Raw genomic sequence first — 51,662 nt, 5'->3', positions numbered from 1 at the left:
GGCTCCGGCGCGGGCCTGCGCGGCGCGACGGGCCCGGGGTCCTGGAACGCCGAGGCGACCGGCTTCTCACCGCTCTCCACGGCCCGCACGGCCGCGAGCAGGTCGGCGGCCGTGCCCTGCAGCTTGGTGCCGGCCTCCAGCGGGCCGTTCTTGGCCGCCTTGCGCTCCTCGATCCGCTGCCGCAGCTCCCGCTGCGCGGCCAGCTCCGCCTCGGCCTCGGACAGCTCCCCGGCCCCGCTGTCGGCCCCGTCCGCGGCACCCTCCGCACCGGCCGTGGTGCTGTCTGCACCGTCCGTGGCCCCGCCCGCGCCGGCCACGGAGCCGTCCGCACCGGCCGCGGCGCTATCTGCACCGGCCTCGGAGCCGCCTTCACCGTCCACGGAGCCGTCCGCACCGGCCGTGGCCCCGTCCGCACCGGCCTCGGCACCGATGCCCCCGGTGTCGTCCGCGCTGTCCCCGGCGGACCCACCCGGCTCGTCCGGCTCGCCCCCCGCGTCCAGCTCGCCCCCCGCGCCCTGCCAGGCCGCCCCGCCCAGCACGGCAGCGGCCTCCGGCTCGGGCCCGGCTTCCGGTGCGGCCCCGGGCTCCGCCCCGGCCGCCCCGGCCTGCGGGGCCTCGGGCTCGGCAACCTCCGCGGCAGCGGACTCCGTACTCACAGCGTGCTCCAGTCCTGGTCTGGGTAGCGGTGCACGGGCGCCGACACGTCGTCGAGCGCCCGGCAGATCTCGTCAGGAAGACTAAGGGTCTCCACTGACAACGCCGCCGCGAGCTGCTGCGCGGTGCGCGCGCCGACGATGGGGGCGGCCACGCCGGGTCGGTCCCGCACCCAGGCGAGCGCCACGTGCAGCGGGGTCACGGCGAGGCCGTCGGCCGCCGTCACCACGGCGTCGACGACCCGGCTCGCCGCGTCGTCCAGGTACGGCGCGACGAACGGGGCGAACTGCTCCGAGGCGCCGCGCGAGTCGGCGGGGGTGGCGTGCCGGTACTTGCCCGTGAGGACGCCGCGGCCGAGCGGCGACGACGGCAGCAGCCCCACGCCGAGGTCCAGGGCCGCGGGCAGCACCTCGCGCTCCACGCCGCGCTGGAGCAGGGAGTACTCCATCTGCGTACTGGCGATGCGGGAGCGGGCGCCGGGCGCGGCCAACTGCCACGTCGCGGCCTTCGCGAGCTGCCAGCCGCTGAAGTTGGAGACGCCCGCGTAGCGCGCCCGGCCGCTGGCGACGGCGATGTCCAGGGCCTGGAGCGTCTCCTCCAGCGGCGTGCAGGGATCGAAGGCGTGCACCTGCCACACGTCCACGTAGTCCGTGCCGAGGCGGGCGAGCGAGGCGTCCAGGGCGGACAGGAGGTGGCCGCGCGAGCCGTCGAAGCGGCGGTCGGGGTCGGGCACGCTGCCCGCCTTGGTCGCGATGACGAGGTCGCGGCGCGGCACGAGCCGCTCCACGAGCCGGCCGAGGAGGTACTCGGCCTCGCCGTCGCCGTACACATCGGCCGTGTCGACGAGGGTGCCGCCCGCCTCCCAGAAGACCTTCAGCAGGTCCGCGGCGTCGTTCTCGTCGGTCTCCTCGGGATGGCCCCAGGTGAGGGTGCCGAGCCCGATCCGGGACACGCGCAGACCCGTACGGCCGAGATGCCTCTGCTCCATGGTCGCGAGATTACTGGCCACGCCGCAGCCCCGGGCAAGGCTGTGGACGAAGGCGCGGATGTGGACAACGCGATGCCCCGCGCGACGGACGGGGCCCGGCGCCCGGCGCGACGGACGGGCCCCGGTGCCCGGCGCCCGCGGGCCCCGCGGGACGCGGGCGCGCCGCTCGCCCCTGACGGAACCCGCGCCCGCGCGCTACAGTCCCGGCACAGACGTTACTCACGGGTAAGGGGATTCGGCCATGCAGCTCGGGATCAACCTCGGCTACTGGGGCGCGGGAATGGACGCGGACAACCTCACCGTCGCGAAGGAGGCCGACAAGCTGGGGTACGCGGTCTGCTGGGCGGCCGAGGCCTACGGTTCGGACGCCGCCACCGTGCTGTCCTGGGTCGCGGCGCAGACCGAGCGCATCGACGTCGGCTCGGCGATCTTCCAGATCCCCGCCCGGCAGCCCGCGATGACCGCGATGACGGCCGCGACGCTGGACTCGCTCTCGGGCGGCCGCTTCCGGCTCGGCCTCGGCGTCTCCGGCCCGCAGGTCTCCGAGGGCTGGTACGGCGTGAAGTTCGACAAGCCGCTGGCCCGTACGCGCGAGTACGTCGAGATCGTCCGCAAGGCCATGACCCGCGAGCGGCTCTCGTACGAGGGCGCGCACTGGACGCTGCCGCTGCCGGACGGCCCCGGCAAGCCGCTGAAGCTGACCGTGCACCCGCAGCGCGAGCACATCCCGCTGTACATCGCCGCCATCGGCCCGAAGAACCTGGAGCAGACCGGCGAGATCGCCGACGGCGCCCTGCTGATCTTCCCCGCCGCCGAGCACCTGGAGGAGACCGCGATCCGGCACCTGCGCGCCGGGCGGGAGCGGGCGGGGCTGACCATGGACGGTTTCGACGTCGTGCCGACGGTGCCGCTGGCGGTGGGGAAGGACGCGGACGTGGACGCGCTCGCCGACATGTTCCGGCCGTACACCGCGCTGTACGTCGGCGGCATGGGCAGCCGCAAGCAGAACTTCTACAACCAGCTCGCGTGCCGCATGGGCTACGAGAAGGAGGCGGCCGAGATCCAGGACAAGTACCTGTCCGGCGACAAGGAGGGCGCGGCGGCCGCCGTGCCGCGGTCGCTGATCGACTCCACCACGCTGCTCGGTTCCGTGGACCGGATCGCCGACCGGATGCGCGCCTACGCCGAGGCCGGGGTCACCACGCTCACGCTGTCGCCCGCGGGCTTCTCCCTGGAGGACCGGCTCGCCTCGCTGCGGGCGGGCACCGAGGCCCTGGAGCGGGCCGGACTGGCCTGAGAGGCCTGAAACGGGGTCCGGGGGAGGCTTCCACGGCCGTGGTGGGGGCTCGGGGGTCTTCCCCGCCACGGCCGTCAGGAAGCACAACGTTTCGGCAGCCCTCCGGTTACGGCCCCCCGCCCGGCGGCCGGTGTCCTTCGTTCGGCCGAGCTGTCCCATACTCCTGTTGCCTCCGGGCACGCCGAGCACTTGACTCGTTCTTTGCGGAAGTCCCCAGGACTTCTCTGTGGAAGTCCCCAGGACCGCGAAGGCGTGGAGGTGCCTGCGATGCTTTCGGCCAAGAGTCTCTTCCAGGAGATCCTCGACAACGACGAGTCGTTCCGGCTGTTCTGCTCCATCGCGGCCAGCGGGGAGGCCCAGGGCGGCTGGGAGAACGGCCGCATCGCCGCGCTCGTGCCCGACAGCCGGCGCGACCTCGCCCCGAAGATCGCCCGGCACGGCGCCGACGAGGACAAGCACGGCCGCATCTTCCGCGCGCTGTTGCGAAAGCGCGGCCTCGAACCCCGCGAGGTCCCGCCGGAGACCGACTACACGATGCTCCTGGAGCGCCACGGCATCGGCCTCGCGCACGAGAAGCTCCGCGCCGACGACCGGCTCACCGAGCGGGACCTCATCACGTACCTCGCGCACAGCAGGGTCACCGAGCAGCGCGCCGCCGACCAGATGGCGATGCTGCGCGGGCACTTCGCGGACCACCCGGAGATCGGCAGGGCCGTGCGGATGATCTCGGACGACGAGGACAACCACCTCGCCTACTGCCACGAGGAACTGCTCCGCTTCGCCCGCGCGGGTCACGGCCGCGCCATCCAGCGCGCGCTCCGCGAGGCCGCGCACGTCGAGATCCGCGTGCACCGCGACGTCAGCCTCGCCGTCATGGAGCACATGGGCCGCATCCTGCGCTGGTCGCCCACCCGGGCACGGCTCCTCGCGTCGGCCGTCCACGCCGCGCACGCGTACGAACGCCTCGGCGGCTGGCGCAGGATGGTCGGTCTGCGGATGCCCGAGCGCCGGGACGCCCTGGGCGGGACCGCCACCTCCGCACCCGAGTTCGCCTGACGCCCCGGCCCGCCCCGCCACGCGCGCGAGGGCACGCGCGCGTGGCCGGACGCTACAGCCACCCCCGGCGCTTGAACATCCGGAACAGGACCACTTCGAGAACGACCATCAGCAGGATCACCGCCGGGTACGTCCACTCCCAGTGCAGCTCCGGCATGTGGTCGAAGTTCATCCCGTAGACGCCCGCGATCATCGTCGGCACGGCCGCCATGGCCGCCCAGGCGGAGATCTTCCGCATGTCGTCGTTCTGCCGCACGCTCATCTGCGCCAGGTGCGCGGACAGCACGTCGGTCACCAGGCGGTCCAGGCCCTCCACGGACTCGTTCACGCGCGTCAGGTGGTCGTGGACGTCCCGCAGGTACGGCTGCGCCGACTCGTCCACGTACGGTACGGAGCGGCCGTTCGGGCCCACTCCGGCGAGCCGGGCGACCGGCATCGCCAGCGGTCCGGTGGCCCGCCGGAACTCCAGGATCTGGCGCTTGAACCGGTAGATCCGCGACGCCGAGTTCCGCGACCCGCCGCTGTCCGGCGAGAACACCTCGGTCTCCAGGACCTCCAGGTCCGTCTGCAACTCGTCCGCGACCTCCAGGTAGTGGTCCACCACGGCGTCGGCGATGGCGTAGAGCACCGCCGTCGTGCCGTGCTCCAGGACCTCCGGCTCCGCCTCCAGGCGGTCCCGTACGCGGCCCAGGGGCGCGCCCTCGCCGTGCCGGACCGTCACCACGAACGAGTCCCCCATGAAGAGCATCAGCTCCCCCGAGGACACCGTGTCGCTCTCCGGCTCGTACACCACCGGCTTCAGGACCATGAAGAGGGAGTCCTCGTACACCTCCAGCTTCGGCCGCTGGTGCGCCTTCAGGGCGTCCTCGACCGCCAGGGGGTGCAGCCCGAACTCCTCCGTGACCAGGTCGAACTCCTTCTCCGTCGGCTCGTGCAGACCGATCCAGACGAAGGCGTCGCCGGCCGCGCGTGCCTGCTCCAGGGCGTCGGACAGGTCCTCGGGACCCTCGGTCCGGCGCCCGCGCCGGTACAGGGCACAGTCGACGATCACGTTGCGCATTCTCCCCAAGCCGCACTGCTGCCGCACCCGTGCGTCGGCTTAGGCTGGCCAGCATGCCCACGCTGATACTCGTCCGGCACGGACGCTCCACGGCCAACACCGCGGGCCTGCTCGCCGGGTGGACCCCCGGTGTCGGCCTGGACGAGCGCGGCCTGGAGCAGGCCGCCGCGCTGCCCGGCAGGCTCGCCGCGCTGCCGCTCGCCGAGGCCGTCACGAGCCCCCTCCAGCGCTGCCAGGAGACCCTGGCGCCGCTCCGCGCGGCCCGCCCCGACCTCACGGTCCACACCGACGACCGCATCGGCGAGTGCCACTACGGCGACTGGTCCGGCCGCAAACTGGCCGAGCTCGCCGACGAGCCGCTGATGGAGGTCGTCCAGCAGCACCCCTCCGCCGCGGCCTTCCCCGGCGGGGAGTCCCTGCGCGCCATGCAGACCCGCGCGGCCGAGGCCGTACGCGAATGGAACGCGCGCGTGGAGCGCGACCACGGCCCCGAAGCCGTCTACCTCATGTGTTCCCACGGCGACATCATCAAGTCGCTCGTCGCCGATGCCCTCGGACTCCATCTCGACCTCTTTCAGCGGATCTCCGTAGAACCGTGTTCCATCACAGCGATCCGTTACACCCGGCTGCGCCCGTTCCTCGTCCGCCTCGGGGACACCGGGGACTTCACGTCCCTGGCCCCACGGGCCCGGCCGGCGGGCGAGGATGCTCAGGTGGGGGGAGACGCGGGCGCACCGTGAGACGCCCGCCATGACCGTGATCGTCGCCCGCAGTAGGGTTCCCCTCAGTTGTCGCGTCAAGTACACGCAGTCGATCCCAATGGAGACAGGACGTGCCCCGTCAGGTGTTCCTCTACGACCCGCCGGAACGCTTCGTGGCCGGAACCGTCGGGCTCCCCGGGCGGCGGACCTTCTTCCTCCAGGCGTCCGCCGGGGTGCGGGTGACCAGCGTGGCCCTGGAGAAGACCCAGGTCGCCGCGCTCGCCGAACGCATGGAGGAGCTCCTCGACGAGGTGGTGCGCCGCAGCGGGGGCAGTGCGGCGGTGCCCGCCGTGGCGCCCGCCGAGGTCACCGACAGCGCCCCGCTGGACGCGCCGGTCGAGGAGGAGTTCCGGGTCGGCACGATGGCGCTCGCCTGGGACGGTGAGGCCGAGCGGATGATCGTCGAGGCGCAGGCCCTCGTCGAGCTGGACGCGGACTCCGAGGAGGACCTCGCGGAGGCCGAGGAGAGACTCCTGCAGGACGAGGAGAACGGCCCGCCCATGCTCCGCGTCCGGCTCACCGGCGCGCAGGCCAGGGCCTTCGCCAAGCGCGCCCTCGACGTCGTGAACGCCGGGCGCCCGCCGTGCCCGCTGTGCAGCCTGCCGCTCGACCCGGAAGGACACGTATGCCCGCGCCAGAACGGATACCGGCGAGGAGCCTGACCGACACGGAGCTGCTCGCCCGCGGCGAGCTGACCGTGCGCGGGCGGATCCGGGAGGCGTCCAACGCGGTGCTGTACTGCTCGGTCGCCTCGGACGACGCCCCCGGCCGGACCCTGTCCTGCGTCTACAAGCCCGTCGCCGGGGAGCGCCCGCTGTGGGACTTCCCCGACGGGACGCTGGCGCAGCGCGAGGTCGCCGCGTACGAGGTCTCCGAGGCCCTCGGCTGGGGCCTCGTGCCGCCCACCGTGCTGCGGGACGGGCCCTACGGGCAGGGCATGGTCCAGCTCTGGATCGGCCCTCCCGCGGACGACGACGACGGCGATCCCGCCCCCGGTGCGGAGCTGCTCGCGCTCGTCGACGGGGACGAGCCCGGGGACGGGTGGAAGGCCGTCGGCTTCGCCGAGGTGGGGGAGGGGCGCACGGCGCTCCTCGTGCACGCGGACGACGAGCGGTTGCGGCGGCTCGCCGTGTTCGACGCGGTGGTCAACAACGCGGACCGCAAGGGCGGGCACCTGGTGGTGGGGGCCGGGGGGCGGCTCTACGGGATCGACCACGGGGTCACGTTCCACGTGGAGGACAAGCTGCGGACGCTGCTGTGGGGGTGGGCGGGGGAGAAGTTCACCGACGAGGCGGTTGTCGGCCTGGGGGCCCTGCGGGAGGCCCTGGGCGAGGGGCAGGCCCTTGCCGGGCGGCTGGCTGAGTTGGTCACCCCTGCCGAGGTGGAGGCCACCCGGGCGCGGGTGGAGGCGCTGCTCGCCTCGGGGCGGCACCCCGCCCCCTCCGGGGAGTGGCCCGCCATTCCGTGGCCGCCGGTGTGACGTCCCTGTCGGGACCGGCCGCCGTCTGCCGTGGTTGCCCGCCGTCGTGGGGCTGTGCCCACCCGTTCCGCCCTCCGGGCGGACCGGATGCCCACGCCGGGGAAGCAGCCGCCAGCCGCTGTGGGCGGCCGGCCGTGGCAACGGGGGCGGTCCCGGGGTCGTATGTGGACGGTGCATCCGGTTAGGCTCATGGCATGTATGCCTGGCCCGCTTCTGAGGTCCCCGTCCTGCCCGGCAAGGGCCGCGACCTCCGGATCCACGACACCGCGACCGGTGGACTCGTCACCCTCGAGCCCGGTCCCGTCGCCCGTCTCTACGTCTGCGGCATCACGCCGTACGACGCGACCCACATGGGTCACGCGGCGACCTACAACGCGTTCGACCTCGTGCAGCGCGTATGGCTCGACACCAAGCGGCAGGTGCACTACGTACAGAACGTGACCGACGTGGACGACCCGCTCCTGGAGCGGGCCGAGCGCGACGGCAAGGACTGGGCGGAGCTGGCGCAGGCCGAGACCGCGCTGTTCCGCGAGGACATGACGGCCCTGCGGCTGCTGCCGCCCCGGCACTACGTCGGCGCCGTCGAGGCCATACCCGGCATCGTGCCGCTCGTGGAGCGGCTGCGGGACCTGGGCGCCGCCTACGAGCTGGACGGGGACGTCTACTTCTCCGTCGAGGCCGACGAGCACTTCGGCGAGGTGTCGGGGCTCGACGCCGCCGCCATGCGGCTGCTCTCCGCCGAGCGCGGCGGCGACCCGGACCGGCCCGGCAAGAAGAACCCGCTCGACCCGATGCTGTGGATGGCCGCCCGCGAGGGCGAGCCGAGCTGGGACGGCGCCTCGCTGGGCCGCGGCCGGCCCGGCTGGCACATCGAGTGCGTGGCCATCGCCCTGGACCACCTGGGCATGGGCTTCGACATCCAGGGCGGCGGCTCCGACCTCACCTTCCCGCACCACGAGATGGGCGCCTCGCACGCGCAGGCCCTGACCGGCGAGTACCCGTTCGCCAAGGCGTACGTCCACGCCGGGATGGTCGCCCTCGACGGCGCCAAGATGTCCAAGTCCAAGGGCAACCTGGTGTTCGTGTCGGCGCTGCGGCGCGACGGGGTCGACCCCGCCGCCATCCGGCTCTCGCTGCTCGCCCACCACTACCGCGCCGACTGGGAGTGGACCGACCAGGTCCTCCGGGACGCCGAGGCGCGGCTCGGCCGCTGGCGCGCCGCCGTGTCGCGCCCGGACGGCCCCTCCGCCGACCACCTCGTGGAGGAGCTGCGCGAGGCGCTCGCCGACGACCTGGACGCGCCCGCCGCGCTCGCCGCCGTCGACCGCTGGGTCGCCCGCCAGGACGCCGAGGGCGGCACGGACGAGGGGGCGCCCGGCGTGGTGTCGCGCGCCGTCGACGCGCTGCTCGGCGTCGCCCTCTAGGCGGACGCCGTACGCGCGCGCCCGAGGGTGCGGAGCGGCGCCGGGCGGGTAACTTCCGCCCGGCGCCGCCGTGCTGTCCGGTCCGGTCCTCACGCGGCCGTACGGATCACCTGGTGATCACGATCGCGAGGAGGATGCCCGGGTTGTTGGTGTCGTAGTAGCCGATGACCGGCAGCCCGTACGCGAACGCCTCCTGCACCTGGTCCCGGGTGCGCTCGCTCGGGTTGATGTACGCGCGCCAGTCGCCGTCCACGTGCAGGTACAGCAGGGAGGCCTGGCCGGGCAGCGGCTGGACGACGTCCCAGAAGGTCTCCGCGACGGCCCCTGCGAGGGCGTGCGTGGAGACGGTGGGCGCCTGGGCCTGCGGGATCTGCTGCTGGCCGAGCTGCTGGAGCAGGTGCTGGAACGGCTGCTGCTGGCCGAGCTGCTGCATCTGCTGGCGCAGGTGCTGCGGGATCTGCTGCTGCCCCTGCTGTTGCCCCTGTTGCTGGCCGATGCCCTGCTGGCCGAACGGCCGCTGCTGCTGGCCGTACTGCTGCGGTGCCTGCGGCGGCGCGGTGCTCTGACCCTGCTGCTGGCCGCCCTGCTGGCCGATGCCCTGGGGGCCGTACTGCTGCTGGCCGAACGGCTGCTGCTGGCCGAACTGCTGCGGACCGTACTGCTGCTGGCCGTACTGCTGGCCGAGCTGACTCATCTGCGGGGTGGTGCTCATGCTGGTGCCACCTTCCGTCAATGGTCCGTGCGTGACCTGTCCGTCGTGCTGTGGCTCCCTGCGCCTGTGGTGCGGGGTGCCGTGGTGGTTGTCCCGCTCCGCTCCCTCCGCGCTCCGTACCCGCGCCCGCGCCGGGCGCGCGCGGTTCGGTTCGCGCCGGTTCACCCCGTGACGACCAGGCCCACGACCTCGTCGTCGGAGAACCAGACGCGTACGTCCGGGGAGCCGCCCGCGAAGGCGGAGTGCACCGCCTGGCGGATCTCGGGTGTCGGATGGTTCAGGTTGCGCCACTCACCGGCCACGAAGAGCCGCAGCCGCGGCGGCAGTTCCGGCGGGTAGGGGATCAGCTCGTCCCAGTAGCGCTCGGCGCGGCCCGAGCCCACCGCCGACGGCAGGAGCTTGGTGACCGCCGCCTTGATGTCGGGGCGGTTGCCGATCCGCTGCGACGCCGGGCGGCCCGGGGCGTCCTGCTGCGGCGAGCCGGTCGCGCGCAGCACGGCACGCGCCCGGGACGACGTCATGGGCTCCTGGCCCGCCGCCTTCAGCATGCCCTGCAGCGAGGCGAGCGCGCCGACGACGATCGGGCACGCCGACGACGTGCCGGAGAACGTGTCCGTGTACCAGGCGATCTCGTCCACGCCGCCCTGGAGGTCGCCCGGCTGGTTCCAGAAGCCGCCGGTCGTCGTGGTCTCCCGGCCCCAGCCCTGCGCGTCCACGCGCGCGCCGTAGTTGGAGAACGCGAGCCGCGAGCGGTCCGGGCCGTGGTCGCGGCCGTGCGTGCCGGGCGGCGGCGCGCCCGCGCCGACGAGGACGGCGTCGGACGACGGGTTGGACGGGTTGAACGGGTTGCGCCACCAGGACGGGAACTCGTCCGGGCGCCGCTCGTACACCGCGTCGTCCAGCGACTCGGCGCCGTTGCCCGCCGCGCCGACCACGACGACGCCCTTGGCGGTGGCGTAGCGGACCGCCGCGTAGTCGTCCGGCCACCACTCCAGGGCGATGTACCCGCGCTGGTCGTCGCGGGCCTCGAACTCGAACCGCGGCCCGGGCCGGTGCAGTTCGAGCAGGATGACGTCGCCCCGCGCGAGCCGGTCCGCCGCCGCGTGGATCGTCGCGGCCGTGCCGCTCGGCAGGAACGACGCCGCCGCCGTCACCGCGTCCGGCGCGATGCCGGTGACGCCGAAGCCGTTGCGGTCGCCGCCGATCACGCCGAGCACGGCCGTGCCGTGGTTGCGCCACGCCAGGTCCTGGATCGGGGTGCCGATCACCACGCCCGCGAGCTTCGCGGACAGGTCCTCGTGGCTGAGCTGCCAGGCGCCCTCGACGTCGATGACGGTCACGCCGTCACCGCCGCCGCCGAGCCGCTGCCAGGCCCAGTGCGCGTCGACGCCCTCCGGGGCCGCGCCGAGATAGCCCTGGCGGCCGCTGAAGTCGGGCGTGACGGGCGCGCCCTCCTTGCGGCGGCGCGTCTCGTCAGGCTCGGCGGTGCCGCCCTGCCGCCCCGGTGCGCCGAGCGTGGCGGGCACGGCGGCCGGCTTGACGTACGCCGTGTCGATGCCGGGCAGCGCCGCGATCCGCGCCCGCAGCTCCGTGGCCCGGTCCTCGACGCCGCGCACCCGGTAGAAGAGCGTCAGGTCGGGCACGTCGTCGACGGTGCCCGTCGCCGCCGCCCGGAGCCGGTCCTCGCTGCCGAACAGCGGCTCCAGGGCGAGTTGTTCGTCACTGAGGAACATGTTGAGAGCCGAGACGTCGGCGCCCGTCGCCGAGCGCACGCCGTGCTCCTGGGCGCGCAGCCGGGCCTCCGGCCGTGCGACGACGATGAGTTCCTGCTCGGCCGCCCGGTAGGTGAATCCCGCTCCGTCGGGTCCGGGGCCGCCGGCTCCCGGATCACTGCCCTGCCGCACCTGCTCGGTCATCGCTTCACCGCTCCCTTCGGTTCCCGCGCCCCGGGCGTTCGGTCGCTGCACACCCTGCTACCGCCGGGCCGGGTCGTCCAGACCCCTTTCTCCCCAACTGCGTTTGAGAGGAAGTTGAGTGGGGAACCATGCGCATTTCGTCTGCAAGCCCGTGTCACGCCGCAAACCGGCCACAGACGCCCGAGGCGTTCGGGGCGGGAGCGCACCCAGGGGCGGCACCCTCGCGGGTGCCGCCCCTGGGAGGCCTGGCCGATGCCGAGGCGTACGGCTGGCCGGTGGGTCGGGCCGTGCGGTGCGGCACGACCGACCGGTGCGTCAGGCTGTACGGCACGGCTGACCGGTGCGGCACGGCCGTGCGGTGTGCTCAGTCCTCGGAGGAATCGCCCGAGGGACCCTCGGACGACCCCTGCGAGCGGCCCCTCGTACGTCCCTTGGAGGCGCCGCCCCGAGGCGTGCTCCCCTTCGAGGCGCCGCCCTTCGCGGTGCCGCCCTGCGGCTCGGCGTCGTCCTGCGCCTCGGCGTCGGGGCCGGACCCGTCCGCCGCCTCGCCGGAGGACACCTCGTCCGGCGCCTCGGCCGGGGTCTCGTCCGCCGCCGCGTCCCCGGCTCCCTTGTCGACCTCGGCGCTCTCGTCGCCCCTGGCCGCTTCGTCCTCGGCCTGCTCGCCCGCGCGGCCCCCGGCCGCACCGCCGGGTTCACCGGCGGTCGGCTCGTCGTCCGCCGCGGGCTTCGCCGCCGGGTCCGCCGGGGCCTCCGCGCGCGGCTGCGGCTTCGGCGCGCGGGTGCGCTCGCTCGGGGCGTCCCGCAGGTACGCCGCGCCCTCGCCCTCCGCGGCGACCTGGCCGGGCCCGCCGCCGTCACGGCGCCGCAGATAGCGCTCGAACTCGCGGGCGATGGCCTCGCCCGACGCCTCCGGCAGCTCCGCGGTGTCCCGCGCCTCCTCCAGGGACTGCACGTACTCGGCGACCTCGCTGTCCTCGGCCGCGAGCTGGTCGACGCCGAGCTGCCAAGCGCGCGCGTCCTCGGTCAGCTCGCCCAGCGGGATCCTGAGGTCGATCAGGTCCTCCAGGCGGTTGAGCAGCGCGAGCGTCGCCTTGGGGTTCGGCGGCTGCGACACGTAGTGCGGCACCGCCGCCCACAGGCTGACCGCGGGGACGCCCGCGTGCGTGCACGCCTCCTGGAGGATGCCGACGATGCCCGTCGGGCCCTCGTACTTGGTCTCCTCCAGGTCCATGGTGCGCGCCAGGTCCGGGTCCGACGTGACGCCGCTGACCGGGACCGGCCGGGTGTGCGGGGTGTCGCCGAGCAGCGCGCCCATGATCACGATGAGTTCGACGCCCAGTTCATGGGCGAAGCCGAGCAGTTCGTTGCAGAACGAGCGCCAGCGCATGGACGGCTCGATGCCCCGCACCAGGACCAGGTCGCGCGGCTTGTCGCCGCCGACGCGGACCACCGAGAGCCGGGTCGTCGGCCACGTGATCTTCCGCACACCGCCGTCCAGCCACACCGTGGGGCGGTTGACCTGGAAGTCGTAGTAGTCCTCGGCGTCCAGCGCGGCGAAGACCTCGCCCTTCCACTCCTTGTCGAGATGCGCGACCGCGGTGGAGGCGGCGTCGCCGGCGTCGTTCCAGCCCTCGAACGCGGCCACCATGACCGGGTCGATCAGCTCGGGTACCCCCTCGAGCTCGATCACCCAGGCCTCCTTCCGACGTTCTCCTCTAAGTACGCCCCAACCTTACGGCGTCCCGCGGGGGCCTCCGCAGCCCCCCGGCGGCACCGAGTGCCCGATCACTGCCCAGGTCAACCGCCCCTCACTCCTGCCGTACCGGGTGGAGCGGTGGCACCCGGCGCTCACGGTGCGGAGCGCAGCCACCGCTCCGCGCTCGCGAGGTGCACGGTCGCCCAGGACCGCGCCGCCTCCGCGTCCCGGTCGCGCAGGGCGCCGAGGATCGCCCGCAGCTCCTGCGGCACCCGGGCGACCGCGTCCTCCCGGGCGAGGCCGCGCCGGACGTGGGCCCGCGCCGTCGGGCCGGCCAGGCCCTCCAGCAGGGCGCACAGGACGGAGTTCCCGGCCGCCCGCGCGATGCCGCGGTGGAACTCCAGGTCGTACGCCGCCAGTTCCTCGGCCCCGGGCGCGGTGCCGAGCGCGTCCAACCGCTCGGCCAGGGCGTCCAGTTCGGCCTCGCCGATCCGCGCGGCCGCCATCGCCGTCGCGGCGGGCTCCAGGACGCGGCGTACGGCCAGGAACTCCGCGATTGTGTCGCCGCGGTGGAGGTCCGTCACGAAGGCGAGCGCGCCGAGCAGCAGCTCCGGGCCGAGGCCGGTGACGTAGGTGCCGTCGCCCTGCCGTACGTCGAGGACGCGCATCAGCGCCAGGGCGCGCACCGCCTCGCGCAGGGAGTTGCGGGACAGGCCGAGCGCGGCGGCGAGTTCGCTCTCCTTGGGCAGGCGGTCGCCGGGGCGCAGCGCACCCGAGACGATCATGTCCTTGATCTTCGCGATGGCCTCGTCCGTGACCGCCATGGGGACCTCGCCTGGGTGAGGAGTGTCACGGGCAGCCCCGTGCGGGCGGCCGCGTGCCACCGGGCGGCCCCGTGGCACAGGTCACCGTCCTGCCGGGGCCGACGCGGGCAGACATCCGATGTATCGGCCCCATTATGGCGTGCGCGGCCGAGCGCGGAACGGGTTCAGCCGAAGCGTTCGATCCTGATCCGGTCCACCGGCTGGCCGCCCTCCACCAGGAGCCGCGAGGCGTGTTCCGCGAAGCCGTTGGAGCCGCAGACGTACGCCTCCCAGCCGCCGTCCGGCTGCCCGGCGCCGAGGTGGGGTGCCAGGTGCCGTGCGGTCAGACGGCCTTCCGCGCGGGTGAGGACCACCTCGGTCTCCGCGCCGTACTCGTCCGCGTAGATCAGGTCCGCGCGCGTACGGGCCGAGACGATCAGGCGCAGCGGCACCGTCAGGCCCGCGCGCCGGTGGTGGCGGACCATCGACATCAGCGGTACGACACCGGAGCCGGCGCCGAGCAGCAGCGCGGGCCGGTCGCCGGGCCAGGCGAAGAACCCGGACAGCGGTCCGCGCACCTCCACGGTGTCGCCGACCCGCGCGACCGTGTGCAGGTGCCCGGACACCTCGCCGCCCGGCACGTGGTCCAGGGTCAGCTCGATCTCGCCGCTGCCGTCGGGCGCGGAGGCCAGGGAGTAGTGGCGCTGGGCGACGTAGCCGTCGGGCGCGGTGAGCCGCAGCATCAGGTGCTGGCCGGGCAGGTGCCCCTGCCAGTCGGGCACCTTGAGCCGGAACGTGGCGGCGGCGTGCGTCTCCTGCCGGATCTCGGTGATGAGGCCCTGCTGCCAGCGGGCGGCGGCCTGTTCGTTCACGGCGATGCGTCCGGGCACCGCGAAGGCGGTCGGCGGGACGAAGGCCCCGGAGGTGGTCTCAGTCACCGGCGTAACGCTCCTCACGCCACGGGTCGCCCCGGTGGTGGTAGCCGTTCTTCTCCCAGAAGCCCGGTTCGTCGTGGTCGAGGAGCTCCAGGCCGGCGACCCACTTGACGCTCTTCCAGAAGTACAGGTGCGGGACGATCAGCCGGGCCGGGCCGCCGTGCTCGGGCGGCAGCGGCTCGCCGTCGTACTCCCAGACGATCCACGCCCTGCCGCCGGTGACGTCGGCGAGCGGCAGGTTCGCGGTGTAGCCGGTGTGCGCGTACGCGACGACGTGCGTGGCGGCGGGCAGCGGGCCGCCCGCCCCGGCGAGGAACGTGTCCAGGCTCACACCGCCGAAGCGGACGCCGAACTTGGACCAGCTCGTCACGCAGTGGATGTCGCCCGCGTACCGCGAGGGCGGCAGCGCGTGCGCCTCGGCCCAGGTCCAGGTGCGCGGGCGGGCCACGAGGCCGCCGACGCGGAGGGTCCAGTCGGCCGCGTCGAGGCGCGGCGTGACCTCGGCGGACAGCACGGGCCAGGTGTCGCGGGCGTCGTACTGCCCCGGGGGCAGGCGCGGGTCGCGGTCGGCGGCGCGGGCGCGGCCGGTGAAGCCGCGGGTGGGCACGGGGTCGTGGGCAGTCATGTCACAGGCGCAGTCATGTCGGGTGCGGTCGCGTGCGGGGCGCGGTCGGGTCGGCGGTGCGGTCGCCTCAGGGGTGCGGTCATGGGCGGTGCCGTCACGTCGTCAGGGGCGCGGGCGCGGCCGGGGCCACGGCGGCGTCCAGGGCGGCGACGGCGCCCGCCTCGTCGAGGGTGAGCAGGGCGCGGTCGCGCATCAGGACGCGGCCGTCGACCACGGTGTCGCGCACGTCGGCGGCGGTGGCGGCGTACGCGAGCGTGGCGTACGGGTCGTGGCGCGGCGCCAGGTGCGGCCCGGAGAGGTCGAGCACGATCAGGTCGGCGCGCTTGCCCGGCTCCAGGGAGCCGAGCCGGTCGCCGAGGCCGAGCGCCCGCGCGGACTCGAGGGTCGCCATCCGCACGGCCTGCTCGGCGCCGACCGCGGTCGGGTCGCCGCCCGCCTTGTGCACGAGCGCCGCGAGCCGGACCGCGCCGAGCACGTCCAGGGTGTTGGAGCTCACGGCGCCGTCCGTGCCGAGGCCCACCGTGACCCCCGCGTCGAGGAGTTCCGGTACGCGGGCGATGCCGCAGCCCAGCTTGAGGTTCGAGACCGGGCAGTGCGCGACCGCCGTGCCGGTGCGGGCGAGCGCCGCGATCTCCGCGTCGGTCAGCTCCACGGCGTGCGCGAGCAGCGTGTCGGGGCCGAGCACGCCGAGCGAGTCGAGCAGTTCCACGGGGCGCATGCCGTGCCGCTCGACGACCGTGGCGACCTCGGCCGCGTTCTCGGCGGCGTGCAGGTGCAGCAGCGCGCCGTGGGCCCGGGCCAGCGCGGTGACCGCCGCGAGCTGATCGGGCGCCAGGGTGTACGCGGAGTGCGCGAACAGGACGGGCCGGGCGCCCGGCGCCGGGGTGTGCCGGGCCAGCCAGTCGCCCGCCCGGCCGAGCCGCTCCGCGTACGGGCGGCCGTCGGGCGGCTCGGGCACGTCCATGAAGGTCGGCCCGGTGAGCAGCCGCCACCCGGCCTCGCGGGCCACCTCCGCGGCGGCCTCGTGGAACCAGTACATGTCCAGCGCGGTCGTGACCCCGCCGCGCACCGACTCCGCGATCGCCGCCCGGGTGCCCACCGCCACCGCCTCCGGCGAGAGCAGCGCGGCCTCGCGCGGAATGACGCGCTCCAGGAAGCCCTGGAGCGTGACGTCGTCGGCGCTGCCGCGCAGCAGCGTCATCGCCAGGTGCGTGTGCGTGTTGACGAGCCCCGGCAGGACCAGACAGCCGCGCGCGTCGATCTCCTCGGCCGCGGCGTACTCCGCGCGCAGCCGCGCGGCCGGGCCGACGGCCACGATCTCGCCGGCGCGCACGGCGACGGCCCCGTCGGTCACGACGGTGCCGGACGCGTCGACGGTCAGGACGTCGCCGCCGTGGACGAGGAGGTCGACGGGAAGCATGCGGTGCGTGTCTCCAAGGGTGGTGCGGGCGTGAGCGGGGGCGCGCGGGGCCCGGGGGGCTACCCGGCCTGCGCGGGGACGTCGGTGGCCAGCAGGCGCAGCGCGTCCAAGGTTATCCGTGCGCCACGGGCGACCCCGTCGGCGACCACCGTCCGGTGCGGGTCGTAGCCGCCGGTCGCCTCCTCGTCGACCAGCTCGTCGGCGTTCGCGCCGTCCACGACGAGCGCGCCGCCCGCGACCAGGCCACGGGTCGCGGCGAACACGTACAGGGCGCTCAACTCCATCTCGATGGCCGCGATTCCCGCCCGCTCGTACGCCTCGACGGGCAGCGGCAGGAAGCCCGGCTGGAACGCGGCCCGGGTCCACACCACGCCCCGGTGGTGCGGGGCGCCCGCGGCGCGGGCCGTGCGCTGGAGGGCGAGGACCGCCTCCGGCGCCGCGAACGCCGGGTACTCGGCCGGGATGAGCTGCTGCGTCACGCCGTCGTCGCGCACCGCCGCGTCGGCGATCACCAGGTCGCCGTCGGCGATGCCGCGCCGGATCGCGCCGGCCGTGCCGAGCCGGATGAGATGCGTCACACCGGCCTGCGCCAGCTCCTGGAACAGCAGCAGCGCCCCGGACGCGCCCACGCCGTGCGAGGAGACGACGACGGGCAGCCCCCGCCAGGTGCCGGTGAAGGTGCGGTACTCGCGGCGGTACGCCACCTCCTTCGCGTCCTCAAGGAACGCGGCGACGGTCGCGGCGCGGGCGGGGTCGCCGACGACGACGGCGTACGGGGGAAGGCCGGTCCTGGGGACGCCGGTGAGGGGCAGAGGGGTGGCGGCGGCGGTCGTCACGGGCGTGCTCCTCCAAGGGGGCGGGCTACGAGGCTCAGGGCTACAAGGGGGCTACGGGGCTACGGGCGGAAGTGTGCCGCGAGCCCGGCGGGCGCCCCGCACCGGGGCACGTACACGCCCATTTCAGGAGCAGCCATGAGCCTCCGGGAGCACCCGTAGGCCCTAGGAGGCATGCGTAAGGGGCGGTCGCCCAGGCGACCGCCCCTTACCGCTGCGGGGTGAGCCCCCGTCAGCCCTTCTTCTCCAGCAGGTCCTCGACCTTGCCGCGGATCTCGTCCGTGGCCAGGCCGCGGATCGTCAGCGTCGTCCGGCGGCGCAGCACGTCGTCGGCCGTCTCGGCCCACTCGTGGTCGCGCGCGTAGACGACCTGCGCCCAGATCTCCGGGGCGTCGGGGTGGACGCGCTCGGCGAGCTCCGGGTTCTCGTTCGCCAGGCGGGCGATGTCGAAGGAGAGCGAGCCGTAGTGCGTCGCCAGGTGGCGGGCGGTGTCCGGCGCCATCCGCGGGCCGGGCGCCGGGCCGTCCACCAGGAGGCGGTGGGCGACCGCGCGGGGGTTGGCGATGCCGGGCAGCGGCAGCTTCTTCGGCAGCGTGGAGATCGGCTCGTAGTCGTCGCCCAGCGGGTGGCCCGGCAGCGACTCCAGCTTCTTCATGATGGTCCGGCCGATGTGGCGGAACGTCGTCCACTTGCCGCCCGCGACCGACAGCATGCCGCCGCGGCCCTCGGTGACGACCGTCTCGCGCTTGGCCTTGGAGGTGTCGCCGGGGCCGCCGGGCAGCACCCGCAGACCCGCGAAGGAGTACGTGATCAGGTCGCGGGAGAGCTGCTGGTCCCGGATCGAGAACGCGGCCTCGTCCAGGATCTGCGTGACGTCCTTCTCGTTGACCGAGACCTCGCGCGGGTCGCCCTCGTACTCCTCGTCGGTCGTGCCGAGCAGCAGCATGTCCTCCCACGGCAGGGCGAACGTGATGCGGTACTTGTCGATCGGCGTGGCGAGCGCGGCCTTCCAGGGGGAGGTGCGCTTGAGCACGAGGTGCGCGCCCTTGGAAAGGCGGATGGAGGGGGCCGCGTTCTTGTCCTCCAGCGCGCGCAGGTGGTCGACCCAGGGGCCGGTGGCGTTCAGCACGAGCCGCGCGTTGACGCCGAACTCGTCGCCGGACAGGCGGTCCTTGAGGTCGGCGCCGGTGACCCGGCCGCTGGTGAAGCGCAGCCCGGTGACCTCGGCGTGGTTGAGGACGACGGCGCCGGCCTCGACGGCGGCGCGGACCGTCATCAGGGCCATGCGGGCGTCGTTCATCTGGTCGTCGCCGTACACGGCCACGGCCTTCAGGTTGTCGGTGCGCAGCTCCGGCACGTCCTGCGCCGCCTTGGCGGGGGAGAGCAGGTGGCCGACGCCGTCGCCGAACGCGGACAGCGCCGAGTAGGCGAAGACGCCCGCGCCGAGCTTGGCGGCGCCGTGCGGGCCGCCCTTGTACACCGGCAGGTAGAAGGTGAGCGGGTTGGCGAGGTGCGGTGCCACCTGGCGCGACACCGCACGCCGCTCGAAGTGGTTCTCCGCGACCAGCTTCACCGCGCCGGTCTGCAGGTAGCGCAGACCGCCGTGGAGCAGCTTGGAGGAGGCGGAGGAGGTGGCGCCGGCGAAGTCGCCGGCGTCCACCAGGGCCACCCTGAGACCCGACTGCGCGGCGTGCCAGGCGGTGGAGATGCCCAGGATGCCGCCACCGATCACCAGGAGGTCGTACGCCGCCTTGGAAAGGCGTTCCCGGGTCTCGGCACGGCTGGGGTTGCCGCCGGCGGCCGGCGGCGTCCCGAGTGCCGAGATGACGGGGCCGCTGTCTAGGGTGGTCATGGTTTTTGCTCCTCGTCAGGCGAGCTGTGGTCAGCTCTCGTCCTCGAGCCAGCCCATGGTCCGCTCCACGGCCTTGAGCCAGTTCTTGTACTCACGGGCGCGGAGGTCCGCGTCCATACGGGGGGTCCACTCCGCGGCCCGGCGCCAGTTGGCGCGCAGGTCGTCGGTGGAGGACCAGAAGCCGACGGCGAGACCGGCGGCGTATGCGGCGCCGAGGCAGGTCGTCTCGGCGACCATCGGGCGCACCACGGGCGCGTCCAGGAAGTCCGAGAGGGTCTGCATCAGCAGGTTGTTGGAGGTCATGCCGCCGTCGACCTTGAGGGCCGCGAGCTCGACGCCGGAGTCCTTCGTCATGGCGTCGGTGATCTCGCGGGTCTGCCAGGCGGTGGCTTCCAGGACGGCGCGCGCGATGTGCGCCTTGGTGACGTACCGGGTCAGACCGGCGATCACCCCGCGGGCGTCGGAGCGCCAGTACGGGGCGAACAGGCCGGAGAAGGCCGGGACGAAGTAGGCGCCGCCGTTGTCCTCGACGCTGGAGGCCAGCGTCTCGATCTCGGCGGCGGACTTGATGAGGCCCATCTGGTCGCGCATCCACTGGACGAGCGAGCCGGTGACGGCGATGGAGCCTTCGAGCGCGTAGACGGGCTTGGCGTCACCGATCTGGTAACCGACCGTCGTCAGCAGTCCGCTGTACGAGTTGATGGCCTTCTCGCCGGTGTTCATCAGCATGAAGGTGCCGGTGCCGTACGTGGACTTGGCCTCGCCCTCGGCGAAACAGGTCTGGCCGAACAGGGCCGCCTGCTGGTCGCCGAGCGCGGAGGCCACGGGGATGCCGCCGAGCAGGTCGCCGAGGGCGCCGCCGGTGACCTCGCCGTAGACCTCGGCGGAGGAACGGATCTCCGGGAGCATCTGCATCGGCACGCCGATGGAGTCGCAGATGCGCTCGTCCCACTCCATCTTGTGGAGGTTCATCAGCATGGTGCGGGAGGCGTTGGTGACGTCGGTGACGTGCTTGCCGCCGTTCACGCCGCCCGTCAGGTTCCAGATGACCCAGGAGTCCATGGTGCCGAAGACGATGTCGCCGGCCTCGGCGCGCTCGCGCAGGCCCTCGACGTTGTCCAGCAGCCAGCGGGCCTTCGGCCCGGCGAAGTAGGAGGCCAGCGGCAGGCCGGTCTCGCGGCGGAAGCGGTCCTGGCCGACGTTGCGGCCGAGCTCCTTGCACAGGGCGTCGGTGCGGGTGTCCTGCCAGACGATGGCGTTGTGGACCGGCTCGCCGGTGTTCTTGTCCCACAGCAGCGTGGTCTCGCGCTGGTTGGTGATGCCGATGGCCTTGATGTCGTCGCGGGTGATGCCGGCCTTGGAGACGGCCCCGGCGACGACCTCCTGGACGTTGGCCCAGATCTCGGCGGCGTCGTGCTCCACCCAGCCCGGCTTGGGGAAGATCTGCTCGTGCTCCTTCTGGTCGACGGAGACGATGCGGCCGTCCCGGTCGAAGACGATGCAGCGGCTGGACGTGGTGCCCTGGTCGATGGCCGCGATGAACGGCCCGGCGTGGGAGGGGGCGCCTGCGGTGTGTGCGTCGGTCACGGTGAGCTCCTGAAGTACGTCGTGGTCGTGGGGTCGGCGGGTTCGCTCAGAACAGCTTGAAGATGCAGGCGGCGAGAGCGCCGCCGAACAGCGGACCGACCACGGGAATCCACGCGTACGACCAGTCGGAGCCACCCTTGTTGGGGAGCGGGAGCAGGGCGTGGACGATGCGGGGGCCCAGGTCGCGGACCGGGTTGATGGCGTACCCCGTGGGGCCGCCGAGCGAGAGGCCGATGCCGACCACGACGAGGGCGGTGATCAGGGCGCCCAGGGTGCCGAGGCCGTTGCCGCCGTCGTTGAGGCCCTGAGTGAGGATCGCCAGGACGAGCACGGTCGTGGCGATGACCTCCGTGACGAGGTTCTGCACGACGTTGCGGATCTCCGGACCGGTGGAGAAGACGCCGAGCACGGGACCGGCCTTGGGCGCGGCCTTCTGGTCGACGAGACCCTCCTCGGCGGGCTGCGCCGCGATGACCTCGGGGTCGGTGAGGTGGGCCTGGAACTGCCCGTAGTACGTCGCCCACACCAGTACGGCACCGATCATGGCGCCCAGGAGCTGCGAGGCCAGGTAGAGCGGCACGTCGCTCCACTTGGTGCCGCCCTCGACGGCGAGGCCGACGGTGACCGCCGGGTTCAGGTGGGCGCCCGAGACGCCACCGGCGAGGTAGGCGGCCGTGAGGACCGCGAAGCCCCACCCAAAGGTGATGGCGAGCCAGCCGGCGTCCTTGGCCTTCGAGCGCTTGAGCGTGACAGCGGCGCAGACTCCACCGCCCAGCAGGATGAGCACGGCGGTACCGATGGTCTCGCCGAGGAAGATGTCGTGGCTGGACACCCGCGACTCCTTTGTCCTTCGTCCAGGGGAAAGCCGAACCCCGGGTCCCTCCGGTGGTCCGCGCCCTCAGGTGAGAGCGTTGCCGGCCCTTGGCTCGCCCCACTCTAACGCGTAATGCCGTTAGCTGTTCGACAATGCCGACCGGTGGACGCGAGTCTGTCCCTGGGGTTACCGGCACGTCAAGAGTTCTGTAATTGAAAACACGATCGTTATTGATCGTCTGGACCTATCACCGCGGGCGGACGACGGCACGGCCGAGTGCGGGCATCCCAGCCCGTCCGGCGTTTGACTGCGGAGTGCCGAGCGCAGGGCTTCCCAGCCCGTCCGGCGTTCGACTGCGGGGTGCCGAGCGCAGGGTTTTCAGCCCGTCCGGCGTTTGAGGACGAGGCGCGGAGCGCCGAAAAAGGGGGTCCGAGGGGGCGGAGCCCCCTGGTTTCGGGAAGGGGCGGGTCAGGGGCGCCCCGCGCGGGTCGGCAGCACCCAGCGGAGCCCATGGGCGCCCCGCGCGGCTAGAAGCGGCTCGCGCCCAGGTCCCGCGACACCGCCCGGGCACAGTCCCGCACGGCCGCGACCAGCTCCGGCCGCAGCTCCCCGCCCGGGCACACCCGCTCCACGGCACCGGTGACGCCCACGGCCCCCACGGGCATCCGCCGCCGGTCGTGGATGGGCGCGGCCACCGAGGCGATGCCCTCCCAGGTCTCCTCCTCGTCGGTCGCGTACCCGCGCGCCCGCGTGAGGTCGAGGACCGCCTCGAACGCCTCCGGCGCGCAGGTCGTCCGGTCGGTGAAGGCCTTCCGCTCGGCCTCCAGCGCCTCGCTGTGCGCGACCGGGTCGTACGCCGAGAGCACCTTGCCGAGCGCCGTGGAGTGCAGCGGCTGCATCGCCCCGACCTCCAGGACCTGCCGGCTGTCGTCGGGCCGGAAGACGTGGTGCACGATCAGCACGCCCTGCTGGTGCAGCACGCCGAGGTAGACGCTCTCGCCGCTGGAGCGGGCCAGGTCGTCGGCCCACACCAGGGCGCGGGCCCGCAGCTCGTGCACGTCCAGGTAGCTGTTGCCGAGCCGCAGCAGCTCCGCGCCGAGCTGGTAGCGCCCGGAGGCCGCGTCCTGCTCGACGAAGCCCTCCTGCTGGAGCGTGCGCAGGATGCCGTGGGCCGTACCCTTGGCCAGCCCGAGGGAGGAGGCGATGTCCGAGAGGCCGAGCCGCCGCTCGCCCCCGGCGAGCAGGCGCAGCATGGCCGCGGCCCGTTCCAGCGACTGGATGTTGCGTGCCATCGCAGCCCTTTCCTCCATCCCGTGTCCCGCACCCCTGTGTGCCGGGCACCCGTTCCGCGGCGACCTGACGAACGGGGTCGCCGTTCGGCAATGCTGAACACTATCGGTCGTTGCCGACCTCTGGCTAAGGATGCACGCGCCAGGTTTCACGTTCAGGCCGCCCGACGTCGACTTCCGGCCACCCGTCCGTCCTCTGGAACGCTCTCCCACCAGAAAGCCTGTGCCAGCTACCCTGGCCGCGTGCGCCTTCCGTGGGAAGCCGCAAAGCCGACAGCCGTCGCACTCCAGGGAGCTCATTCATGGCCTCGTCGCCGTCCCCCTCATCCGTCCCCGCCGCGGACGTCCCCGCCGCGGACGCCCCCGCCCCCGCGGTGGACGCCTCCGCCGGGAGCCGGGCCGACGCCCTCCGGCAGGCGCTCGCCACCCGCGTGGTGGTCGCCGACGGCGCGATGGGCACCATGCTCCAGGCCCAGGACCCCAGCCTCGACGACTTCCAGAACCTCGAAGGCTGCAACGAGGTCCTGAACGTCACCCGCCCCGACATCGTCCGCTCCGTGCACCAGGAGTACTTCGCCGCGGGCGTCGACTGCGTCGAGACCAACACCTTCGGCGCGAACCACGCCGCGCTCGGCGAGTACGACATCGCCGACCGGGTCTTCGAGCTCTCCGAGGCCGGCGCCCGCATCGCCCGCGAGGTCGCCGACGAGGTCACCGCCGAGACCGGGCAGCAGCGCTGGGTGCTCGGCTCCATGGGCCCCGGCACCAAGCTGCCCACCCTCGGCCACGCCCCGTACACCCTGCTGCGCGACGCCTACCAGCAGAACGCCGAGGGCATGATCTCCGGCGGCGCCGACGCGCTCCTGGTGGAGACCACCCAGGACCTGCTCCAGACCAAGGCCGCCCTGCTCGGCGCCCGCCGCGCCCTGGAGGCCACCGGCGCGAACCTGCCGCTGATCTGCTCCGTCACCGTCGAGACCACCGGCACCATGCTCCTCGGCTCGGAGATCGGCGCCGCGCTCACCGCCCTGGAACCCCTCGGCATCGACATGATCGGCCTGAACTGCGCGACAGGACCGGCCGAGATGAGCGAGCACCTGCGCTATCTGGCCCGCCACTCCCGCGTGCCGCTGGCCTGCATGCCCAACGCGGGCCTGCCCGTCCTCGGCAAGGACGGCGCCCACTACCCGCTGACGGCGCCCGAGCTGGCCGACGCCCAGGAGACCTTCGTCCGGGAGTACGGCCTCTCCCTCGTCGGCGGCTGCTGCGGCACGACGCCCGAGCACCTGCGCCAGGTCGTCGAGCGGGTGCGCGGGCTCACCCCGGCCACGCGCGAGCCGCGCCCCGAGCCGGGCGCCGCCTCGCTCTACCAGAGTGTCCCGTTCCGCCAGGACACGTCGTACCTCGCGATCGGCGAGCGCACCAACGCCAACGGCTCGAAGAAGTTCCGCGAGGCCATGCTGGAGGGCCGCTGGGACGACTGCGTGGAGATGGCCCGCGACCAGATCCGCGAGGGCGCCCACATGCTCGACCTCTGCGTCGACTACGTGGGCCGCGACGGCGTGGCGGACATGGAGGAGCTCGCCGGACGCTTCGCCACCGCCTCCACGCTGCCCGTCGTCCTGGACTCCACCGAGGTCGACGTCATCCGGGCGGGCCTGGAGAAGCTCGGCGGCCGCGCCGTCATCAACTCCGTCAACTACGAGGACGGCGACGGCCCCGACTCCCGCTTCGCGCAGGTCACCCGCCTCGCCCAGGAGCACGGCGCCGCCCTCATCGCGCTCACCATCGACGAGGAGGGCCAGGCCCGCACCCCGGAGAAGAAGGTCGAGATCGCCGAGCGGCTGATCGCCGACCTCACCGGCAACTGGGGCATCCGCGAGTGCGACATCCTCATCGACACCCTGACCTTCACCATCTGCACCGGTCAGGAGGAGTCCCGCAAGGACGGCATCGCCACCATCGAGGCCATCCGGGAGCTGAAGAAGCGCCACCCGGACGTGCAGACCACCCTCGGCCTGTCCAACATCTCCTTCGGCCTCAACCCGGCCGCGCGCATCCTGCTGAACTCCGTCTTCCTCGACGAGTGCGTCAAGGCGGGCCTGGACTCGGCGATCGTGCACGCCTCCAAGATCCTGCCGATCGCCCGCTTCGACGAGGAGCAGGTCACCACCGCCCTCGACCTCATCTACGACCGCCGCCGCGAGGGCTACGACCCGCTGCAGAAGCTCATGGCGCTGTTCGAGGGCGCCACCGCCAAGTCCCTCAAGGCGGGCAAGGCCGAGGAACTGGCCGCCCTGCCGCTGGAGGAGCGCCTCAAGCGCCGCATCATCGACGGCGAGCGCAACGGCCTGGAGGCCGACCTCGACGAGGCCCTGACGACCCGCAAGGCCCTCGACATCGTCAACGACACCCTCCTGGACGGCATGAAGGTCGTCGGCGAGTTGTTCGGCTCCGGCCAGATGCAGCTCCCGTTCGTGCTCCAGTCCGCCGAGGTCATGAAGACCGCCGTCGCCCACCTCGAACCGCACATGGAGAAGGTCGAGGGCGAAGAGGCGGGCAAGGGCACCATCGTCCTCGCCACCGTGCGCGGCGACGTCCACGACATCGGCAAGAACCTCGTCGACATCATCCTGTCCAACAACGGCTACAACGTGGTCAACCTCGGCATCAAGCAGCCCGTGGCCGCGATCCTCGACGCCGCCCAGGAGCACAAGGCCGACGTCATCGGCATGTCCGGCCTCCTGGTCAAGTCGACCGTGATCATGAAGGAGAACCTGGAGGAGCTCAACCAGCGCAAGATGGCCGCCGACTACCCGGTCATCCTCGGCGGCGCCGCCCTCACCCGCGCCTACGTCGAGCAGGACCTGCACGAGATCTACGAGGGCGAGGTCCGCTACGCCCGCGACGCCTTCGAGGGCCTGCGCCTGATGGACGCCCTCATCGCCGTCAAGCGCGGCGTGCCCGGCGCCACCCTGCCCGAGCTCAAGCAGCGCCGCGTGCCCAAGCGGGACACCCCGGCCGCCGATGTCCCGGAGACCGAGGGCCCCGCACGCTCCGACGTCGCCACCGACAACCCCGTGCCCACGCCGCCGTTCTGGGGCACCCGCGTCATCAAGGGCATCCAGCTCAAGGAGTACGCCTCCTGGCTCGACGAGGGCGCCCTGTTCAAGGGCCAGTGGGGCCTGAAGCAGGCCCGTACCGGCGAAGGACCCACGTACGAGGAGCTGGTCGAGACCGAGGGCAGGCCCCGGCTGCGCGGGCTGCTCGACGACCTCCAGACCAAGGGCCTGCTCGAAGCCGCCGTCGTCTACGGCTACTTCCCCTGCGTCTCCAAGGGCGACGACCTGATCATCCTCGACGAGCAGGGCAACGAGCGCACCCGCTTCTCCTTCCCGCGCCAGCGCCGCGGCCGCCGCCTGTGCCTCGCGGACTTCTTCCGCCCCGAGGAGTCCGGCGAGACCGACGTGGTGGGCCTCCAGGTCGTCACCGTCGGCTCCAGGATCGGCGAGGCCACCGCCGAGCTCTTCGCCTCCGACGCCTACCGCGACTACCTCGAACTGCACGGCCTGTCCGTGCAGTTGGCCGAGGCCCTGGCCGAGTACTGGCACGCCCGCGTACGCGCCGAGCTGGGCTTCGGCGGCGAGGACCCCGACGACGTCGAGGACATGTTCGCGCTCAAGTACCGCGGCGCCCGCTTCTCGCTCGGCTACGGCGCCTGTCCCGACCTGGAGGACCGCGCGAAGATCGCCGAACTCCTCCGGCCCGAGCGCATCGGCGTCCAGCTCTCCGAGGAGTTCCAGCTCCACCCCGAACAGTCCACGGACGCCATCGTCCTCCACCACCCGGAAGCCAAGTACTTCAACGCGCGGTAGGCCCCCGGCCCGCCCGACGGCGGACCGGGAGAAATCCAGCCCGTCCGGCGGCCGGCGGGAGAAATCCAGCCCGTCCGGCGTTTGAGGACAAGGCCGAAGGCCGATAAGGGGGGAACCCGGGGGCAACGCCCCCACACCACCCCTCGCCCAAGCGCGCGTATATCCCACAGCGCGCCCCGCGAGGGAAACGTACACTGGTCGGCCCAGCTAGACAGGCCGGTCCCCCCTGGGGGACCGGCCTTCTCGTCCCTCATGGAGGTGTACGGATGACCAGTACGGTCCCCGCGCTCGGTAGCCGCACAGCCGAAGGCTCCGCCCTGCAGGCCGTTCTCCTCGACATGGACGGCACGCTCGTGGACACCGAGGGCTTCTGGTGGGACGCCGAGGTCGAGGTGTTCGCCTCGCTCGGCCACACCCTTGACGAGTCCTGGCGCGACGTCGTCGTCGGCGGCCCCATGTCGCGCAGCGCCGGCTTCCTCATCGAGGCCACCGGCGCCGACATCACCCTCGACGAACTCACCGTCCTGCTCAACGACGGCTTCGAGGACCGCATCAGCCGCTCCCTGCCGCTGATGCCCGGCGCCGCCCGGCTGCTCGCGGAGCTGTCCACCCACAAGGTGCCCACCGCCCTCGTCTCCGCCTCGCACCGGCGCATCATCGACCGCGTCCTGGACTCCATCGGTGCCCACCACTTCGCCCTGACCGTCGCCGGCGACGAGGTGGCCCGCACCAAGCCCCACCCCGAGCCGTACCTGCTCGCCGCGTCCGGCCTCGGCGCCGACCCGGCCCGCTGCGCCGTCGTCGAGGACACCGCGACCGGCGTGGCCGCCGCCGAGGCCGCCGGCTGCCGGGTGGTGGCCGTGCCGTCCGTCGCGCCCATCGCCCCGGCCGCGGGCCGCACCGTCGTACCCTCCCTCGAACACGTCGACCTGGACTTCCTGCGCGGCCTGATGAGCACCCCGGCGGGCCGCGCCTGAGCGGCGGCCGGGACGCCCCCGGCTGTGGGGAACCAGCCGGGTGGCCGAAAAGCCCAGAGCAGGCACCCTGTTGAAAGTGTGACGTTTCCCACTGGCATGGGGGTCGACAGGCGCGTCGCCTTGTGCAGGAGGGGCTGTTCGCCCCCCATGAGGCATGCCCTTGTGTCCTGATTGAACCGGTGGTGCACGAAACCTTCCGGTGTCGGGTTATCGGTGCGTCCCCGCCCGGTATCCCTGCGTGATGGTGCCTCAACTCCGGTCCCCGTCAACGCCCCCAGTGGTGCGGACTAATCTCGTCGCGAGAACATCGCTGCCACCCCCCGTGCCCCTGTCGAACCCACCCCGCCGTTGCCGGAAACACGGGATCAAGAGTTCTGGAGAACGTCCAGCATGAACCGCAAGACTTTGGTGCTGCCGGCCCTGATAGGTCTGCTCGCCCCCACGCTCGCCGCGTGTGGCGGTTCCGGCAGCGGGGACGGTGACGACCCCATCGCCGCGGGGACCACGGACCGGTTCACGGCCTCCAAGGAGGTACCGGCGCCCTTCGATCCGGCGTACGCCTACGACGCCGGCTCCTGGAACGTCCTGCGCCAGACCCTCCAGACGCTCATGGCCCTGCCGCGCGGGGGCGGCGAGCCGGAGCCCGAGGCCGCCCAGAAGTGCGGCTTCACCGACACCGGCAACGAGCGCTACGCGTGCACCCTGCGCAAGGACCTCACCTTCGCCGACGGCAAGCCGCTGACCGCCTCCGACGTGAAGTTCTCCATCGAGCGCGTTCGCGACATGAAGGTCGCCAACCCCAGCGGTTCGGCCCAGCTCGTGTCGAACGTCGAGACCATCGAGGTCCAGGGCGAGCGCGGGATCGTCTTCCACCTGAAGACCCCGGACGCGACCTTCCCGTACAAGCTCGCCACACCGACCGCGGGCATCGTCAGCCCCGACCACTACGACAAGAACAAGCTGCGCGACGGCTTCGAGCTGGACGGCTCCGGCCCGTACACCGTCAAGCAGGAGGTCGAGGACAACCAGCTCGTCAAGGCCGTCTTCACCAAGAACCCCAAGTACAAGGGCTCGTTCACGCCGCAGAACGACAAGGTCGAACTGCGCACCTTCCAGAACGCCTCCGCCATGGGCGAGGCCCTGGAGGACGGCGACATCGACCTGATGACGCGCACCATGTCGCCCGAGCAGATCAAGCGGCTCGACACCAGCCCGGCCAAGAACATCGACCTCGTCGACATGCCTGGCCTGGAGATCCGCTACCTCGCCTTCAACACCAACGCGCCGAGCGTGAAGGACAAGGCCGTCCGCCAGGCCATGGCGCAGGTCATCGACCGCGGCGCGCTGATCGGCGAGGTGTACGGCTCCTCCGCGGACCCGCTGTACTCCCTGGTGCCCACCACCATCACGGGCCACTCCAACTCCTTCTTCAACCGCTACAGCGAGCCGAGCCCCAAGAAGGCCAAGGACATCCTGCGCCGCGCGGGCATCGACGCCCCGGTCAAGCTGACGCTGCACTACACCACCGACCACTACGGCCCGGCCACGAAGAAGGAGTTCGAGACGCTGCGTCAGCAGCTCAACGACAGCGGCCTCTTCGACGTGCAGATCAAGGGCCACATCTGGAACACCTTCCGCGCCGCCGAGCAGAAGGGCGAGTACGACGTCTACGGCATGGGCTGGTTCCCCGACTTCCCGGACGCCGACAACTTCCTCGCGCCGTTCCTCGACGAGGACAACTTCCTCGGTTCGCCCTACCGCAACAACACCATCAACAGCGAGCTGATCCCGGCCTCGCGCCGCGAGGCCGACCGCCTCAGCGCCGCCAAGAGCCTGGAGCGGATCCAGGACATCGTGGCCGACGACGTCCCGGTGCTCCCGCTGTGGCAGGGCAAGCAGTACATCGCCGCCCGCGATGACATCACGGGCGTCGAATGGGCTCTCAACTCCTCCTCCAACCTCCAGTTGTGGGAGCTCGCCCGTGGTGTGGGCGACTGACCCGCCCCGCACCCCGAGACGGAAACAACGACAAGGCACGCAAGTGAAAATGCGCAACCCGTGGCTGGCCCTCCCCCTCTCCTCCGGCCTGGCCGCCGCCCTCCTCACCGGCTGTGGCTCGGAGTCCTCCGGGTCGGCCGAGGACAGTGACTCCGTGGTCGTCGGCATGTCCGACGACGTCCTCGCCACCGACCCGGCCTCCGGCTACGACCCCGGCTCCTGGCTGCTTTTCAACAACGTCTTCCAGTCGCTGCTGAGCTTCCCCAAGGGCGCCACCGAACCGGAGCCCGAGGCCGCCCGGAAGTGCGGCTTCACCGACCAGCGCGCCCAGGTCTACACCTGCACCCTGCGCGAGGGCCTGAAGTTCAGCAACGGCAACGCCCTCACGTCGAAGGACGTCAAGTTCTCCTTCGACCGCATGCTGAAGATCAACGACGACAAGGGCCCGGCGCCCATGTTCCCGATGCTGGACCGCGTCCAGACGCCGGACGACAAGACCGTGGTCTTCAAGCTCAAGGGCCCCGACGCCACCTTCCCGAGCAAGATAGCCTCGGGCGCCGGCTCCATCGTCGACCACCGCGAGTACCCCGCCGACAAGCTCCGCACCGACGGCGAGGCCGTGGGCTCCGGCCCGTACACGCTCGAATCCTTCAGCAAGGACGAGGCGGTCTTCTCCGTCAACGACGCCTACCGCGGCACCGCCAAACCCAAGAACGAGGGCGTCACCCTCCGCTTCTTCCGCGACGACCGCAAGGCGCTCAAGCAGGCCGTCACCGACGAGAAGATCGACATCGCCTACCGAGGCCTCGCCGCCGGGGACATCGCCGACATCGAGAAGAACTCCACCGACCACGACCTGGAGGTCGTGGAGGGCACCAGCGCCGAGGTCCAGCACCTGGTCTTCAACATGAAGGACCCGGTCGTCGGCAAGCTCGGCGTGCGCAAGGCCGTCGCCTACCTGCTGGACCGCGAGGCCCTGGTCGACGAGGTGTACCAGAACACGGCGACGCCGCTGTACTCCATCGTCCCGGCGGGCATCGGCGGCCACAACACGGCCTTCTTCGACACCTACGGCGCCCGCCCCCAGCGCGACAAGGCCGCCGCCGCCCTGCGCCAGGCCGGCGTCGACGGCAAGGCCCGGCTCACCCTGTGGTCCACGCCGTCCCGTTACGGCCCGGCCACCGACGAGGCGCTGCGCGCCGTCGCCAAGCAGCTCAACGCCAGCGGCCTGTTCGAGGCGGACGTGAAGTCCGTCCCGTTCGAGCAGTACGAGAAGGACATCAAGGCCGGCAAGTACGGCGTGTACGTCAAGGGCTGGGTGCCGGACTACCCGGACCCGGACAACTTCACGCAGCCGTTCTTCGGCAAGGGCAACGTGCTGTCCAACCACTACGAGAACAGCACCATCACCGGGAAGATCATCCCCGGCATGGCCGCGCAGAGCGACCGCACCTCGACCGACAAGGACTACGGCCGCCTCCAGGACATCGTCGCCGAGGAGCTGCCCATCCTCCCGGTCTGGCAGGCCAAGCAGTACGCGGTGGTCCGCCAGAACGTCTACGGCGTGGAGTCCTGCCTGGACCCGTCGACGGTCTTCCGCTTCTGGGAACTGAGCAAGGACTGAGCACCCGCGCACACGACGAGGCCCTGCCTCCCGGAAGGGAAGCAGGGCCTCGTCGCTTCGCGTACTACCGGCGGCCGGCCGCCTGCGGAGGGCCGCCGCCCGCTTTCCCGGAGTCCCGGGGGAGCGGCTACTGCGCCCCGGGCCGTACGAGACCGCTCTCGTACGCGTACACCGCGGCCTGCACCCGGTCCCGCAGCCCCAGCTTCGTCAGCACGTGCCCCACGTGCGTCTTCACCGTGGTCTCGCTCACGAACAGGTCCGCGGCGATCTCCGCGTTGGACAGCCCCCGGGCCACCAGCTTGAGGACCTCCACCTCCCGCTCGGTCAGCGTGTGCAGCGTGTCCGGAACCGGCTCGTCCCCCGACGGCAGGTGCCCCGCGTACTTGTCGAGGAGCCGCCGGGTGATGCTGGGTGCCAGCATCGCCTCGCCCGCGGCCACCACCCGGATGGCCTGCACCAGCTCGTTCGCCGGGGCGTCCTTGAGCAGGAAGCCGCTCGCGCCCGCGCGCAGCGCCTCCACCACGTACTCGTCGAGGTCGAACGTCGTCAGGACCAGCACCTTCGCCGGGCCGTCCCGGCCGGGCCCGGTGATCTGCCGGGTGGCCTCGACGCCGTCCATCCGCGGCATGCGGATGTCCATGAGGACCACGTCGGGCTGCAGCGCCCGCACCTGGTCCAGAGCCTGCAGGCCGTCTCCGGCCTCGCCGACGACCGCGATGTCCTGCTCGGCCTCCAGGATCATCCGGAAGCCCGTGCGCAGCAGCGGCTGGTCGTCGACCAGTAGGACACGGATGGCCACGTAACTCTCCTTCGCCTAGCCCGGGCCCATTCTGCCCTGCTCGCCGACGGCCGACGCGGGCGCCCTCACGGGGAGCGGGTACGGCGGGGGAGTGCCGCCGAATTCCGGACACACGGCCTGGTGGTCGCACCAGCCGCACAGCTTGGTCGGGCGCGGCCGCCAGTCACCGCTCTCCGTCGCCGCGACGATCGCCTCCCACAGCGCGAGCAGCTTGCGCTCCACCCGCTCCAGGTCCGCCTCCACCGGGTCGTACGTGATCACGTCGCCGCTGCCCAGGTACACGAGCTGGAGCCGCCGCGGCAGCAGGCCCTTCAGACGCCACACCACCAGGGCGTAGAACTTCATCTGGAACAGCGCGCCCTCCGCGTACTCGGGGCGGGGGGCCTTGCCCGTCTTGTAGTCCACGATGCGGACCTCGCCCGTCGGCGCGACGTCCACCCGGTCGATGATCCCCCGCAGCTTCAGGCCCGACTCCAGCTCGGCCTGCACGAACAGCTCCCGCTCGGCGGGCTCCAGACGCGTGGGGTCCTCCAGCGTGAACCACCGCTCCACCAGCCGCTCGGCGTCCGCGAGCCACCGCGTGAGCCGCTCGCCCTCGGCGTCGTCCGCGAACAGCTCGGCCAGCTCCGGCCGCGCCTCGCGCAGCCGGTCCCACTGACCGGGCACCAGCGCCTTGGCGCGCGGCGCGGTCCGCTCGGCCGCGGGGGCGTCGAAGAGTCTCTCCAGGACCGCGTGGACCAGCGTGCCGCGCGTGGCCGCCTCGCTCGGCTTCTCCGGCAGCTTGTCGATCACCCGGAAGCGGTAGAGCAGCGGGCACTGCATGAAATCGCTCGCCCGCGAGGGCGACAGCGAATCGGGGCGCGCCACCGCCGCGGACGCCGCGGCGGCGTCGGTCCTGGTCTCCATGACGTCAGACCCTACGACCCGCCACTGACAACGGCCGCATACCATCGACGACAGACCCTCTCGCCCTGCATGATCGTGCGTGTACCCGCGCCACGGCAGGAGCGGGTGACGCTTCGAACGAGGGGACACCGTGGACGAGAGCGGCGCGAGCGGCAGGCCGCGGTCCGACAGCACGCCCGAGCACGACGCGCCGGGCGCGCCCGAGCCGCGCCCTCAGGCGGCCGGCCCCGGCCACGCGCCGGGTGCCCAGGACCCCGCCCCCGAGCGCGCGGCGGAACCCGGCGCCCCCGGACACCCGCGGGAGGCCGCCGCCACGACCCGTACGCAGAACGACGACGGCCTCCCGGACCCCACCCACGAGACCCCGCCCCGGCCCCAGGCACCGGAGGAGCCCCCCGCCCAGCAGAGCGAGGCGGCCCCCCACCGGCCCCACGAGACGACCCCTCCGCAGTCCCGCGAGGCGGCCCCCGCCCGACCCGGCGAGGCGACGCCTCCACAGTCCGGCGAGGCAGGACCCTCACAGTCCCGTGAGGCGGCCCTCGCCCAGCCCGGCGAGACGACGCCCCCACAGTCCGGTGAGGCAGCACCCCCGCAGGCTCGGGAAGCGGCCTCCGTCCGGCTCGGCGAGGCGACGCCTGCGCAGCCCGGTGAGGCAGCACCCCCGCAGGCCCAGGAAGCGGCCCCCGCCCACGCCCCTGAGGCGGCACCCCAGCACCCCCGCGAGGCGGCACCGCGCCAGACCCGCGAGGCGGCCCCCCCGTACCCCCCGCAGGCTCACCGCGCGCCGGATCGCGCGTCCGGGCGCGCGCCCGGCCCCGGCCGGCCCGGGCGGCGGCCGCGGCGCACCGCCGCCGACGCCGCCAAGGAGGCGCCGAGGAACCCCCGCGGCGGGCTGCTCATGGGGCGGCCCTTCGGCGTGCCCGTGTACGTCGCCCCGAGCTGGTTCCTCGTCGCCGCCCTCATCACCTGGGTCTTCGGCGACCAGCTCGACCGCGTCCTGCCCGAGCTCGGCGGCGCCCGCTACCTGGTCTCGCTGTTCTTCGCCGTCGCCTTCTACGCCTCCGTCCTCGTGCACGAGCTGGCGCACACCGTCGCCGCCCTCCGCTTCAAGCTGCCGGTGCGCCGCATCCAGCTCCAGTTCTTCGGCGGCGTCAGCGAGATCGAGAAGGAGTCCGAGACCCCCGGCCGCGAGTTCGTCCTGGCCTTCGTCGGCCCCCTGCTCTCCCTCGTCCTCGCGGGCGTCTTCTACGCGGGCCTGCGCGCCGTCGAGCCCGACACCGTCCCCGGCGTCCTGCTCGCCGGCCTGATGATCTCCAACCTCATCGTGGCGGTCTTCAACCTGCTGCCCGGCCTGCCCCTCGACGGCGGCCGCATGCTCCGCGCCGTCGTGTGGAAGATCACCGGGCGGCCCATGGCCGGCACCGTCGCCGCCGCCTGGGTCGGCCGCGTGCTCGCCATCTCCGTCCTCATCGGCCTGCCCCTGCTCAACCAGTCCGGCGCGCTCGGCGGCGACACCGAGGAGCTCGGCGGCATGGACGCCGTCACCGACGCCCTGCTCGCCGCGATCCTCGCCGCCATCATCTGGACCGGCGCCGGCAACAGCCTGCGCATGGCCCGGCTGCGCGAGCACCTGCCCGAGCTGCGCGCCCGCGCCCTGACCCGGCGCGCCGTACCGGTCGAGACGGACACGCCCCTCTCCGAGGCCCTGCGCCGCGCCAACGCCGCCGGCGCCCGTGCCCTCGTCGTCGTCGACCCGGACGGCGACCCCATGGCCGTCGTCCGCGAGGCCGCCATCGTCGGCGTCCCCGAACACCGCAGGCCCTGGGTCGCCGTCAGCGGCCTCGCCCAGGACATCACCGAAGGCATGCGCGTCCCCGCCGACCTCGCGGGCGAGGACCTCCTCGACCGGCTGCGCGCCACCCCCGCCACCGAGTACCTCGTCGTCGAGGACTCCGGCGAGATCTACGGCGTCCTGTCCGCCGCCGACGTGGAGCGCGCCTTCGTCAAGGCCATGGCCCGCCCGAGCTGAGGCCGGGGCCCGCGGATGGTCGGCGGCACCCGCCACGGCCGGTAGGCTGGTCACATGTCCGAACCGACCGGTGCCGCCCGCCGTCGCGGGCCCTTCAAGGTCGGGGACCAGGTCCAGCTCACCGACCCCAAGGGACGCCACTACACGTTCACGCTCGAAGCGGGGAAGAACTTCCACACCCACAAGGGGTCGTTCCCGCACGACGAGCTGATCGGCGCGCCCGAAGGCAGTGTTGTCCGCACCACGGGGAACGTCGCGTACCTCGCGCTGCGCCCCCTGCTCCCCGACTACGTCCTGTCCATGCCCCGCGGCGCCGCCGTGGTCTACCCCAAGGACGCGGGGCAGATCCTGGCCTTCGCCGACATCTTCCCCGGCGCCCGCGTCGTCGAGGCCGGGGTGGGCTCCGGCTCGCTCAGCGCCTTCCTGCTGCGCGCCATCGGCGACCAGGGCATGCTGCACTCGTACGAGCGCCGCGAGGACTTCGCGGACATCGCCCGGCAGAACGTCGAGCGCTACTTCGGCGGCCCGCACCCCGCCTGGCAGCTCACCGTCGGCGACCTCCAGGACAACCTGTCCGACACCGAGGTCGACCGCGTGATCCTCGACATGCTCGCCCCCTGGGAGTGCCTGGAGGCCGTCTCCAAGGCCCTCGTGCCCGGTGGCATCCTGTGCGCGTACGTCGCCACGACCACGCAGCTCGCCCGCACCGTGGAGTCCATCCGCGAGCTCGGCGGCTTCAACGAGCCGACCGCCTGGGAATCGATGATCCGCAACTGGCACATCGAGGGCCTGGCCGTCCGCCCCGACCACCGCATGATCGGGCACACCGGCTTCCTGCTCACCGCCCGCCGCCTCGCGGACGGCGTCGAGCCGCCCATGCGCCGCCGCCGCCCCGCCAAGGGCGCCTACGGCGAGGACTACACCGGCCCGAACGCCGACGGCGGCACCCCCCGCTGACACCGCCCGGGCCCGGCCCCCACGCCGGCCCGAGCACGTCCGTCCAACGCACCGGCGCCGCCGTCGAGTTCCACCGGCCGGGGCGGAACTCGACGGCGGCGCCGTTCCGTTGCACGCGTGCCACCCGCGCGCCCCCCGGTGTTCCGCGGCCCTGTGAGGTGTGACACGATGCTGGCCATCCCACCTCCACCGGCACAGCCCTCACAGGAGACCCTCCTCGTGCAGCACCCCGCCGTCCCGGAACCGGCCCGCACGGCGCACCGGCCGTGGGCCACCCGCCCCCTGCACTGGCTCGCGACCGCGGCCGCCCTGGCCGCCGTCGTCGCGGGCTCCGCCTTCCTGGAACCCGATCGGGCCACCGCCACCGCCGTGGGGCCCGGCGGCGGGACGGAGGCCAAGGCCGCCGCCCCCGCACCCGCCCCCGACCCGGCGGCCGTCGACTACCCCCTGGACTGCGGCACGGCCGAACCGGTCGTCGCCCAGCGGGCCACCGGCGACCTCGACGGCGACGGCCGCCCCGAGACGGTGGCCGCCGTGCACTGCCGGGCCGGGTCCGGCACCCCGCCCGACGGCGTCTACGTCCTCACCCGGCCCCGCCGGGGCGCCGCACGCCTCGTCGCCACCCTCGTCGACCCCAAGGACCAGCGCACCGCGCAGGACCTCCGCGTCCGCGGCACCGCCGTCACCGCGACGCTCCTCGGCTACTCCTCGCTCGACGTGCCCCGCTGCTGCCCCGACCGGCGCGACGAGGTCAAGTGGCAGTGGAAGAACGGCGCGTTCACCCGCTCGACAAGCGGCGCGGCCCGCAGCGTGTGACGGCCCGCCCCCGCCTCCCGGAGCCCCGCCCGCCGCACCGCGCGCCCCCCGAGGGCACCCGCGCCCACGGCACAGGGGCCCGCAACCGCCGTACCCGGCGGGACACGGGCCCCTGGTGACACCGTTCCGCTCACACAGCGAAACTATTCAGTCACTCTGCGTCCGGTCCGTAGACCTCGACCTTGTCCGAAACTCGACGTACATGAATACAGTCGCCCGGACACTCCTTCGCCGAATCCACCACGTCCCGCAGCAGCGGGAGCGGCACCGGCGTCGTCGCCCCGGGAGCCTGCAACAGCTCGTCGTCACCGCTCTTCACATAGGCCAGACCGTCAATGTCCAGCTCGAAGACCTCCGGCGCGTACTGCGCGCAGATCCCGTCCCCGGTACAGAGATCCTGATCGATCCAGACCTCGAGCGGGTCCTGCCCTTCACCGACGGTCCGAGCGTCGTGCCCCACGGTCATCTCTCCTGCCGAAACTGCGCCAGACCCAGCCGACTTTGCAGCAAGTCCGGCCAGCTCTGACGGGTGTTGAACAGTTCGACCCTACAACCGGCGGCTTTCGGATGTTGTTCGGTGGGTATTCCCCTGGCGTGAGGGAGAGCGCAAGGGTGAAGATCGGACACACCCCCACCGTCTTTGTGATCTAGGGGTTTCAATCAGCACCCACCCAGGTAGGGTCAGGAAGCGTCCAGCTCCCCTTGGAGGAGGTGAGGACCGTGGCAGCCCACGACGACGACATCAACCGCGGCATCCGGCCGGGGCGAGGGTCTGAGGACCCAGCCGGTCAGGTTGCCTATCTCGAGCAGGAAATCGCCGTCCTGCGACGCAAGCTCGCCGACTCTCCGCGGCACACGAGGATTCTCGAAGAGCGGATCGTCGAGTTGCAGACCAACCTGGCAGGCGTGTCCGCGCAGAACGAGCGGCTCGCCAACACGCTCCGCGAGGCCCGCGACCAGATCGTGGCCCTCAAGGAGGAGGTCGACCGGCTCGCGCAGCCGCCGGCCGGCTTCGGAGTCTTCCTCACGGCGAACGAGGACGGCACCGCCGACATCTTCACCGGCGGCCGCAAGCTCCGCGTGAACGTCAGCCCGAGCGTCGAACTCGACGAACTCAGACGCGGCCAGGAAGTCATGCTCAACGAAGCGCTCAACGTGGTCGAGGCCATGGAGTACGAGCGCGTCGGAGACATCGTCACCCTCAAGGAGATCCTCGAGGACGGCGAACGGGCCCTCGTGCTCGGGCACACCGACGAGGAGCGGGTGGTCAGGCTCGCCGAGCCGCTCCTGGACGTGACCATCCGCCCCGGCGACGCCCTGCTGCTCGAGCCCCGCTCCGGCTACGTGTACGAGGTCGTACCGAAGAGCGAGGTCGAGGAACTGGTCCTCGAAGAGGTCCCGGACATCAGCTACGACAAGATCGGCGGCCTCGGCGGCCAGATCGAGATGATCCGCGACGCCGTCGAGCTCCCGTACCTCTACCCGGACCTCTTCAAGGAGCACGAACTCCGGCCCCCGAAGGGCGTGCTGCTCTACGGCCCGCCCGGCTGCGGCAAGACGCTGATCGCCAAGGCCGTCGCCAACTCCCTTGCCAAGAAGGTGGCCGAGGTCACCGGCCAGCCCGCGGGGAAGAGCTACTTCCTCAACATCAAGGGACCCGAGCTCCTCAACAAGTACGTCGGCGAGACCGAGCGCCACATCCGCCTGGTCTTCCAGCGAGCCCGCGAGAAGGCGAGCGAGGGCACCCCCGTCATCGTCTTCTTCGACGAGATGGAATCCCTCTTCCGCACCCGCGGCAGCGGCGTCAGCTCGGACGTGGAGAACACCATCGTCCCGCAGCTCCTCGCCGAGATCGACGGTGTGGAGGGCCTGGAGAACGTCATCGTCATCGGCGCCTCCAACCGCGAGGACATGATCGACCCCGCCATCCTGCGCCCCGGCCGGCTCGACGTGAAGATCAAGATCGAGCGCCCGGACGCCGAGGCGGCCAAGGACATCTTCGCCAAGTACCTCACCGAGCGCCTCCCGCTGCACAGCGACGACCTCGCCGAGCACGGCAGCGACAAGGCCGCCACGGTCCAGGCCATGATCCAGTCCGTCGTCGAGCAGATGTACGCCGAATCCGAGGAGAACCGCTTCCTCGAAGTCACGTACGCCAACGGCGACAAGGAAGTCCTCTACTTCAAGGACTTCAATTCCGGCGCCATGATCGAGAACATCGTCGGCCGCGCCAAGAAGATGGCCATCAAGGCCTTCCTCGAACAGAACCAGAAGGGCCTCAGGGTCGCGCACCTCCTCCAGGCCTGCGTGGACGAGTTCAAGGAGAACGAGGACCTGCCCAACACCACCAACCCGGACGACTGGGCCCGCATCTCCGGCAAGAAGGGTGAACGGATCGTATACATCCGCACCCTCGTCACCGGAAAGCAGGGCGCCGACACCGGACGCTCCATCGACACGGTGGCCAACACCGGTCAGTACCTGTAGGGGAACAGGGCGGCTGCGGGTGCCCACCTCGGGTACCCGCAGCCGACTGTTTTCCGTCACTCGCTCAAGGCCTCGTGGCCGTGTCATCGACCCAGCGAGAGCAAAGCAGAAAATGATCTCCCCACCAGCGCAGAGGCGTTCTAGGCTCTTCCGTACCGCCGAGTCGCGCAGTGCGGGGACGGGCACCGCACACGCACCGGAGCACCAGCGGTACTTGAGCTGCGCCCCCGACCGAGGGCGCCGCCGGGCAAGGAGGGCCGCATGACCGTACGGCGAGTAATGGGCATCGAGACGGAGTACGGAATCTCCGTCCCCGGCCACCCCAACGCCAATGCCATGCTCACCTCGTCCCAGATCGTCAACGCCTACGCCGCGGCGATGCACCGGGCGCGACGCGCCCGCTGGGACTTCGAGGAGGAGAACCCGCTGCGGGACGCACGGGGCTTCGACCTCGCCCGCGAAGCCGCCGACGCCAGCCAGCTCACCGACGAGGACATCGGCCTCGCCAACGTCATCCTCACCAACGGGGCACGCCTCTACGTCGACCACGCGCACCCCGAGTACAGCGCGCCCGAGGTCACCAACCCGCGCGACGCCGTCCTCTGGGACAAGGCCGGGGAGCGGATCATGGCCGAGGCCGCCGAGCGAGCCGCCCAGCTCCCCGGCGCCCAGCCGATCCACCTCTACAAGAACAACACCGACAACAAGGGCGCCTCCTACGGCACGCACGAGAACTACCTGATGAAGCGGGAGACCGCCTTCTCGGACATCGTGCGCCACCTGACGCCGTTCTTCGTCTCGCGCCAGGTCGTCACCGGCGCAGGCCGCGTCGGCATCGGCCAGGACGGCCACGAGCACGGCTTCCAGCTCAGCCAGCGCGCCGACTACTTCGAGGTCGAGGTCGGCCTGGAGACCACCCTCAAACGGCCCATCATCAACACCCGCGACGAGCCGCACGCCGACGCCGAGAAGTACCGCCGCCTGCACGTGATCATCGGCGACGCGAACCTCTCCGAGATCTCCACCTATCTGAAGCTGGGCACCACCTCGCTCGTCCTCGCCATGATCGAGGACGGCTTCATCGCCGTGGACCTCGCCGTCGACCAGCCCGTCCGCACGCTCCACCAGGTCTCCCACGACCCGAGCCTGCGCCACCTGATCACACTCCGTAGCGGCCGGACGCTGACGGCCGTACAACTCCAGATGGAGTACTTCGAGCTGGCCCGCAAGTACGTGGAGGAGCGCTACGGCGCCGACGCCGACGAGCAGACCAAGGACGTCCTCACCCGCTGGGAAGACGTCCTCAACCGCCTGGAGCACGACCCCATGAGCCTCTCCGGAGAGCTCGACTGGGTCGCCAAGCGGGAACTGATGGAGGGCTACCGCCGCCGCGACGGCGTCGACTGGGACGCAGCCCGGCTGCACCTCGTCGACCTCCAGTACGCCGACGTGCGCCCCGAGAAGGGCCTCTACAACCGCCTGGTGGCGCGCGGCAAGATGAAGCGGCTCCTGGACGAGGCCGACGTCGAGCGGGCCCGCGCCAAGCCCCCTGAGGACACCCGCGCCTACTTCCGCGGCCGCTGCCTGGAGCAGTACGCCGACGACGTGGCCGCTGCCTCCTGGGACTCCGTGATCTTCGACCTGCCGGGCCGGGACTCCCTCCAGCGGGTCCCGACCCTGGAGCCGCTTCGCGGAACGCGTAATCACGTCAAGGAGCTCCTGGACCGGTGCCGCACGGCGGAGGATCTGGTCCGGGTGCTCTCCGGGGGCTGAAACGCGGCTGAAAGCACCGAGGCCGGGGAATCACAGAGGTGGTCCCCGCACGTTACGGAAGTGCGGGGCCGATGTCGGACCCGGATTGTAGGGTCTGATCAAGAACGTCTAACCGAGCGGGGTGAGGTAGATGGCGACCAAGGACACCGGCGGCGGACAGCAGAAGGCGACGCGCTCCACCGAGGAGGTCGACGAGCAGGCGCAGGACGCGCAGGCTTCGGAGGACCTCAAGGAGCGCCAGGAGAAGCTGAGCGACGACGTCGACTCGGTTCTGGACGAGATCGACGACGTCCTTGAGGAGAACGCGGAGGACTTCGTGCGCTCCTTCGTGCAGAAAGGCGGGCAGTAAGCCCCCTTCTCCTTCGATTCGAAGGTGGGGTGCGGGCCAGGGGGCGGGACGGTTCGGCGACGAGCCTCCGCGCGGCAGGCGCGGTCCGGCCCCCGGAGTGTGGCCCGCACCCTCCGGGGCCCAGCTCCCGGCACCCCGCGGTCCGGCCGGCGCGACCGTGCTCCCGCGCCGGCCGGAGGCGCCCGCGGGCGTCCCGACCGTGCCCGTGGACCGCGGGCACGGGACGGGTAAAGTCCGCGGCGTACTGAGCCGCACCCGCAATACGGCCGTCGGCACGTCGGGGGACGAACCAGCCACCCTGCGTCGGGCCATGAACTACGTGGAAGGAAACCCGTGGAAGCCAACACTCGTAGCACCGGGCGTCTGCCGGCTGCCTTCCTGACGCCTGGGTCCTCGTCCTTCGTGGACTTCCTCTCGGCGCACCAGCCGGAACTGCTGCCCGGCAACCGCCAGTTGCCGCCGACGAAGGGCGTGCTGGAGGCCCCGCACGGCACGACGATCGTGGCGACGACGTTCCCCGGCGGCGTGGTGCTCGCCGGTGACCGCCGCGCGACGATGGGCAACGTCATCGCGCAGCGCGACATCGAGAAGGTCTTCCCCGCGGACGAGTACTCCGCGGTGGGCATCGCCGGCACGGCGGGCCTGGCCGTGGAGATGGTCAAGCTCTTCCAGTTGGAGCTGGAGCACTTCGAGAAGGTCGAGGGCGCCCAGCTCTCCCTGGAGGGCAAGGCGAACCGCCTGTCGACCATGATCCGGAGCAATCTGGGCATGGCGATGCAGGGCCTCGCCGTGGTGCCGCTCTTCGCCGGGTACGACGTGGACCGGGCCAAGGGCCGGATCTTCTCGTACGACGTGACGGGCGGCCGCAGCGAGGAGCAGGGCTTCGCGGCCACCGGCTCCGGCTCGGTGTTCGCGCGCGGCGCCATGAAGAAGCTGTACCGCGACGACCTGACGGAGGAGCAGGCGACGACGCTGGTCGTGCAGGCGTTGTACGACGCCGCGGACGACGACTCGGCGACGGGTGGTCCGGACGTGGCGCGCCGGATCTATCCGATCGTGACAGTGATCTCCGAGGAGGGTTTCCGGCGGCTGTCGGAGGAGGAGACTTCCGAGATCGCGCGCTCGATTCTGGCGCGACGCCTGGAGCAGCCGGACGGCCCGCGGGCCGCGCTGCTCTGAGTACGACTCCGTTGTTGTTGTGACGTTTTGACAGAAAGGGACGGATAGCCGGTGTCGACGCCGTTCTATGTCTCACCCCAGCAGGCCATGGCCGACCGGGCGGAGTATGCCCGCAAGGGCATCGCGCGCGGTCGCAGTCTGGTCGTGCTGCAGTACGCCGACGGCATTGTGTTCGTCGGTGAGAACCCGTCCCGTGCGCTGCACAAGTTCAGCGAGATCTACGACCGGATCGGTTTCGCCGCGGCCGGTAAGTACAACGAGTACGAGAACCTCCGCATCGGCGGTGTCCGTTACGCGGATCTGCGGGGGTACACCTATGACCGCGACGATGTGACGGCCCGTGGTCTGGCGAATGTGTACGCGCAGACGCTGGGCACGATTTTCTCCAGCAACGCGGAGAAGCCGTACGAGGTGGAGCTGGTGGTGGCGGAGGTCGGTACGACCCCCGACGGCGACCAGATCTACCGGCTGCCGCACGACGGCTCGATCGTGGACGAGCACGGCTCGGTCGCGGTCGGCGGCAACGCCGAGCAGATCAGCTCCTTCCTCGACCAGCGGCACCGGGACGGGATGACGCTGGCGGAGGCGCTGAAGCTGGCGGTGCAGTCGCTGTCGCGGGACACCAACGGCAGTGAGCGCGAGATCCCGGCGGAGCGCCTCGAGGTGGCGGTGCTCGACCGTACGCGGCCGCAGCAGCGGAAGTTCAAGCGCATCGTGGGCCGCCAGTTGGAGCGGCTGCTCGGCGAGGACGGCGCGGCGGCGTCCTCGGATGCCGAGTCGGAGGCCGGGGCGGACGGGGAGTCCGCCGAGGGGTCGTCCGGGGAGTAGCGCCCGGGCGAGCCACCGGGAAGGTGTGCCGGCCCCCAGGGGTCGGGAAGTCGCGGAGCCCCGTGTTCCGGCGCGTCAGCGTCGGGGCGCGGGGCTCCGTGCCGTGGAGCCGCGTACGACGAGGCGTACGGGAAGCGGTGCGGGCTCGGGGGTGCGGCCGGCGAGGACGTCGAGGAGGGTGGTCATGCCCTGCTCGCCGAAGTCCTCGGCGGGCAGGCGCACGGTGGTCAGTTCGGGCTCGACGGCGGTGGCGAGGGTGAGGTCGTCGAAGCCCGTGACGCTGAGGTCCTCGGGCACGCGCAGGCCGAGCCGGCGCGCGGCCTTGCAGACCCCGGCGGCCAGGATGTCGTCGTCGCAGATGACGGCGGTGGGCCGGGAGCCGGGGGCAGCGAGGGCGGCTTCGGTGGCGGTGCGGGCGTCGTCGACGGTGAGGGCGGCCTTGACGGTGCGGTGGGCGGCCCCGGTGCCGCGCAGGGCGGCGGCGAGGGCGTCGCGGCGTACGTCGAAGGTCCAGGAGTCGATGTCGGCGGTCAGGTGCAGCAGGTCGCGGTGGCCGAGGGCGAGGAGGTGCTCGGTGACCTGGCGCATGCCGTCGGCGATGTCGAGGTTGACGGTGGCGGCGCCGAGGCTGCGGGCGGGGTCGCTGTCGAGCATGACGAGGGGCAGCGCGTCGTCGCGGAGGGTGGCGAGGGCGTCGGAGGCCATGGAGGAGGCGAGGACGCCGTCGAGGGCGGCGCGGGCGGAGTCGAAGGGGTCGCTGACGCGGGGAGCCGGGGCGCCGCCGGTGCCGCCGCTGGGGGCGACGCCCTCGGGGGAGGGGTAGAGGACGACGCCGAAGCCGTGCCGGGCGGCGACGCGGGCCGCGCCGGTGTGCAGCCGGGCGAAGAACTCGTTGGTGAGGGCGGGCACGACGAGCAGGGCGGTGCGGGTGCGCCCCAGACGGAGGTTGCGGGCGGCGAGGTTGGGGCGGTAGCCGAGGTCGCGGGCGGTGGCGCGGACGCGCTCGGCGGTGCGCTCGGCGACGCGGCCGTGCCACTTGCCGCCGAGCACGAGGGAGACGGTGGCCTGGGAGACGCCGGCGGCGCGGGCGACGTCGCGACTGGTGGGGCGAGGGGCCGTGGTGTCGTGCTGAGGCCTGGCCACGGACGTCTCCTGGTGGGTCTCGGAATGGCCGCCGCCCGGGTGGCGGCGGGGTGCGCGGTGGACTGCGGACAGCGCTCATGGTACGTATGACCCGCGACGTTATACGTAACACTTGAGGCGCTGCGGCGCACGGGCGGGCGAGGAGAGCGCACCGATGGCTTCCGGTTACGGCGAGATCCTGCGCACGCGGCACGCGGCGCGGCTCCTGGTGGGCACGCTGGTGGGGCGGCTGCCGAACGCCACGGCCCCGATCGCCCTGGTCCTGTTCGTCCGCGCCGAGGGCGGCTCGTACAGCCTGGCGGGCGCCCTGGCGGCCGTGTACGGCGTGGCCAACGCCGTCGGGCAGCCGCTGCTCGGCCGCCTGGTGGACCTGTACGGCCAGCCGCGGGTGCAGTTGCCCGGCGCGGTGGTGTCCGCGCTCGCCATGGCGGTGCTGGCCTGCGCCGGGCCGGATCCGCTGGGCGCGGCGTACGCGGCGGTGGCCGTGGCGGGGCTGGCGACGCCGCCCCTGGAGGGCGGGCTGCGCGCGCTGTGGCCCGGTGTGCTGCGCGAGGACGGGCAGGTGCACACCGCGTACGCCATGGACGCCGTGGCGCAGGAGGTCATGTTCACCGTCGGGCCGCTGCTCGTCACCGGGTGCGTGGCGCTCTGGTCGGAGCAGGCGGCGCTGCTCGTCGTGAACGCGGTGGGGGTGCTCGGCGCGCTGTCGGTCGTGGTCTCGGAGCCGTCCCGGCGGTGGCGTTCGCAGGCGCGTGAGGCGCACTGGCTCGGCGCGCTGCGGTCCCCGGGGCTGCTGGCGCTGCTCGGCGCGTACCTGTTCGTCGGCACGGCCCTCGGCGCCATCAACGTGGCCGGGGCGTCGTACGCCGACGGGCACGGCGGTGACGTGGTGTACGGGTGGATCATCGCGGGCATCGGGCTCGGCGGGCTCGTCGGCGGCGTGCTGTACGGGGCGCGGCAGTGGGCCGGCGTGCCGGAGAAGCGCCTGGTGGTGCTGGTGGCGCTGCTCGCGGTCTGCTACCTGCCGCTGCTGCTGATGCCCGGGGCGGTGGGCATGACGGCGCTGTCGGCGCTGTCGGGCCTCTTCCTCGCGCCGTCGCTGGCGTGCGCGTTCGTCGTGGTGGACCGGCACGCGCCCGCGGGCACGGTGACGGAGGCGTTCTCCTGGCTGGTCACCACCTTCACGGTGGGCGCCTCGCTGGGAACGGCGGGGGCCGGGCCGGTGGTTGAGTGGGGAGGCGCGCGGTGGGGCTTCGCGGCCCCCGGGGTGGCCGGCGCGGCGGCGCTGCTGGTGCTCCTGATGACCCGGCGGATCCTGGTGACGCGTGGTACGGCGCGTGACGGGGCCGTCGAGGGCTCATGGGAAAATGATCGAAACGGTACTGTCGAACCCGGTTTCAGTACGGGTCATCGGGCGTAATGTTCAGGCATGGACCGCCGCATTTTCGGGCTGGAGAACGAGTACGGTGTCACGTGCACGTTCAGGGGACAGCGCCGTCTGTCGCCTGACGAAGTGGCGCGCTACCTCTTCCGCCGTGTTGTGTCATGGGGCCGCAGCAGCAACGTCTTTCTGCGGAACGGCGCCCGTCTGTATCTCGACGTGGGTTCGCACCCGGAATACGCCACACCCGAGTGCGACAACGTGACCGAGCTGGTCACCCACGACAAGTCGGGCGAGCGCATTCTGGAAGGCCTGCTCGTCGACGCCGAGCGCCGCCTGCACGAGGAGGGAATCGCGGGCGACGTCTATCTGTTCAAGAACAACACCGACTCGGCGGGAAACTCCTATGGTTGTCATGAGAACTATCTCGTGGCGCGCCACGGGGAGTTCTCGCGGCTCGCGGACATCCTGATTCCGTTCCTCGTCACGCGGCAACTGCTGTGCGGCGCGGGCAAGGTGCTCCAGACGCCGCGCGGCGCCGTGTACTGCGTGAGCCAGCGGGCGGAGCACATCTGGGAGGGTGTGTCGTCGGCGACGACACGCTCGCGGCCGATCATCAATACGCGTGACGAGCCGCACGCGGACGCCGAGCGGTACCGCAGGCTGCACGTGATCGTCGGCGACTCGAACATGTCCGAGACGACGATGCTCCTGAAGGTCGGCGCGACCGATCTGGTGCTGCGCATGATCGAGGCGGGCACGGTGATGCGCGACCTGACGCTGGAGAACCCGATCCGGGCGATCCGCGAGGTCAGCCACGACACGACGGGCCGCCGCAAGGTCCGCCTGGCCAGCGGCCGGGAGGCCTCGGCCCTTGAGGTCCAGCGGGAGTACTACGAGAAGGCGGTGGACTTCGTCGACCGCCGGGGCATCCGCACGGGCACGGTCGAGCGCGTCCTGGAGCTGTGGGGCCGGGCGCTGGAGGCGATCGAGAGCGAGGACCTGGACCGCATCGCCACCGAGATCGACTGGGTCATGAAGTACAAGCTCATCGAGCGGTACCGCGCGAAGCACAACATGACGATGTCGCACCCGAGGGTCGCCCAGATAGACCTCGCGTACCACGACATCCACCGCCGCCGGGGCCTGTACTACCTCCTGGAGAAGAAGGGCCAGGCGGCCCGGATCTGCAACGATCTGAAGATCTTCGAGGGCAAGTCGGTGCCGCCGCAGACCACGCGGGCGCGGCTGCGCGGGGACTTCATCCGCCGGGCCCAGGAGCAGCGCCGGGACTTCACGGTGGACTGGGTGCACCTGAAGCTCAACGACCAGGCGCAGCGCACGGTGTTGTGCAAGGACCCGTTCCGTTCCGTGGACGACCGGGTGGAGAAGCTCATCGCCGGAATGTGAGCGGATCGGACCGCCCGCCGGCCGCTTTCGACCGGTGTCGCGGGACGGGTGGGACGTCAGTGCGTGGCGGGAACGCAACGCGGGGCGCCGTACGTTCCTCGTACGGCGCCCTTCTCACTGCGTAGAGTTGCGCGCACGCCAACTGACAAGATCGATCGATACGAGGCCCCCACCGTGCGCCGACGCTCACTCCTCCTGGCCGTTCCGGCCGGCCTGCTGACCCTGGCCGGATGTGGTGACGACAAGTCCGACAAGGCCAAGTCCAAGGACAGCAGCACCCCGACGAACTCCACGCCCCCGAAGGGCAAGATCGTCGACGGCCCCCTGCCCGAGATCACCAAGGGCACGAAGTTCGGCGAGAAGCCGACCGTCGCCAAGGGCTCCGGCAAGCCCTCGTCCGACCTCGCGGTGAAGACGCTCATCGCGGGCAAGGGCGCCGAGGTGGCCAAGGGTGACTACCTCCAGGCCCACTACCTCGGGCAGATCTGGGACACCGCGAAGGTCTTCGACAACTCCTACGACCGCAAGGTGCCCACCATCTTCCCGATCGGTGTCGGCCGGGTCATCCCGGGCTGGGACCAGGGCCTGGTCGGCAAGAAGGTCGACAGCCGCGTCGAGCTCGCCATCCCGCCGGAGCTGGGCTACGGCAAGGAGGGCAACAAGCAGGGGGGCATCAAGGGCACGGACACCCTGGTGTTCGTCGTCGACATCGTGGGCACGTACGGCAAGAACAGCTCCGCCAAGGGCAAGAACGCCGCCCAGGACGACAAGGACCTGCCGAAGGTCGGCACGAACACGGACGGCAAGGCCCCGTCCCTCGACGTGCCGAAGTCCGGCGCCCCCAAGAAGGTCGTCGCGAACTACGTCATCGAGGGCGACGGCGAGGAGGTCAAGGAGAGCGACACGCTCCTGTGCCAGTACAAGGGCGTGCTCTGGGCCGACGGCAAGGAGTTCGACTCCTCGTACAAGAGCGGTCAGCTCGCGCAGTTCCAGCTCGCCCAGGTCATTCCGGGCTGGCGGCAGGGCCTGGTCGGCAAGAAGGTCGGCAGCCGCGTCCTGGTCGTCGTCCCGCCGAAGGACGGGTACGCGGACAAGCCGCCGCAGAACAGCCCCATCAAGAAGGACTCCACGCTGGTCTTCTCCGTGGACATCCTCGCGAAGATGTGACGCGCGCGGATGGCAGACTGTCCCGGTTGCCCTATCGCACATGAGCAGGAGCTAGTGACGTGAACATCGACAAGCCCGAGATCGACTTCCCCGAGGGCCCGGCCCCCACGGAGCTGCAGATCGACGACATCTGGGAGGGCGACGGCCCCCAGGCCAAGGCCGGCGACACCGTCCAGGTGCACTACGTGGGCGTGTCGTTCTCCTCCGGCGAGGAGTTCGACGCCTCCTGGAACCGCGGCAAGCCGCTGGAGTTCCAGCTCGGCGCCGGTCAGGTCATCGCCGGCTGGGACCAGGGCGTGCAGGGCATGAAGGTCGGCGGCCGTCGCAAGCTGACCATCCCGGCGCACCTGGCGTACGGCGACCGCGGCGCGGGCGGCGGCCGGATCGCTCCGGGCGAGACGCTGATCTTCGTCTGTGACCTGGTGAGCGTCTGACGTTCGGCGTGCTGCCGAGCGCCCGGCCGCCGGCACTCCGGTGAGTGTCCGGCCGGACGGGCGAGCAGAGGGCCCGTGCCTGGTGTGGCACGGGCCCTCTCGTCTTCCTCCGCCGCCTGGCGGAGCCCCGGTGACCGCGCGCCGTGCCCTCGGCTTTTGCCACGACACGCCGTAGCGGTACGGTCATCGGTCGGAAGTACTGGTGAGCGGGCGCCGGTGACCACACACGGGCGAGCTGGGCCGAGAAAGGGCGTCGATGGCCATTGCCAAGGCCGAGCGGCTGATGAGTCTGGCGCTGTGTCTGCTCGGGACCAGACGTCCGCTGAGCAAGCGTGAGCTGCGGGAATCGATCGAGGCTTACGTCGAGGCCTTTGGGCCGGGCAGGGGTGCGGCCTTCGGGCCGGGGCAGGGCTCCTCCGGGGGCCCGGCGCCGGCATCGGCGTCCGAGGAGTCCTTCAACCGCATGTTCGAGCGGGACAAGGACGATCTGCGCGAGCTGGGCCTCGTCATCGAGACGGTGGAGAACCTGGACGGCGAGACGGGCTATCTCGCGCGCCGGGACAGCAACCGGCTGCCGCCCATCACGCTCGACGCGGAGGAGGCCGCCGCGCTCGGCCTCGCCGCGAAGGTGTGGCAGCAGGCCCGGCTCGCCGCCGCCGCGAGCGGCGCCCTGCACAAGCTGCGGGCGGCGGGCCTGCCTGAAGACGTCGACCCGTACGGCTCGCACGGCGCGCTGGAGCCGCGCATCCCCGTGCACGAGGCCGCGTTCGAGCCGCTGATGCTGGCCTGCCGTGACCGCAGGCCCGTGGTGTTCGACTACCGCAAGGCCACCGCGGCCCGGCCCGAGCAGCGCCACGTCGAGCCGTGGGCGCTGGAGTGCTGGCGCGGCCACTGGTACCTGGCGGGCTGGGACCGCGACCGCGAGGCCGAGCGCGTCTTCCGGCTCTCCCGCATCACCGGCAGGGTCCGCTCGCGGGCCGGCACGTTCAAGGCCGAGGTGCCGGACGTCGTCACCGTCCGCGAGACCGTGGCGAGCTGGGCGGGGGAGCGGGCGGACCGCACCGCGCTGATCCGGCTGCGCAAGGGCGCGGGCTACCCGCTGCGCGCCCGGGCCGTCGGCACCCGGGAGCTGGACGGCGGCTGGGACGAGCTGGAGATCCCGTACGGGCACGGGCTCGACGCCTGGCTGGTGGAGTTCGGGCCGGACGTGGTGGTGCTGGAGCCCGCGGAGCTGCGGGCCGACGTCGTGGACCGGCTGCGCGCCGTGGCCAAGGGCTGAGGGGGAGGACGACCATGGCCACGAACGCCATCGACCAGACCCGGCGGATGCTGTCCCTGGTGACGTATCTGCGCGAGCGCCCGGGGGCGCGCGTCGCGGACGTCGCGCGGGCCTTCGGCATCACCGAGGACGAGCTGATCTCCGACCTCGACGTGCTGCCGCTGTGCGGGACCAGCTTCCGCGGCGGCGACCTGCTGGACATCGACACGGACGGCGACCGCATCTGGTGGCACAACCCCGACGCGCTCGGCGCGGACGCGGCGGAGCCGCTGCGGCTCGCCGCCGACGAGGCCACGGCGCTGCTGGTGGCGGCGCGCGCGGTGGCCACGCTGCCGGGCCTGCGGGAGAGCGACCGGCTCGCGCTCCTGCGCGCCACCGCGAAGCTGGAGGCGGCGGCCGGTGAGGCGGCCGGGGCCAGCTCGCGGCTCTCGGTGACCTTCGAGTCCGAGGGCGGGGTCTTCGCCGACGTCGACCGGGCCATCTCGGAGCGGCGGCGGCTGTGGATCCGCTACTACTCGCCCGCGCGCGACGAGCTGTCCGAGCGGGAGATCGACCCGATCCGGCTGGTGAGCGTGGGCCACACCTACGTCGAGGCGTGGTGCCGCCGCTCCGAGGCGCGGCGCACCTTCCGGCTCGACCGGGTCGCCGAGATCAAGGTCCTGGACGAGCCGTCCGCGCCGCCCGAGATCGAGCTGCGGGACCTGTCCGAGGGGCTGGTGCAGCCCGCCGCCGAGGACCCCGAGGTGGTCGTGGAGGTCGGGCCCGGCGGTCGCTGGGTCGCCGAGTACTACCCGCACGACAGCGCGGAGGAACTGCCCGACGGCGGTCTGCGCATCACGCTGCGCACGCCGGACCCGGCGTCCTTGCGCCGCCTGGCCCTGCGCCTCGGCGGCGACGGCCGCATCGTCTCCCCGCAGGACCTGGCGGACAGCGCCCGCCAGGCGGCCCGGGAGGCCCTCGCGGCGTACGACGAGCTGCCCGCCGACGCGCCAGGACCCGGCGCGCGGGGTGGGCGCGGGGGGTGAGGGCGCGGGACGCGGCGGTGC

General features: G+C 72.3%; 43 protein-coding genes and 1 pseudogene. 25 read left to right on the top strand and 19 right to left on the bottom strand.

Features of this window, described 5'->3' with window-relative positions:
• Both IE330_RS39685 and IE330_RS18320 read right to left on the bottom strand, forming a co-directional pair.
• Positions 1-317: pseudogene (locus IE330_RS39685) on the bottom strand (DNA helicase RecD); the annotation flags it as partial.
• A 335-nt stretch (positions 318-652) separates the two neighbouring features.
• Entirely contained in the window at positions 653-1,642 is a 990-nt protein-coding gene (locus IE330_RS18320) for an aldo/keto reductase (protein ID WP_190137118.1), read from the bottom strand.
• 241 nt (positions 1,643-1,883) lie between these two features.
• On the opposite strand from IE330_RS18320, the gene IE330_RS18315 reads away from it, so the two are divergent.
• A complete protein-coding gene (locus IE330_RS18315; protein ID WP_190137117.1) occupies positions 1,884-2,939 on the top strand; it encodes an LLM class F420-dependent oxidoreductase in 1,056 nt (351 codons plus the stop codon).
• Between the two features lie 267 nt (positions 2,940-3,206).
• Positions 3,207-3,995, top strand: a complete 789-nt coding sequence (locus IE330_RS18310) for a ferritin-like domain-containing protein (RefSeq protein WP_190137116.1) — start codon at positions 3,207-3,209, stop codon at positions 3,993-3,995.
• Between the two features lie 52 nt (positions 3,996-4,047).
• Here the strand turns inward: IE330_RS18310 and corA are convergent, their stop codons facing one another.
• Positions 4,048-5,046, bottom strand: a complete 999-nt coding sequence (gene corA, locus IE330_RS18305) for a magnesium/cobalt transporter CorA (protein ID WP_190137115.1) — start codon at positions 5,044-5,046, stop codon at positions 4,048-4,050.
• A 62-nt stretch (positions 5,047-5,108) separates the two neighbouring features.
• On the opposite strand from corA, the gene IE330_RS18300 reads away from it, so the two are divergent.
• The 4 genes from IE330_RS18300 (at position 5,109) to mshC (ending at position 8,720) form a co-directional block, all read left to right on the top strand.
• Positions 5,109-5,795: a histidine phosphatase family protein gene (locus IE330_RS18300; RefSeq protein ID WP_190137114.1), complete on the top strand. Its 687-nt coding sequence runs from the start codon at positions 5,109-5,111 to the stop codon at positions 5,793-5,795.
• Between the two features lie 92 nt (positions 5,796-5,887).
• On the top strand, positions 5,888-6,478 hold the full coding sequence (locus IE330_RS18295) for a DUF3090 domain-containing protein (protein WP_190137113.1): 591 nt from the start codon (positions 5,888-5,890) through the stop codon (positions 6,476-6,478).
• The gene (locus tag IE330_RS18290; protein ID WP_190137112.1) at positions 6,442-7,296 is read left to right on the top strand and encodes an SCO1664 family protein; all 855 of its coding nucleotides are present in this window, start codon (positions 6,442-6,444) and stop codon (positions 7,294-7,296) included. Before IE330_RS18295 ends, IE330_RS18290 begins: the two co-directional genes overlap by 37 nt.
• 194 nt (positions 7,297-7,490) lie before the next feature.
• On the top strand, positions 7,491-8,720 hold the full coding sequence (mshC, locus tag IE330_RS18285; RefSeq protein ID WP_190137111.1) for a cysteine--1-D-myo-inosityl 2-amino-2-deoxy-alpha-D-glucopyranoside ligase: 1,230 nt from the start codon (positions 7,491-7,493) through the stop codon (positions 8,718-8,720).
• A gap of 106 nt (positions 8,721-8,826) precedes the next feature.
• On the opposite strand, the gene IE330_RS18280 is transcribed toward mshC, so the two are convergent.
• The 12 genes from IE330_RS18280 to IE330_RS18225 form a co-directional block, all read right to left on the bottom strand.
• Positions 8,827-9,432, bottom strand: a complete 606-nt coding sequence (locus IE330_RS18280) for a hypothetical protein (RefSeq protein WP_190137110.1) — start codon at positions 9,430-9,432, stop codon at positions 8,827-8,829.
• Between the two features lie 161 nt (positions 9,433-9,593).
• Positions 9,594-11,348 (bottom strand): S8 family peptidase, encoded by a 1,755-nt coding sequence (locus IE330_RS18275; protein ID WP_190137109.1) that lies wholly within the window; start codon positions 11,346-11,348, stop codon positions 9,594-9,596.
• Between the two features lie 364 nt (positions 11,349-11,712).
• On the bottom strand, positions 11,713-13,041 hold the full coding sequence (locus IE330_RS18270) for a PAC2 family protein (RefSeq protein ID WP_229925741.1): 1,329 nt from the start codon (positions 13,039-13,041) through the stop codon (positions 11,713-11,715).
• A gap of 158 nt (positions 13,042-13,199) precedes the next feature.
• Positions 13,200-13,871, bottom strand: coding sequence for a FadR/GntR family transcriptional regulator (locus IE330_RS18265; protein ID WP_190137108.1), 672 nt, complete (start codon positions 13,869-13,871; stop codon positions 13,200-13,202).
• A 164-nt stretch (positions 13,872-14,035) separates the two neighbouring features.
• A complete protein-coding gene (locus IE330_RS18260) occupies positions 14,036-14,788 on the bottom strand; it encodes a ferredoxin reductase (RefSeq protein ID WP_190137107.1) in 753 nt (250 codons plus the stop codon).
• The gene (locus IE330_RS18255) at positions 14,781-15,410 is read right to left on the bottom strand and encodes a sulfite oxidase-like oxidoreductase (RefSeq protein WP_190137106.1); all 630 of its coding nucleotides are present in this window, start codon (positions 15,408-15,410) and stop codon (positions 14,781-14,783) included. The genes IE330_RS18260 and IE330_RS18255 overlap by 8 nt, the downstream gene beginning before the upstream one ends.
• A gap of 94 nt (positions 15,411-15,504) precedes the next feature.
• Entirely contained in the window at positions 15,505-16,830 is a 1,326-nt protein-coding gene (locus tag IE330_RS18250) for an amidohydrolase (protein WP_190137105.1), read from the bottom strand.
• Between the two features lie 59 nt (positions 16,831-16,889).
• Positions 16,890-17,666 (bottom strand): nucleoside phosphorylase, encoded by a 777-nt coding sequence (locus IE330_RS18245; RefSeq protein ID WP_229925740.1) that lies wholly within the window; start codon positions 17,664-17,666, stop codon positions 16,890-16,892.
• A gap of 229 nt (positions 17,667-17,895) precedes the next feature.
• Positions 17,896-19,515, bottom strand: a complete 1,620-nt coding sequence (locus IE330_RS18240) for a glycerol-3-phosphate dehydrogenase/oxidase (protein ID WP_190137104.1) — start codon at positions 19,513-19,515, stop codon at positions 17,896-17,898.
• A gap of 30 nt (positions 19,516-19,545) precedes the next feature.
• Positions 19,546-21,102 (bottom strand): glycerol kinase GlpK, encoded by a 1,557-nt coding sequence (gene glpK / locus IE330_RS18235; RefSeq protein WP_190137103.1) that lies wholly within the window; start codon positions 21,100-21,102, stop codon positions 19,546-19,548.
• Positions 21,103-21,148: 46 nt separating this feature from the next.
• Positions 21,149-21,934 (bottom strand): MIP/aquaporin family protein, encoded by a 786-nt coding sequence (locus IE330_RS18230; protein ID WP_190137102.1) that lies wholly within the window; start codon positions 21,932-21,934, stop codon positions 21,149-21,151.
• Between the two features lie 509 nt (positions 21,935-22,443).
• The gene (locus IE330_RS18225; RefSeq protein ID WP_190137101.1) at positions 22,444-23,208 is read right to left on the bottom strand and encodes an IclR family transcriptional regulator; all 765 of its coding nucleotides are present in this window, start codon (positions 23,206-23,208) and stop codon (positions 22,444-22,446) included.
• 299 nt (positions 23,209-23,507) lie between these two features.
• Between IE330_RS18225 and metH the strand changes: the two genes are divergently transcribed.
• From metH to IE330_RS18205, 4 genes are all read left to right on the top strand, one after another.
• A complete protein-coding gene (gene metH / locus IE330_RS18220) occupies positions 23,508-27,080 on the top strand; it encodes a methionine synthase (RefSeq protein WP_229925739.1) in 3,573 nt (1,190 codons plus the stop codon).
• 266 nt (positions 27,081-27,346) lie between these two features.
• The gene (locus tag IE330_RS18215) at positions 27,347-28,057 is read left to right on the top strand and encodes an HAD family hydrolase (RefSeq protein ID WP_190137100.1); all 711 of its coding nucleotides are present in this window, start codon (positions 27,347-27,349) and stop codon (positions 28,055-28,057) included.
• Between the two features lie 390 nt (positions 28,058-28,447).
• Positions 28,448-30,055, top strand: a complete 1,608-nt coding sequence (locus IE330_RS18210; RefSeq protein WP_190137099.1) for an ABC transporter substrate-binding protein — start codon at positions 28,448-28,450, stop codon at positions 30,053-30,055.
• Positions 30,056-30,104: 49 nt separating this feature from the next.
• A complete protein-coding gene (locus IE330_RS18205; RefSeq protein ID WP_229925738.1) occupies positions 30,105-31,679 on the top strand; it encodes an ABC transporter substrate-binding protein in 1,575 nt (524 codons plus the stop codon).
• A 127-nt stretch (positions 31,680-31,806) separates the two neighbouring features.
• On the opposite strand, the gene IE330_RS18200 is transcribed toward IE330_RS18205, so the two are convergent.
• Both IE330_RS18200 and IE330_RS18195 read right to left on the bottom strand, forming a co-directional pair.
• On the bottom strand, positions 31,807-32,478 hold the full coding sequence (locus IE330_RS18200) for a response regulator (RefSeq protein WP_016639462.1): 672 nt from the start codon (positions 32,476-32,478) through the stop codon (positions 31,807-31,809).
• Positions 32,479-32,493: 15 nt separating this feature from the next.
• Positions 32,494-33,384 (bottom strand): RecB family exonuclease, encoded by an 891-nt coding sequence (locus IE330_RS18195; protein ID WP_190137097.1) that lies wholly within the window; start codon positions 33,382-33,384, stop codon positions 32,494-32,496.
• A 130-nt stretch (positions 33,385-33,514) separates the two neighbouring features.
• Between IE330_RS18195 and IE330_RS18190 the strand changes: the two genes are divergently transcribed.
• The 3 genes from IE330_RS18190 (at position 33,515) to IE330_RS18180 (ending at position 37,186) form a co-directional block, all read left to right on the top strand.
• Positions 33,515-35,413, top strand: a complete 1,899-nt coding sequence (locus IE330_RS18190; protein WP_190137096.1) for a site-2 protease family protein — start codon at positions 33,515-33,517, stop codon at positions 35,411-35,413.
• 54 nt (positions 35,414-35,467) lie between these two features.
• Complete coding sequence (locus tag IE330_RS18185; RefSeq protein WP_190137095.1) at positions 35,468-36,370, top strand: tRNA (adenine-N1)-methyltransferase; 903 nt, start codon at positions 35,468-35,470, stop codon at positions 36,368-36,370.
• A 219-nt stretch (positions 36,371-36,589) separates the two neighbouring features.
• Complete coding sequence (locus IE330_RS18180; protein ID WP_190137119.1) at positions 36,590-37,186, top strand: hypothetical protein; 597 nt, start codon at positions 36,590-36,592, stop codon at positions 37,184-37,186.
• Positions 37,187-37,337: 151 nt separating this feature from the next.
• On the opposite strand, the gene IE330_RS18175 is transcribed toward IE330_RS18180, so the two are convergent.
• Complete coding sequence (locus tag IE330_RS18175) at positions 37,338-37,652, bottom strand: ferredoxin (RefSeq protein ID WP_190137094.1); 315 nt, start codon at positions 37,650-37,652, stop codon at positions 37,338-37,340.
• A gap of 254 nt (positions 37,653-37,906) precedes the next feature.
• Between IE330_RS18175 and arc the strand changes: the two genes are divergently transcribed.
• The 6 genes from arc (at position 37,907) to prcA (ending at position 43,802) form a co-directional block, all read left to right on the top strand.
• Positions 37,907-39,673, top strand: a complete 1,767-nt coding sequence (gene arc, locus IE330_RS18170) for a proteasome ATPase (protein WP_190137093.1) — start codon at positions 37,907-37,909, stop codon at positions 39,671-39,673.
• Positions 39,674-39,934: 261 nt separating this feature from the next.
• Positions 39,935-41,446, top strand: a complete 1,512-nt coding sequence (dop, locus tag IE330_RS18165) for a depupylase/deamidase Dop (RefSeq protein WP_373314678.1) — start codon at positions 39,935-39,937, stop codon at positions 41,444-41,446.
• 130 nt (positions 41,447-41,576) lie between these two features.
• On the top strand, positions 41,577-41,795 hold the full coding sequence (locus tag IE330_RS18160; RefSeq protein WP_190137091.1) for a ubiquitin-like protein Pup: 219 nt from the start codon (positions 41,577-41,579) through the stop codon (positions 41,793-41,795).
• Positions 41,796-41,892: 97 nt separating this feature from the next.
• Positions 41,893-42,177: an endonuclease domain-containing protein gene (locus IE330_RS39005; protein ID WP_308439021.1), complete on the top strand. Its 285-nt coding sequence runs from the start codon at positions 41,893-41,895 to the stop codon at positions 42,175-42,177.
• On the top strand, positions 42,129-42,974 hold the full coding sequence (gene prcB / locus IE330_RS18150; RefSeq protein WP_190137089.1) for a proteasome subunit beta: 846 nt from the start codon (positions 42,129-42,131) through the stop codon (positions 42,972-42,974). The genes IE330_RS39005 and prcB overlap by 49 nt, the downstream gene beginning before the upstream one ends.
• Positions 42,975-43,025: 51 nt before the next feature.
• Positions 43,026-43,802, top strand: coding sequence for a proteasome subunit alpha (prcA, locus tag IE330_RS18145; protein ID WP_190137088.1), 777 nt, complete (start codon positions 43,026-43,028; stop codon positions 43,800-43,802).
• Between the two features lie 75 nt (positions 43,803-43,877).
• Here prcA and IE330_RS18140 read toward each other — a convergent pair whose 3' ends face one another.
• A complete protein-coding gene (locus IE330_RS18140; RefSeq protein WP_190137087.1) occupies positions 43,878-44,945 on the bottom strand; it encodes a LacI family DNA-binding transcriptional regulator in 1,068 nt (355 codons plus the stop codon).
• A gap of 154 nt (positions 44,946-45,099) precedes the next feature.
• On the opposite strand from IE330_RS18140, the gene IE330_RS18135 reads away from it, so the two are divergent.
• From IE330_RS18135 to IE330_RS18110, 6 genes are all read left to right on the top strand, one after another.
• Entirely contained in the window at positions 45,100-46,365 is a 1,266-nt protein-coding gene (locus IE330_RS18135) for an MFS transporter (RefSeq protein WP_190137086.1), read from the top strand.
• Positions 46,366-46,374: 9 nt separating this feature from the next.
• Entirely contained in the window at positions 46,375-47,736 is a 1,362-nt protein-coding gene (gene pafA / locus IE330_RS18130) for a Pup--protein ligase (protein WP_190137085.1), read from the top strand.
• A gap of 174 nt (positions 47,737-47,910) precedes the next feature.
• Positions 47,911-48,903, top strand: coding sequence for an FKBP-type peptidyl-prolyl cis-trans isomerase (locus IE330_RS18125; protein ID WP_190137084.1), 993 nt, complete (start codon positions 47,911-47,913; stop codon positions 48,901-48,903).
• Between the two features lie 59 nt (positions 48,904-48,962).
• Complete coding sequence (locus IE330_RS18120) at positions 48,963-49,337, top strand: FKBP-type peptidyl-prolyl cis-trans isomerase (RefSeq protein WP_190137083.1); 375 nt, start codon at positions 48,963-48,965, stop codon at positions 49,335-49,337.
• A 256-nt stretch (positions 49,338-49,593) separates the two neighbouring features.
• Positions 49,594-50,616: a helix-turn-helix transcriptional regulator gene (locus tag IE330_RS18115; RefSeq protein ID WP_190137082.1), complete on the top strand. Its 1,023-nt coding sequence runs from the start codon at positions 49,594-49,596 to the stop codon at positions 50,614-50,616.
• Between the two features lie 14 nt (positions 50,617-50,630).
• Positions 50,631-51,641 (top strand): helix-turn-helix transcriptional regulator, encoded by a 1,011-nt coding sequence (locus tag IE330_RS18110; protein ID WP_190137081.1) that lies wholly within the window; start codon positions 50,631-50,633, stop codon positions 51,639-51,641.
• The last annotated feature ends 21 nt before the right edge of the window (positions 51,642-51,662 follow it).

This window comes from Streptomyces longispororuber (assembly GCF_014656095.1).
GTDB classification, from domain to species: domain Bacteria; phylum Actinomycetota; class Actinomycetes; order Streptomycetales; family Streptomycetaceae; genus Streptomyces; species Streptomyces longispororuber.
This window is presented reverse-complemented; position numbering and strand designations above follow the sequence as displayed.

Coding starts and splice junctions, on each gene's coding strand:
- IE330_RS18315 (WP_190137117.1), top strand. CDS start 1,884: ATGCAGCTCGGGATCAACCTCGGCTACTGGGGCGCGGGAATGGACGCG.
- IE330_RS18210 (WP_190137099.1), top strand. CDS start 28,448: ATGAACCGCAAGACTTTGGTGCTGCCGGCCCTGATAGGTCTGCTCGCC.
- dop (WP_373314678.1), top strand. CDS start 39,935: ATGACCGTACGGCGAGTAATGGGCATCGAGACGGAGTACGGAATCTCC.
- metH (WP_229925739.1), top strand. CDS start 23,508: ATGGCCTCGTCGCCGTCCCCCTCATCCGTCCCCGCCGCGGACGTCCCC.
- IE330_RS18110 (WP_190137081.1), top strand. CDS start 50,631: ATGGCCACGAACGCCATCGACCAGACCCGGCGGATGCTGTCCCTGGTG.
- IE330_RS18320 (WP_190137118.1), bottom strand. CDS start 1,642: ATGGAGCAGAGGCATCTCGGCCGTACGGGTCTGCGCGTGTCCCGGATC.
- IE330_RS18205 (WP_229925738.1), top strand. CDS start 30,105: ATGCGCAACCCGTGGCTGGCCCTCCCCCTCTCCTCCGGCCTGGCCGCC.
- IE330_RS18215 (WP_190137100.1), top strand. CDS start 27,347: ATGACCAGTACGGTCCCCGCGCTCGGTAGCCGCACAGCCGAAGGCTCC.
- IE330_RS18255 (WP_190137106.1), bottom strand. CDS start 15,410: ATGACTGCCCACGACCCCGTGCCCACCCGCGGCTTCACCGGCCGCGCC.
- IE330_RS18280 (WP_190137110.1), bottom strand. CDS start 9,432: ATGAGCACCACCCCGCAGATGAGTCAGCTCGGCCAGCAGTACGGCCAG.
- IE330_RS18160 (WP_190137091.1), top strand. CDS start 41,577: ATGGCGACCAAGGACACCGGCGGCGGACAGCAGAAGGCGACGCGCTCC.
- IE330_RS18175 (WP_190137094.1), bottom strand. CDS start 37,652: ATGACCGTGGGGCACGACGCTCGGACCGTCGGTGAAGGGCAGGACCCG.
- IE330_RS18265 (WP_190137108.1), bottom strand. CDS start 13,871: ATGGCGGTCACGGACGAGGCCATCGCGAAGATCAAGGACATGATCGTC.
- IE330_RS18290 (WP_190137112.1), top strand. CDS start 6,442: ATGCCCGCGCCAGAACGGATACCGGCGAGGAGCCTGACCGACACGGAG.
- IE330_RS18300 (WP_190137114.1), top strand. CDS start 5,109: ATGCCCACGCTGATACTCGTCCGGCACGGACGCTCCACGGCCAACACC.
- IE330_RS18135 (WP_190137086.1), top strand. CDS start 45,100: ATGGCTTCCGGTTACGGCGAGATCCTGCGCACGCGGCACGCGGCGCGG.
- IE330_RS18225 (WP_190137101.1), bottom strand. CDS start 23,208: ATGGCACGCAACATCCAGTCGCTGGAACGGGCCGCGGCCATGCTGCGC.
- IE330_RS18195 (WP_190137097.1), bottom strand. CDS start 33,384: ATGGAGACCAGGACCGACGCCGCCGCGGCGTCCGCGGCGGTGGCGCGC.
- pafA (WP_190137085.1), top strand. CDS start 46,375: ATGGACCGCCGCATTTTCGGGCTGGAGAACGAGTACGGTGTCACGTGC.
- mshC (WP_190137111.1), top strand. CDS start 7,491: ATGTATGCCTGGCCCGCTTCTGAGGTCCCCGTCCTGCCCGGCAAGGGC.
- IE330_RS18250 (WP_190137105.1), bottom strand. CDS start 16,830: ATGCTTCCCGTCGACCTCCTCGTCCACGGCGGCGACGTCCTGACCGTC.
- IE330_RS18240 (WP_190137104.1), bottom strand. CDS start 19,515: ATGACCACCCTAGACAGCGGCCCCGTCATCTCGGCACTCGGGACGCCG.
- IE330_RS18115 (WP_190137082.1), top strand. CDS start 49,594: ATGGCCATTGCCAAGGCCGAGCGGCTGATGAGTCTGGCGCTGTGTCTG.
- IE330_RS18275 (WP_190137109.1), bottom strand. CDS start 11,348: ATGACCGAGCAGGTGCGGCAGGGCAGTGATCCGGGAGCCGGCGGCCCC.
- IE330_RS18310 (WP_190137116.1), top strand. CDS start 3,207: ATGCTTTCGGCCAAGAGTCTCTTCCAGGAGATCCTCGACAACGACGAG.
- IE330_RS18185 (WP_190137095.1), top strand. CDS start 35,468: ATGTCCGAACCGACCGGTGCCGCCCGCCGTCGCGGGCCCTTCAAGGTC.